The sequence below is a fragment of the Shewanella sp. UCD-KL21 genome (assembly GCF_001957135.1).
Classification (GTDB): Bacteria; Pseudomonadota; Gammaproteobacteria; order Enterobacterales; family Shewanellaceae; genus Shewanella.
Map to the genome: position 1 here is coordinate 57672 of NZ_MPHK01000015.1, position 52070 is coordinate 109741.

Sequence of the window (52070 nt, forward strand, 5' to 3'; positions counted from 1 at the left end):
TTTTTTATACTAGGGTTTTGCTTACATAATGGATTACAAAAGTTGTCAAAGTTAGTGTCATTATGGATGTCAGCATTCATCCTACTTGTATTAAGCTGTGTCAGTCCTGCCGCTTTTAGTACCCAAGCTGAAAATGAAGCCCGCGCAGACGAAATCCTTTTGCAATTACTCGATGGCCTAATTCCTTTAGAGGATGATATCCAGCAGGCGATTATTGAGCTAAAAACATTAATTCACCCAAATGATGTCGTTAGACAAAAACGCTATGTTCGCACCTATTGCTGGTATCAGAAAAACACAAGCCCAGAGTTGATACAACAAGGCATCAACTACGCCAATAAGCAAATCATCCTTTATTCAGACCCATTCCCTTCAGAGATTTTAACCGATTTATACCTTTGTCGAGGCTGGTTTAAAGACATGGCTTCTGATACTGATGGTGCTTTTGTTGATATCAACAAAGGGATTGAATATGCCTATAAAATAGATAACCCGCGCCTTATTGCTGATGGTCGTAACATTCGTGGCAGAATGTATTCGTTTAAAGGTAATTACACCGCAGCACTAGAAGATTTTATCACCGCACAGCAGCTTTACGAGTCATTAAACACCCCTTACTGGGAAGCGTATAATTTAAGTGATATTGCCAGAACTTACAGTCGCTTTGGCGATCCGGCCTCCGCATTAAAGTATCAAATGAAGCTAGAGCAATATTATATTGATGCTGGGCAATTATTTAATGCCAATGACATTAATTATCAAATTGCCATTTCATTTCATAAGCTTAAAAGGTATCAACAAGCCATTGAGCGATTTAAGAAAAGCCAACAATATTGGTTGGATGACGGTCATGAAATTAATGCTGAGTGGATGTCTATTAAGGTGGCTAGCAGCATGATTAAGCTTGGGCAATTTGAACAAGCAAAAAAACGTTTATGGCATGCCCAACGTTATATTAATGACACCAGACCTAATGTATTGGGAGATTTACATTTATACCTCGCGGAAGTGATGTTTCATGAAAATAACCTGCCACAGGCATTAATATGTTTGGCTGAAAGCAAACAAGCCTATGCCATCAGTCAAAATGATTTGGGTGCCAGTGCAAGCTTATTACTCACAAGTGAAGTACTCTCAGGGTTAAATCGCTGGCAGGAGGCATACCAAACCCAAGCTGATTATGTAGAGCTCCATCATCAAATGGATGAAAAGATCCTCGATGAACGTAATGCTGAGATGCAAGCACGTTTTGATACCGATAACATAAAAACTGAAAATGAACTGTTAATTGAAGCTGCAGCAATCAAAGATGCACAATTTATTATTATGCAACGCAATGAAAGTATGCAAATTATCATTATTCTTTTAAGTTGTATTATTTTAGTTTTTGTGTCGATTTTTGCTTATAAACAGATCCTCAGAAAACGCACATTCAAGCGCCTTGCATTAACTGATGAATTAACAAATCTTGCCAATCGTCGTGACACCTATGAGCACGGCGACGACTTTTTAAAGCAAGCTGTTGAGGAAAACGAACCCTTTTCAGTTATCTCGTTTGATGCTGATCATTTCAAAAGAGTTAACGACTCCCTTGGTCATGAAACGGGCGATAAAGTGTTAGTTAAACTGGCCGATTTAGCCGCAAGTATGGTGCGTGAAACTGACTTAGTCGGTAGGGTTGGCGGCGAGGAGTTTTTGGTATTGTTACCTAATACCACTAAAGCTACTGCGATACTCATTGCCCAGCGCTTAATTACGATTGTCGATCATTATGATTGGTCAATTATTGCCCCCGATTTAAGGCAAACAGTCAGTGCTGGGGTGGCCTCTTTTACCAATGAGCAATCATTGGCCCCTTTGTTACTTAAAGCAGATGAAGCACTCTATTTAGCCAAATCAGCAGGCAGAAATTGCGTAAAATCGGTTTGATGTGTAACCCGCCCATAAAATCAGTGTATTTTGAAAATAGCTAACGCTTTCGATGGGGCATCCATGCCCCGCTAAATATGGCCTTACGGCCAAGGTAAGTCGTGGCGCTTCGCCCACACCCGAGTTAAGGGGGAAAGCGCTTGTCCCCCTTAACAATCCCGCAGCGCCCCGGCGAAGTTGTTATCCTCAGTGTATTTCGAAAATAGCTAACGCTTCCGATGGGGCATCCATGCCCCGCGAAAGCTAACCTGACATCCATGTCAGGTTTACGCTATTTATCTGCATACACATCGGCAACTTCCAACGGGGAATGATCCAGCGTCTGACTTCATTTGGGTTTATGGAATTAAGCCCTATTTAATTGATTAAACAATAAGTTTACTAGTGAGAACTGATTGTTTAAATTAGTCAGCACTTAATCAAAACTAAGTTAATACATTAATTAGGAACAGTTATGCTAAAAGGATTTAAAATGCCAGTATTTGCACTGGCAATATTTATATGTGTACAAGCCCCTGTAATCGCGCAGGTTACTGAAAAGTGTGATGTGAGAGTAAATGGTAATGTCCCAGAAAATATACCACTGAACAACGTTTACTTAAGAACATATAACAAAAGTACTGCGATTAAGAAACGTCAGTTTTCTTTTTGCTTTAACAAGCAAGATCTAGAAGTAACTGGTACATTTATTCCGAATAGAACTGTTTCGTTAAGTAATAAAATAGACGGAATGCCAAAGGGTATTTATAGCGCGAGTTTGTTTGTTCAAACCAAGGAGGTTGAGCTAAATGATATTACAGGTATGGCAACAAGAGCCTGTAATTTGCGTTGTAACTATTATTTATACCAAAAGATGCTGGCAAAAGAAGAAATTGCTGCTGCAGCTAAAACCTACCCAAAACAACGAGAAAAGCTCGCTGCTGATGACTGGGATGCAATAGTAAAGCTCAATAGCAAACAGTCAGATAAACTCAATAAAGTGTATAGTGAAATGGCCTCTGTTCAGACAATTGATGTTGAAAATAACCCCATTGACTCACCAGGTCCCTATTCCGGTGCGAACTTTAAATTCCTTCAAGAAAACTCCACAAAATTAACCTTTTTCAAAAAACTTCGGGAAAGTCAATCCGAAAAGCACAGCTAGAACCTCAGCAGCTAGAAGCATTTGCCAAAGCCAATAGCAATGAATTCGATGAATTACATAGAACAGCTAAAAGGAGTTGGGAAGAACAAGTGGTTGTTATTAATCAATTGGTCAGCAAGCTTAAGAACGATGCAACGGAAATTAGCATTACTGTAGCAAATATACTTGAACAAACTCGTGATAATGCTGAGCTGTATTATGAAGCGTATCTTTCTAACGAGAACAAAACCCCATTCCCTCGATTAAATAATACCGAACAATCATTTGAGTTATTGCTGGCTAATTGGAGTATTTCTGCGTATTTATCTCATGCTGATAAATCAACATTCTCGACACTATTCACCGAACGATTTAAAGCAAATGAAGCTGTGAATATGGACAGGGCTACCGATGCAGCTTTAAGTCAGTTAATCTACATGCCAGCCTACTTTGCAATGATGGATATTACAAAGGGGTATGAAAACATCCAGCGAGCATATAGCGGTTTACTGCCTAATTCTAAGCATGAATACCAGTTTAGCGACGCATTACATTCTATTAATTTCAAATATGAAAAAGGTGCTTGGCGACTAGATAAGGTTTCGCAAGTGGCGATAAATCATTATGAGCAATAAAACTTTTTAACGCAGTTGTTGAGTGGGCTGTAACATTACAGCTCATTTACTTAAAATAGAGTAGGAAGGCTAGTTTGATTATGTTTATAGCCCAACCATTAATTAAATGGGAATAGAATAATTTTTTATACGTAACGACCAAACTCCGCCGCAATCTCCAATACCCCCATTCCAAGTTGCTGAAATACGCAGATGAAAATTGTATAGCCATCATGGATGATGGCTAAGACTAAGACTAAGACTAAGACTAAGACTAAGGGTACATGGTCGCTATTTAGCATCTATGCTATCGCGACATGAGTAAATCCATTTACTTTCGACTCCCGTCTGAGCCGTTAGGTCTTATTTTTGAACATGAAGATCATAAGTTGGTCAGAGTTAAATTTTTCGTCGCCACAAATAAACCCAAATCGAAGAGATAGAATATCAGGTGTAAGCGCGGCTGTGACCGTCCATGACATGGACGTCATGGCCGAGCTTTCAGGGATGAACTTGCAGCGTGTCACAGCTGTGCTTGCACGAAGGCCTGCGGCAGGCAATTGATAACCATGAAGGTGCGACTTTAGAATATTAGCCGATATCTCAAAGGCTAAACGTTAGGCATAAAAAATGTGGCTCATAGGCCACATTTTTAATCCAAACGAAGTTTGGAAACAATCAAAGAGTAACCTTATGATTACTCTGGATCACTCTCTATTCAACATCATAATCCAACACTGGTGCCAACCACTTCTCCGCTTCTGCCACGCTCATGCCTTTACGTTCGGCATAATCCTCAACTTGATCTTTACCAATATTGGTCACCCCAAAGTAACGTGATTTAGGGTGGGCAAAGTACCAGCCTGATACTGCGGCGGTTGGGAACATGGCGAAGCTTTCGGTGATATTAAGGTCGATAGTTTCATCGGGTTTAAGTAAATCCCACAATAAGCCTTTTTCAGTATGATCAGGACAAGCGGGGTAACCTGGCGCTGGGCGAATACCTTTGTACTTTTCGCGGATCAGTGACTCGTTATCAAGTGCTTCATCGGCAACGTAACCCCAAAACTCTTTACGTACGCGTTCATGCATACGCTCGGCAAAGGCTTCAGCTAAACGGTCTGCTAGACACTTAACCATAATGGCGTTGTAGTCATCGTGATTGGCTTCAAAGCGCGCAACATGTTCATCAATGCCGTGACCTGTGGTAACCGCAAAGCCGCCCATGTAATCGGCGACGCCTGAATCTTTTGGCGCGACAAAATCAGATAAGCAGAAGTTGTCATTGCCGACGCGCTCAAGCTGCATCCGCAGATGATGAGTGGTCATTTCAACTTCGGTTCTTGATTCATCGGTATACAATTCAATATCGTCATGGTTAACGCTATTGGCTGGAAATAACCCAATTACCGCTTTGGCAGTTAACCATTTTTCTTTGATGATGGTGGCCAGCATGGCTTTACCATCTTCATAGAGTTTGCTGGCCTCAACGCCGACTACCTTGTCGGTTAAAATATCCGGGAAGCGGCCGTGTAGCTCCCAGCTTCTGAAAAACGGCGTCCAATCGATTCGTTCAACTAAGTCTGCTAATGGGTAATCATCAAAGACTTGGCGACCGAGTTTGTTGGGTTTAAATGGGCTGTAGTTGTCCCAGTCGTGTTGGCAACGATTTTCGCGCGCAGCGGCAATGGACACTATGGTTTTGCGCTTAGTTTGCGATAAACGTTTTTCACGCATCATGGCGTATTCGTCATAGGCGGCATCAATGGTTGGCTGGCGGGTGTCATTGTTAATTAGCTTTGACACCATAGGCACGGCGCGTGAAGCATCTGCAATATAAATCGCCCCTGTTGGTGCATGGGGGGCAATTTTCACTGCGGTATGAATTTTTGAACAGGTTGCGCCGCCAATAATTGATGGAATGGTTAAACCGGCTTTATGAAAAGCTTTAACGTTATGCACCATTTCATCAAGGCTTGGGGTAATCAGCCCTGACATGCCAATAATATCAACGTTTTCAGCTACGGCGACTTCAATGATTTTATCTACTGGCACCATCACGCCTAAATCAATCACTTCGTAGCCATTACAGGCCAGTACCACGCCGACAATGTTTTTGCCAATGTCATGGACGTCACCTTTTACCGTGACCATTAAGATTTTGCCGTTTGACTGACCTTCGACTTTTTCTGCTTCAATGTATGGGTTTAAATAAGCCACTGCTTTTTTCATTACCCGCGCGGATTTAACCACTTGGGGCAAAAACATTTTACCAGCGCCAAATAAGTCACCCACCACATTCATGCCATCCATTAATGGCCCTTCAATCACATCTAATGGGCGGCTGGCTTGCTGGCGGGCTTCTTCGGTGTCTTGGTCAATAAATTCAGTGATACCTTTAACGAGCGCATGGGATAAACGCTCATTTACAGGCAGGCTTCGCCAAGCTAAGTCTTCTTTTTTAGCCACTTGTTTGCCGTCACCACGAAAACGCTCTGCAACATCCAGTAGTTGCTCGGTATTGCTTGAGTCAGCCACAGGGCAAGGCAGGTTTTGCACCACGTTTTCGACTTTGTCTTTTAGCTCTGGGTCAATATCATCGTAAATGGCAAGTTGGCCAGCGTTAACAATGCCCATGTCCATACCTGCTTGAATCGCATGGTATAAAAACACCGCATGGATGGCTTCACGCACTGGGTTGTTACCCCGAAACGAGAACGACACGTTTGATACACCGCCTGAGATCATCGCATAGGGCAGAGTGGCTTTAATGTCTTTTATTGACTCGATAAAGTCGACCGCGTAGTTGTCGTGCTCGTCTATACCGGTGGCAATAGCAAAAATGTTAGGGTCGAAAATAATGTCTTCTGGCGGGAAGCCCACCACATCAACTAATACGCGGTATGCGCGGGTACAAATTTCAGTTTTGCGGGCACGGGTATCGGCTTGGCCGTCTTCATCAAAGGCCATCACAATGGCAGCAGCGCCGTAGCGTTTCACTAAGGTGGCTTGCTTGATAAAGGCTGCTTCGCCTTCTTTCATCGAAATAGAGTTAACGATGGACTTACCTTGTACGCATTTAAGGCCGGCTTCAATTACGTCCCATTTCGATGAGTCGATCATGATGGGGACGCGAGAGATATCAGGCTCTGAGGCGATTAAGTTTAAAAACTTCTTCATCGACTCGGCGCCATCGAGCATGCCTTCATCCATGTTGACATCGATGATTTGCGCGCCGTTTTCAACTTGCTCGCGCACCACATCTAAGGCTTCTTCAAACTTTTCTTCTTTGATTAAGCGCAGGAACTTGGCCGAGCCGGTTACATTGGCACGTTCGCCGACGTTCACAAACAGGGAGTTGCCATCAATGGTAAGTGGCTCAAGCCCAGACAGACGACAAGCGACGGGAATGTCTGGAATAAGGCGGGCATCATGGTTAATGACGGCGTCACGTATGGCGCTAATGTGCGCTGGGGTGCTACCACAGCAGCCGCCAACAATGTTAAGCATGCCTTCTTCGGCCCAGTCAGTTATGACTTCGGCCATTTCTTCTGGGGTTTCGTCATAGCCACCAAATTCGTTTGGCAGGCCCGCGTTAGGGTGAGCGGAGACAAAACATTCTGCAATACGGGATAACTCTTCAACGTAGGGCCGCAGCTCTTTTGGCCCTAAAGCGCAGTTAAGGCCGATTGATAATGGCTTAATGTGACGCAGTGAATTGTAAAACCCTTCAGTGGTTTGCCCGGTAAGGGTACGGCCTGAGGCATCGGTAATGGTGCCTGAGATCATCACCGGCAGGCGTTCGCCTAAGGTGTCGAAGACTTTTTCAATGGCAAATAATGCCGCTTTGGCGTTTAAGGTATCAAAGATGGTTTCAACCATGATGATGTCAGCGCCGCCGTCTATCAATGCGCTGGTTGATTCAACATAGGCTTCGACTAATTCATCAAAACTGACGTTACGAAAGCTTGGGTCGTTAACATCTGGGCTGATAGAGCAGGTACGGTTAGTTGGGCCCAGTACCCCAGCAACATAACGTTTAATGCCTGTTTGGGCTTCTACTTCATCAGCGGCCTCACGGGCGACTTTCGCGCCTTCAAGGTTGATTTCTGCCGACAGCGCTTGCATGTCATAGTCGGCCATGGCGATGGTAGTGGCATTAAAGGTGTTGGTTTCAATAATGTCAGCGCCTGCCAACATGTACTTAGTGTGAATGTCTTTAATGATTTGGCGTTGGCTTAACACCAACATGTCATTGTTGCCTTTTACGTCACAATGCCAGTCTGTAAAGCGCTCACCACGGTAGTCTTGTTCTTCCAGTTTGTAGTCTTGAATCATAGTGCCCATGGCACCATCGAGGATAACAATGCGCTGTTTAAGCGTTTGTGTAAGTTGTTCAAGTACCTGACTGTAGGAAGTCGACTTCGCCATAACGTATTACCTTAATTGCTTTTGTGCTAAACACTTAAAATAGCGATAAATAACATGCTAACTTAAGTAGTTAGTGGATTGTGATAACGGTTTTAGATGAAATAAGCATACCTTTATTTATGCTTTAATTGGGCAGAATAATGTGAAATGCTCTGCAAAAAAATTCATCTTAAAATATTTTTTTTTGGACATTTAAACGTATAGACGTCCATAATACGTTTAAATCGATTGTAAGAGCAAGCCCATAGCTCACACTAAAAACACAAGCCAATTGAAACGGCTGATGGAGTCCCCTTAGATGAAGCAAGCTAAGATAATATTGTTACGCCATGGCCAATGTGAGGGCGGCAGTATTTTGCGGGGTAAAACTGATGTGGCGCTAACAGATTTGGGGTTAGCGAACATGCACCAGAGTGCGGCTAAGTTAGGGCTACTAGGCTGTTTGCCATCACTGCAGCTATACAGTTCGCCTTTAATGCGTTGCCACGCATTTGCCGCTGAATTAGCGCAGCAGTTAAATCAAGCCAGTGCTGACTTAGCTTTAAAGGTTGAGATAATGTCTCAATTACAGGAAATTGATTTTGGCTTGTGGGACGGCAAAAGCTTTACAGAGCTTTATCAGCATAGCGCTAAAGCGCTAGACGCTTATTGGGATAACCCTTGGGACAATGGCGCGCCCCAAGCTGAGCCTATGGCTGAATTTGAACAAAGAGTAGCGCAGGCTTTTGCGCAAATAACCCAGCAAGCTTATGACTTGGCTAAGGTTAATAATGAAGATGGCTCAGCATCAACCACGGCGCTGGTGGTGACCCACGGCGGGGTTATTCGCCACATTATCGCTTTGGTTTTAGGGCTTAACCGCTGCCAAGGGCTATATGGGCAACTGAATATTGATTATGCCGCCACGGTGACCATCGATGTGTTTTGGCCTGAAACTGACGATAAATCGACTAAAGCTGTGTATCGCTTAAACTGGCCGAGTTAATTTTAGGCTAAAATTTAATTGCTTATGGCGTGTGAAAGCGGCTCTGGTTATTGATTGCGGCTAAATTTAGCTGAAAAAACTAACTTCACTTAGGCAGATATACCGTACAATATAAGCCGCATTTATTAAGTGCGATAAAATTTCAAATTAAGTCAATTTAGCTGCTGCTAAATGCTTGTATTAACGGCGTTAAGCAACGTCAGCATCAAGCGGTTAGCTAAATGAGTAGGGAATCGAGAACTAGCCTAAAAGCTATTTAGCTCGAACTGTACCCGCAACTGTAAAATAGCATGCTATCACTTGTCAGCTCAGTGATGAAAGAATGCCATTAAGTCAGATACCTAGCTTAGTTTTTCTTGCTGGATTAACAGCACCCAACCACAACTTGAGCGGGTAACTCAGGTGGAGTTTGTATCGTGATCAGTACTAAAAGCCTAGATGTGGCAAAACATGCCCCGTGGATGACTGCAGGATCAGTAAGTTGATGACTGCGGCATTAACAGTTGATCAGCTAAGCTGGTCAGTTGCAGATAATGAGATCCTTTCTCAAGTCAGTTTTGCCCTGCAACAGGGTGAAATGCTAGGGCTTATTGGCCCGAATGGGGCCGGTAAATCCAGTTTACTGCGCTGCTTGTATCGTTATATCACCCCAGATGCAGGCAAAATCAGCTTATTTGGCGACAATATTGAGGGTTTTTCTCATAAAAAATTGGCCACTAAGGTTGCGGTGGTGCAGCAAGAGTCACCGCATTATTTTGATATGACCACCCATCAACTGGTTTCAATGGGCTTAACCCCCCATAAAGGCCTTTTTGAAACCAACACCCAAGCAGATGCAGATGATATTGCCAAGGCGCTGGCTAAAGTGGGTCTTGAGCACAAAGCCTTACAGCAATATGAGCAGTTATCTGGCGGTGAAAAACAGCGGGCATTAATTGCGCGGGCTATCGTGCAAAAGCCGCAGTTATTGATCCTTGATGAGCCCACTAATCATTTAGATATTCGTTATCAAATCCAAATTCTTGAGCTGGTTAGGCAGCTTGGCATTAGCGTGATTGCCTCTATTCACGATCTTAATTTAGCCAGCGCGGTGTGCGATAGATTGCTGTTACTTGATCAAGGTGAGTGCATCGCCCAAGGCCTACCAGATGAAGTGTTAACAGAAACCATTTTGGGTGAGGTATTTGATGTTTGCTGCCAAATATCACGTCACCCGCAACATGGAAAACCGTTAATTACCTATTTTTATGGTTATCAAAGTCATTATGACCATGCTAATCAAAGCACTTGTCAAAGCTCGCAGCAAAACGCTTATCCAAGCTCTGAGCAAAAGCATGGCCAATCAAAACACGGGCAGGGCGATAAATGACCGTCATTGATGCGCCTCAAGCTGTGAGCCGATCACTGCCAATGAGTTTAAGCCTTAAGCATAAGCTACTGCTGTTTGTTACTGCAATGGTGACCTTAATCACCCCTATAGCAGCAGCAAGTTTCGGCGCTGCTAATATCAGTTTTGAACAGGTCGTTAGCTTGTTTGCTAATTTGGCATTAGGCGTGGATGAAACAGACCGCTTAACTCAGCGGATTGTGTTTGAGCTGCGTTTTCCAAGAATTATTTTAGCCTTTGTGGCTGGGGCGGGCTTAGCGCTAGCGGGCAGCGTATTACAAACCGTAACACGTAACCCATTGGCAGACCCATATTTGTTTGGTATTAGTTCAGGGGCGTCATTTGGCGCAGTATTAGTGCTGAGTTTTTTTGGCAGCCAAGGCATAGTGCAACAATGGTTAGCAGAGTCTTCTAGTCAGTTTGCTGAAGTTATTGCTGCTTCAGGCTTTTTTAGCAACGATGCATGGTGGTCTTGGTCATCCCTTAGCTTACCCATTGGCGCTTTTATGGGGTCGAGCTTATCTGTGTTATTGGTATTAGGCTTGTCGGGTTTTGGCCGCGCCAGCCAAGTTGAGCGGATGCTATTGTCTGGGGTCGCCACCTCTTTCATGTTCGGCGCGCTAACCAGCTTGGTGTTGTATTTCTCAAGCCCTCAAGCGGCGGCGTCAGTGTTGTTTTGGAGTTTGGGCAGTTTTGCCAAAGCCAGCTGGACTGGGCTGGTGATCCCATCTGTGGTGGTGGTTTGCAGCATATTAATTATTTTAGCGTTTAAGCGTCAGGTGGTTGCTATTCAAGCCGGTGATGAAACCGCGCACTCCTTGGGCGTTAATGTCACCAAAATTCGCTTAGCCATGCTTATTTTATGTTCATTAATTACCGCCACCTTGGTGGCAAGTTGTGGCGGTATTGGCTTTGTCGGTTTGATGATCCCCCATACCGTGCGGCTGCTGTATCCTGGGCAACAGCCTATTATGATGACGGCATTAGTCGGCGGCATATTTATGGTATGGATTGATGTGTTAGCCCGTTGTTTATTAGGCAACCAAGAGTTGCCTGTAGGTATTATCACTGCCGCAATTGGTAGTGTATTTTTTCTTTTTGTATTACGTCATCGTCGATGAAATTGTAGTTTTGGAGAGTTTTAGATGTTTGCGGTAGATCCTGTTAGTCATAAATTTGATGATCAAATACAGCATAAAATTAATCAAAAAACCAAGCCGTTAGGGGCATTAGGCTTACTCGAAACCTTGGCTATGCAGATTGCGCAAGTGCAACTGTCGCCACAAGCTAATATGAAACCAAAGTACAATATTAGGCATAAGCTAAGTATTAATAAGCCGGCTATGTTGGTGTTTGCTGGCGATCATGGTATTGCTGCTCATGGGGTATCTATTGCCCCCAGTGAAGTCACCCAACAAATGGTGGCTAACTTTGCTAATGGCGGCGCGGCGATTAATGTTTTTTGTCGTCAAATGGGTTTAAACCTTGAAGTGATTGATTGCGGCATGTTGCAGCCAGTTGATGATCCACGTATTACTCAGCATCGTTTAGGCAATGGCACTCAAGCAATTCATCAAAAAGCGGCCATGAGTTTATTAGCGGTTAAAGATGGCTTTAGCTATGCAAGTGAAGTGGTGCAGCGTCACTATGATTCAGGTTGTAACCTGATTGCGCTTGGTGAAATGGGCATTGGCAATACCTCGTCAGCTGCGGCGATTATGGCCGCATTATTAGGCTTAGACATTAAAGAGTGTGTCGGCCGAGGTACGGGGATTGATGATAGTGCCTTTGCTCTTAAAACCGAGTTATTGGGGGTAGCGCTTAACCTACATAGAAGTAAATTTACCGATCCGGTTAATGTACTTGCCTGTGTTGGCGGCTTTGAAATTGTGCAAATGACAGGCGCTATTTTAGCGGCCGCTGAGAAAAAGATGCTGGTGGTTATTGATGGCTTTATTGCAACCGCAGCCGCATTAGCCGCAGTTAAATTACACCCAGATGTAAAAGATTACTTAATTTTTGCTCACCAATCAGATGAGCAAGGCCATATTAAAATGCTAGCCGCAATGGATGCTAAACCACTATTGCAATTAGGGTTTAGATTAGGCGAAGGTACAGGCGCCGCACTATCACTGCCAATCATTGAAGCGGCGGTGAACTTTTATAATGATATGGCTAGTTTTGAAAATGCGGGCGTAAAATCCGTGGTGTAATTGCGTTGTTAATCGAGAAGTAAATAACGCAGAAAATATTATCGCTGTGATAGGCAATTAGCTGTAATAGCCAATTAAAGGGAACGTCATGGAGCAACAGTCGTCATCGGAGGGGGCAAAAAATCAGTCTGATGAAACTGATTATCAAGCGCCTAAAAGTGGAAGTACACTAAAAAAACAACTGAATTTATTGCTTATTGCATTAAGCTTTTTTACTCGAATTCCGGTGCCATCTTGGGTTGAGTTTGACAGTGAAAAGCTTAATCAAGCTAGTCGTTATTTTGGCGTAATTGGGCTATTAGTTGGCAGCTTAAGCGCAGCGGTATTTTGGGCTAGTCAGTTTGTTTTGCCTAATGGCGTCGCAGTGATCTTGGCGATGATCACTGGCGTATTAATTACTGGAGGCTTTCATGAGGACGGCCTTGCTGATACCGCTGATGGCTTTGGTGGTGGCTGGAAAGTAGCTGACAAGCTGCGCATTATGAAAGATTCAAGAATAGGGACTTATGGCACCTTAGCCTTGGTACTTTGCCTGTTATTAAAGTGGCAATTGTTAGTCGAAATTGCCCTTTACAGCCCGATTAATGCGGTCATCGCGATTGTTGTAGCCCATGGTTTAAGCCGTGTGCTTGCAGGGAGCATTATCTTTTCAGGCCAATATGTTACTGAAGATGATGGCAGCAAATCAAAACCTCTGGCGCAGCATCAGCACATCAATGACCTATTGATCCTATGCTTAAGTGGCTTTGTGGTACTGGCCTGCTTAAACGGAGTAATCGCCTTTGGGTTGTTATTGCTATTAGTGTTATTACGACAAGTCTTGATATGGGGCGGCAATCGTCAAATTGGCGGCTATACCGGTGACACGTTAGGGGCCGCACAACAGATTGCTGAACTGGTTTGTTATGGCGCTATTTTAGTTATAGGTTTACATTAAGTTTTTGAAGAGTTTTTTAGCTTAGATGAATGTTAATAAAGGAAAAACTGCATGATCCATCTGGTTCTTGGTGGTGCCCGATCAGGTAAAAGCCGTTATGGTGAATCCCTTGCTGAGCCTTTTGCTTTGCAAGGGCATCGTTGCGTCTATATCGCCACTGCAACCGCACTTGATGATGAGATGGAGCAGCGAATTTTACGTCACAAACAAGATAGAGACGATTCAAATATTGATTGGGAGTTGATTGAAACACCCTTGGCTGTCGCTCATACCTTAGTAAAATATGACTCCCCGAATACGCTACTGTTTGTCGATTGCCTGACGCTGTATTTAACTAATCATTTAGTGGCCAGTGAAGAGACTCACCGTGATGGTGTTGATGATTTATGGCAACAGCAAAAGCAGGCGTTATTGGCATGTTTACCCACCCTTGAAGCGCAGGTGATATTGGTCAGTAATGAAGTCGGCTCGGGCATTGTGCCACTTGGGGAATTAAGCCGCCGTTTTGCCGATGAAGCCGGTTGGTTAAACCAAGACGTTGCCAAAATTGCTGACAAGGTCACCTTAGTGGTTGCAGGTTTGCCCGTTGAACTTAAACGCTAAGCGGGTGTTTAGGCTAATTCCTCACAACAAAGATCGGATATGCATTGATAAAAATGCCAATACGTTATTCACTTTCTCTAATATCACTGCATAGCTGTAACTGCTTAAATGACAGATAAAAATCAACCATGACTCAAACTAAAACTATAACTAAAACTAAAACTAGCGCTAACAATACGGCCAAATCTGCCCATAACTATCAAGCCGGAGCGGCTAAAACCTTAATGGTGCAAGGCACCACGTCAGATGCGGGTAAAAGCACCCTAGTTGCGGGTCTATGCCGGGTGTTTGCTCGTCAAGGTATTAAGGTCGCGCCATTTAAACCGCAAAATATGGCATTGAATAGCGCAGTTACCTTAGATGGTGGCGAAATTGGCCGCGCCCAAGCATTGCAAGCCGTGGCGTGTAAGCTTGAGCTGCATACGGATTTTAACCCTGTATTATTAAAGCCAAGCAGTGATACTGGCTCCCAAGTGATTATCCACGGTAAAGCCTTGACCACATTAGAGGCGAAAGCCTTTTTTGGCCCTGAAAGCCGTAACTATAAAAGCCTTGCTATGGATGCAGTATTACAGTCTTTTGAGCGCTTAACTCAGCAATATCAGCTGGTGGTCGTTGAAGGGGCTGGTAGCCCTGCAGAAATCAATTTGCGCGAAGGGGACATCGCCAATATGGGCTTTGCTGAAGCGGTCGATTGCCCTGTCATTATTATTGCCGATATCGATAAAGGTGGCGTATTTGCCCATCTTGTGGGCACCTTGGCACTGCTCAGTGAATCAGAGCAACAAAGAGTTAAAGGCTTTGTGATTAACCGCTTTCGCGGCGATATTAGCCTATTACAGTCTGGCATCGACTGGCTGGAAAACTACACCCAAAAACCGGTCTTTGGGGTCTTGCCTTACTTACATGACCTGCATTTAGATGCTGAAGATGCGCTGATTGACTCCCATGGGAAAGTCACGGGTTCGGAAAAGGACTTAGCCATTATCAATCATAAGCTCAAAGTGCTGGTGTTAGTTTTTCCAAGGATCAGTAATCATACTGACTTTGACCCTTTACGCTTGAATCCTTACATTGAGTTTCATTATCTTAGCCTGCAAACCCAAGCCAGTAATCCAGATTTCCCCAAAGTGGATTTAATCATATTACCAGGCAGTAAAAATGTCAGAGCAGATTTAGAATTTATGCGTCAACAAGGCTGGGATCTTGAGGTTAATAAGCACTTACGTTATGGCGGTAAAGTCATAGGCATTTGTGGTGGTTATCAAATGTTAGGCCAATATATTCATGACCCCGATGCCATTGAAGATGTTGCTGGCAGCAGTATAGGTTTAGGTCTACTGCCGATTGAAACCACACTGACGGCAGATAAAACCCTGTGTAAAGTAAGTGGTCACTTAGCGCTTAATGAAGCTAAAGCAGGTATTGAAGGTTATGAGATTCACTGCGGCGTAACTCAAAAACTGACTTCTGCAGAATTGCCTGAGCCCATCAGGCTCACATTACAGCAGAGTGATACGCAGTACGCAGAAGGCCTACTCAGTGATGATAACCAAATTTTGGCAACCTATGTTCATGGTTTATTTGATAGCCCAGATGCCTGTGAGCTTATATTGCAGTGGGCAGGGCTTGCTCAAGCCAAAAGCATTGATATAAACCAAATACGCGAACAACAATTAGAAAGATTAGCAGATGTGCTTGAAGCGCATTTAGATATGGATAAATTAACAGGAAGTCTCTCATGAGTGATAACGAAAACCAGAACGAAAACCAGAGCCAAACTAGTAATATCGATGCCACTAAAGCCGATCGCCATAAAGCGCGTCAGCAAAAAGTTAAACAAGGTGTCGATGCTAAAATTGCTGCCGCCCAAGATGAAAAAGGCATTTTGCTGGTACTGACGGGCAACGGTAAAGGTAAATCGACTTCAGGTTTTGGCTCAGTAGCCCGCGCTGTAGGTCATGGACACAAAGCCGCAGTGGTGCAATTTATCAAAGGCACTTGGGCCTGTGGCGAGCGTAATTTATTAGAAGGTGCAGGGGTTGAGTTTCATGTGATGGGCACTGGTTTTACTTGGGAAACCCAAGATAAAGAAAAAGACACCCAAGCGGCGATGGAAGCATGGATTGAAGCTGAAAAACTCTTACAAGATGAATCGGTAAATTTAGTGTTATTAGATGAGTTAACTTATATGGTGAGCTATCACTACATAGAGGTTGAGCGCGTACTTAATGCGTTAAAAAATCGCCCAGCCATGCAACATGTTATCATTACCGGCCGTGCCTGCCATCGTGAAATCATTGAACTTGCCGATACAGTGTCCGAAGTTCAACCGATAAAACACGCTTTTAATGATGGCATTAAAGCGCAGCTAGGGTTTGATTATTAATCAAATTTATTTGTTACTGATCCCTTGGTAACATTATGTAAGCCTAAGTGCTCAATACAATAGAAATTTAATGAATTAAAAAGAGAGATAATAATGAAAACAATGACCTGTAAACAACTTGGTGGTGCTTGTGATCAAGTGTTCCATGCTGAGACATTTGAAGAAATGGCCGCGCAAAGTAAAATGCATGCAATGGCGATGTTTCAGCAGCAGGATGCGCCACATATGTTAGTGATGTCGCAAATGGCGCATTTGATGCAAGATCCTGCAGCGATGCAGCAGTTTATGGACGAGAAAAGAAAGCAATTTGATGCCTTGGCGGAAGATTAACCCGTCTAGCTAATCGACTGAAATTAAGAATGGAAAACAGTAAAAGGACTTACAAGATCAATGAAATTAGCATTATTAAGTGATGGAACCTCAATAGCATCCCAGCAAGCGATAGCAGCTGTTGTGGCGTCATTATCGATAGCTGAAAAGCAAGCTGGTGTCGTTTATATTGCCTCTGAGCCTGATGCTCAGCGAAGCTATTTTTCACCCGTAGCTGCGATGTTTAAGGGCCTAGGGTTTGATAAGGTAAGCTATATTGATCTTGAAGATGGTTATACCACCGAGTCGGAGCATATGTTACGTCAAGCTGGGCTGGTATATTTATCCGGTGGCGATACTTATCGTTTCCTATACTGGTTAAAGCAGCGCGGGGTAGATAAGTTACTCTATCAATTGGCACAGGGTGATATGAGTCAAGATGCTCCAGTAATAGATCGTCTTGGGATTGATCGTCCTGTAAAACACAGTGCAGGAAGGAGCACTGCGATAATCGGTATCAGTGCTGGGGCAATGATAATGACCTCATCAATTGATTCCGCCCCCTTGTGCGGTGATACTAATCAAGTGGGGTTAGTGGATACCAGCGCTTTAGCCTTAGTGCCATTTTTGTATGTACCGCACATATCGCCGACAGATATTGATGACACACAGTCACAAGCGCAGTTTAAGTCACTGTCATTAGCTAAACAGCAAGCATTGCTGTGTTGCTCAGATAATGATGCCGTTGTGCTGATAAACAATCAATTGACTGAGTTTGGCGCGCCAACGTGGATTAATCGGAGCTAATATGTCTGTTTATAATGAGCCAACTCTTAGTCAAGCCAGCCCCAAACTAACTCGGGTTGACCATATTCATATTTATGTCAGGGATAGAGCAAAGGCATTCGCTTGGTATCAACAAGTGTTGGGTTTTAAGCTGGTCGAAGCGTTAGCCTTTTGGAGTCAAGGCGACGGCCCCTTGACTATCGAGCATGGTGAGATCCATTTAGCGCTTTTTGAAAGTATTAAGCCAAAATTTACCACAGTCGCTTTTGGGGTAGATGCTAAAAATTACCAGTTGTGGAAACAAAAACTTGCCGAGAATCAGATAAAATATACTGAAAGCGATCATGAAGTTACCTGGTCAATTTACTTTGCTGATCCCGATGGCAATCCTTTTGAAATTACCAGTTTTGAATATCAACAGATCACAGATACCAACAGCTAAAAGATCACAGTATGAGCTGGTCTTATTTACGGATTTATTAAAGACACTATGACCCCAGCGATTAATACCCTTAAAAAACATAAAACGCCTCACACTATCTATGAATATGAGCATGATAGTAATGCTCAGTCCTATGGTGATGAAGCGGTAGAGAAACTTGGCGTGTCAGCGAGCCAAGTGTTTAAGACCTTAGTTGTTACAATAGACGGCAAGGAATTAGCCGTTGCGGTTGTGCCCATGACATCAATGTTGAGTCTTAAATTACTTGCTAAAGCTCTTGGTGGTAAAAAAGCGGTGATGGCGGATAAAGCGCTAGCGGAGAAAACCACAGGTTATGTTTTTGGTGGAGTGAGCCCATTAGGACAAAAACGGCGTTTAAAAACAGTTATAGACGCCTCTGCCAAGGCGCTTAATAGTATGTATGTGAGCGCGGGGCGCAGGGGCTTAGAAATCTCATTGGCGCCAGCAGATTTGCAAACGCTCACTCAAGCAACCTTTGCCAACATATGCAGTGAGTAATATCCAGGTGGCATTGATAAGGCGATTGTAGCAGCGAGCGAACATTTTTGTTTTCGATTACAGCAGTAATCATCACAAATGATCAACTCGAAAGTTGAGCTGCTGAATGCAGCTGTGAGCCAGTTCTGTTACGACTATTCCAACGTACTCTATTCAATAAAAAATGGCCTATTTAATAAATAGGCCATTTTGATATTCAATTCGGAGCAACTATCAGCAGTTAAGCATCATTACCTTAGAGGCTGTAAATGTTAAGACGCAATGTAATGTGTACGTCTTCTACGACGTCTCATTCTGGCTTCTTTTTCATCTTCAGTTTCTACAACTTCTTCTTTTTTATCAGTAGCTTTATTATCATTGCTGTTAGCATTCGTTGATTTCACCAGCTGATCTGCATCATCCGGCGTTTCTGACTTTTTTGGCGGTGTCTTAGGATCCCCCTTGAAGACAGATTTGAAGATATTACTCACGCCAGATAGACCAGCCGCTTTTTCTTCAGCTTCAGATTGAGTATCTTCAGCGATGTCTTCAGAGAATTCTATTTTATCAATTTTTGCTTTAGCTTTTTTAGGTGCAACGGCAACAGGATCTAACGATTTCTTTGCTGTCAGTTCTGAGTTGTTGACGTCTTCAACTGCTGACATCATGCTTTCAGCAAGTGCTTTTTGAATTTGATCACTGATTGCAGATACATTATCAACAGATAAAGCTGCCGAACTTACAGCTGCATCTTTAGCTACAGGAGCTGCGGTAACGGCTTTAGTGTTGGTGCCGCTTTCAGCAAGCCGTTTGTTGACTCGTTGATTAAATTCAGTAACAGCTTCATTAACTTCAGTTTTAGCAATTGATAACGCACTAACTAACTCATCAAATGAGTTTTGTAGCGAATTATATTTGTTTTCAAAAGGACTAATATTATTTTTAACTTCATCGTTTAGATTATTCGTTAATTTTTTATAATTAGTAATTTCTTGTTCAAACTCAAGTAGGTAGGCCTTGGTAGAAATAACGCTTTCTTCCATGGTCAGTATTTTTGTTTGTAATGCTTTATCTTTAGCTGCAAATTCCGCTATTAATGCTTGAGGTATTTCAGCTGGTGGTGTCACCTTTGGAACAAAGGCGGCAAATTCGGGAATGCTGCCTGCAGGTTTCCATTGTGTAAATGATGGGTGCCATCCATAACAGTTACCATCACTGAGTAAAAATTCTTTTGCTTCAACTTCTGTAAATGGCCCAGTTATTTTGCCATTTTTGGAAAAAAACCATTTTTTCATAATCGTATTCTTAATTTTTTAGTTATAAACAAATGTTATATGCAAATCAGAGTAATAAGGTTCCTTTACTCAATCAGTTAACACCAGTAAGAGTCTTCTGTAATGCAGCATATTGCTCATTAACGCTTTTTAACGTTGCTTCTACTTTATCGTTTAAATCTTTGGTGGTTTGTTTAAAGCGATTGGTGTCGCGATCAATATCTGCCATAGAAGCACTGATTGTTTGAATCGTATTATCTATTCGGCCTAGCGCAGCATTTAGCTCACGCTCTTTAGCGGTGAAATGCTCAATCAGTTGCTGGGGGATTTCCGCCGGTGCAGGTGGTGGAGAACCAATAACATCGAACTCTTCAATATCACTTACAGGAACCCACTGCGCATAAGAGGGATGCCAAGCATAAACATTTGGATTTGACGCAATAAACTTATTTGATTCTGCCAGCCTTAATGGTCCGCTGATCTCACCATCATTTGAGAAATACCACTCTTTCATAGTCCACTTTTTTCCTTAAATAGTGCAGTAAGCCAAAGTTTTATTAATTTAATCAACAGCTTGTAGGAGGCTAAAATTTATAACGTAGAAAACGTTAGCTTATTGGGTTGTTATCAATTAAACCGTATGTCGTACGAACTTATTACATTAACTGATATTGATTAACATTTCTACTTGGAAATAGGGATTTTTAAGAGTTTTTATCAGTGCCAAATAGACAGAAAATTGACACTAATTCATTCGGTTATTTAAAACTGTTGTTTTAGATTTGTGATTATTCGAAGTCAGCATTAACTTCAAAGGTTATTCTGTGATTTGTATTCGGGTGAATAATCGACAGTAATTGAGCGTGCAAATGCAGTCTTTGTGCGGTTTTTCCATATAAATCATCGCCTAAAATTGGCATGTTCAAGCCTTTGGCGTGGGCGCAATGGACTCTTAGTTGATGAGTTCTGCCTGTTTTAGGGAATAAGTGGATTAAGCAAGAGTTGTTTAATTCTTGTACTTTTTGCCAATGGGTTTGTGCATTTTTTCCATGTGAATAACAGACAAGTTGCTTTGGTCTATCGTCTAAATCTACTCTTAATGGCAGTGTGATGTCGCCGCGATCAAACTGTGGGATCCCATCGATCTTAGCGATATAACGCTTGGTGACGCTACGACTGATAAATTGCTGCACTAAATGCTTATTGGCTTCTTTAGACAGCGCAATAACCATTAATCCTGAGGTCGACATGTCTAAGCGATGCACTATGAGTGGCCCTGTGGCGTGGGGAAAAGCATGTTTCATTCTGCTATATACAGAGTCGGTAATATTTTTACCGGGCACAGATAAAAACTCCGCTGGCTTATTCACGATCACAATATGATCGTCTTGATAAACTATGGGTAGCTCAACCCCTTCAGCAGGGTTGCTAAGTAGTGGGTTTTCATCAACCTGTAAGCCTTTAAGCATATGGCCTAGAATTGGGCGGCATTTTCCATGGCATGCAGGGTAATAGTTTTTATGCTGTTTAATTTCAGATTTGGGTGACATGCCCCACCAAAACTCAGCCATAGTGATAGGCGTGAAATTATGTTTAAAGGCATATTGTAGCAATTTAGGCGCGGCGCACTCACCAGCTCCAGCTGGCGGTAAATGATTGGGCGCATCATTAAAAATCTTATTAAGATCGCTCGTTTCACCTAGGGCATTTAAAAACTGATAGTGGCTAAATAATTTATGCTGCAGGGCATTGGATAGCTGTTTTCTTTGTTGTTTGATAGCACTAATAGCCTGTTCTAATTCAGCTAATGGCTCAGCAATCAGTTGAGTTTGCAACTCCCAATGCTCTTTAAGCTCTGCTAAGCAATATTTATCATTAACGCTTTGCCTGCTCATTTCAATGGATAGCGTTTTAAAGTCAGTTTCATTGAGACTCTGCGCTTGAGCTCGTTGAGCTTTGCGATATTTTCTGTTTTCGATCATTTGCGATCGCTGGGCTGCGATGGCATTTTCAGCTTGCTGCTGCGTTAACGCTAGTTTAGTGGTCAGCTGCTGCAATAAAGGATCGTTTTCTAACTCAACCAGCTGGGCATTGAGTTGATTGATTTCGATATTTTCTTGTTTGAAAAAACTATCTTTACTGAGCATATCAAATACTGGCGGCACGAATTGTGGCCATAGGTTTTCATCAGCTAATTTACCTGAAAAAGCAGCTAAAAAACCCAACTGTCCTTGAGCATTTTTGACCACTAATACCCCAAACATTTTACCTATGGCGGGGAGGTGTTTTGATGCTTCTATTCTAAGTAATGCTTCAGTGGGTGCTGACTGTTCGTGCTCTTTATCGCTAATGCCAAAATTATGCAGCCAATCTGTTTGCTGTTGTAAATGCTCTTGCAGCTGCTCGGCGGCGATAATCGCTAATGGATGTGGCTGATAATAAAAGGGGAAAGTAAATTTTTCCGGCAATGTATATCCATCTACATTGGTGTTGAATGGCACAAAGCAGTGCTGGTTTGTAGTGGAATGGGTTGCGTTATTATCAGTTGGCATTTTCTACAGCTTCTTTTTCAATAAATTTACTTTAAATGGTTACTAATCAGCTCTTGGGTGTGCTTGAGTAGTTCTAATCCGCCATTGTTGCCATGGCCTGGTATCACAATGATTGCATCATTATAACGGCTTTTTGCTGTCTCTAGGGTTATTGGCCATTGAGAAAGTGACGCTTGTGCAATATAGCCCATAGTTTTGCTTGCTTGACTTTTTATCAGGCAACCGCCGAATAGTAATTTTGACTCAGGTAACCACACCACGAGGTTATCTTGTGTATGGCCGGCACCGAGATAGTTTACTTCAATCTGCTTGTTGGCCAATTGCAAGCTGTTGCCTGTAAAAGCCTGTTTTGCCAAAGGCTTATTATTGGCTGTTAAGAATGAATTGGTTAATTCAGAGGCGTAAGTATCAACCCCTATGGTATTTAAGTAGCCAATTCCGGCAGCGCGATCATCATGGGAGTGGGTTGAGATACTCGCCTGTAGCGTAAAGCCTTGCTGCTTAATCCATCGCACCAGTTTAATGGTATCTTTTTCTGTCCACGGGGTATCAATCATGTAGGCATCAGTGCCATCAATTACGACTAATCCATTGGCAGATACTAAGCCGTAATCTTGGGTGTGAAAATAAGAGGTAAACTGAAATACATTGTCGATTAACGGCTTGACTGATAATTGGCCCTTTGTTGTATCAGCATGATTAGTTGCGCTTTCAAGCTGTTCTTGGCTAGCGTGGCTGCTGGGTACTAACAATAGAATATAAGCTAGGAATAACGCAAAACCCAATTTCATGGTGATGTCTCTGTCAAAGTAGTTATTGGCTAGAGTTTAACTCATTGGCTCTTAAGATGGTGTAGTGAGCATATTATTGTGGTTAATTTTACACTGCTACGGCTATTGAGGCTTACAAGTTTGATTAGGAGGGGTTGCAGGTGAGGGGGTTATGATTGGAATTCGTAAATTTAACAATCACATAGCGAGCATCAAGGCTATGTGATTGTCGGATGTTAAGTCATTTTTCAGTGTTTATCGTGCGGTAAAAATAACTTCAGTCGTTACTATTTTGTATTTACTACTGCGATTATTTTGGAAGTCGATGCAGTACACAAATTTTATTGCCATCAGGGTCACGTAAGTATGCAAGGTATAAATTCATTGCTGGGTTTGAACGCACGCCAGGCGGCTCTTCACAAGGTGTGCCGCCATTTGCTGCGCCGACTTCATGCCATGTATCACCTTGGGCAGCATCTTTAACACTAAAACCGATAGTGGTGCCGTTGCCGTGGGTTGCGGGCTCGCCATCGATGGGTTTAGTGATGGCAAAAATACCGCTTTCGGTGAAGTAAAAACAACGCCCTTTATCATCGATGACCCCTGGTTCATAACCTAAAACTGCAAAGGTTGCATCGTAGAATGCTTTTGATTTTTGTATATCGTTACTGCCGATCATGATGTGGCTGAACATGTCACTCTCCTTGTTGAATTATAAGGCGCTTATAAATTTTTTAGTAAACGTCACTTTCTTATATGGGACTGTTTTATTATTAAACAATCCTTTTGACAATAAACTTCAGCGTTAACTGCGAATGTTAGATGTTGTTTTGATGGCTTAAAAACAGCTGCCTGACATCAATTTTTGCTTTTATGCGAGAGGCGAGTAAGTAAATACCGGCTAACTTGCGATGGATAAAAATCGCATCGGTTGGCGGTGTGTGCCATTCATCTTGTTTGGTGCTCATGGCCTTGGCTGAATCGGTTATGCGTTTAGCGAGATTACTATTCGCAAAATCATATTCGCCTTCAAAGCGCAGTGGCTCACAGGCTTGATGAAAAATATCGACAATGACTTGTTGCTGCTCTGGGGTGATGTGTTTTTGAAAAAAACCAATTTGCGCTGCAGCCTGGGTCATAAGTGCGCTATCACTGCTCATAGCGCCTTGCATTAACATGTTATAGCCGCTGGATAAATCATCAGAAATGCTGCGGGTAGCGCCAAAATCTAACAGCACAATTTTGTCAGAATCTGCTTGGTACATAAAGTTGGCAAAGTTAGGATCCGTTTGTACCAACTTAAAGCTAAATAGCTCATCTAAAAAAAGACTGAGTAACCGAGTGGCGACTTTATCGCGAATACTTTGCGCCATATTAAGCACCGATTCTATTGGAGCGCCTTCGATAAACTGCATCACTAGAATACTGTCGGTGCTGAGCTGCGAATAAACCCTTGGCACCACAAAGTGTGGCGTATCAGCGACCCAAGTGCGGTATTGCTGCAGTAAATTAGCTTCGTAGTGATAATCAGCTTCGTGGTGTAATTGTGCTTTGGCTTCAGTGAGTAACTTATCAAATTGCACATGGTCGGGCACTAACTGCGCCATTTTTAGCAGGCTGGCGACATTATCAATATCACTGTCGATACTGTCTTTAATACCGGGATATTGAATTTTAACTGCCAGTTTTTCACCACTGTCTAAATAGGCTAAATGTACCTGACCAATAGAGGCCGCTGCAAAGGGGCGTAATTCAAATTGAGCAAAAGGGGTTAACCAATCTTGTCCCCATTGTTGTTTTAGGATCGCTACCAGCTGTTTATGGGGCATGGCTTTGGCGTCATCGCGGAGTTTCGCTAAGATGTCACTGATTTCAGCTGGCAGTAAATCACCACTATCCATAGAGATCATCTGACCCACTTTCATGGCCGCGCCACGAAGTTGCGCGAGCTTTTCAGCCACTTGAGTCATATTCTTGGGAGTCAGTATCAATTGTTGCAACTGAGGTGATTGACCTTTACTGAGCTGTTTGGCGCCTTCAAACAGTACGTTGCCAGCGACCCTTGATGCTAATGAGCCCATTTTACCTAAACGAGATAAACGACTACTGGGTATTTTGGCGACACTGCTCGCGCTATTTCTGTCAGCAACATCTCTATTCATGGACAACTCCGGTACTTGCTCGCGTTATACTGAGTTAGATAATACGCTGGAAATCTATATTCAGATCAGAAGTTTAAAGCATAAAAAAAGGGTAATCTTATTACCCTTTAATATTGCGCTATTTAGTGTCTTTGGTGTCACTAAAACTCAAAGGTGTCTTGCCAACCGAGTAACACACTTTGTAGGCCATGTTTTTGCTCGTAACGCTCAAGCTTTTCAGGGCTGGCATCACCGAGGGCAAGTTCACGATATTTTTTGGCAAACTTAAGCGTTCGCAATAACTCTTGGTAAAAATGCTTACCTAAGTCTTGGCGAATGGCATCTGCGAGTGCATCTGGCAAGAGTGACAGTGCGCGGTCAGTGTGAATTTGGATCACTTCAACACTAAACCACTTATCGTCGAGCTCAATTTTACGCAGGCGCTTTTTCATGTCTTCACGTACCCGAGCATCATCAAACATCATGCGATAAAGCACGGCTTCAGCCAGTACGCTTTCAAGCCCAAGACTAAATAATGGATCCAGTTCTGTTTTAGCGTAAAAGGTTTCAAGCAATACTTTAGTGGCTTCTTGGCTTCTGTGGTCAGTCAGTGCTTTTTGATAATCTTGCCAACCTAGCCACTCATCAGTATCTGGCGGGGTCGAGATTTTTTCCATGAGTATTGGATTGATATCGCCATAGAGTGATTTTTCACTGCCATGCATATGCTTACTCACCGTGGTCAACATGCTCCAGCCTTTTTGAAAGCACTTCATTATGCCATCAGGGGTTTTCAGCAGGTTGATTGAGCCAACGGGTTCGTGACCGGTTAGCGCAATAAGCCCTAGGCTAACCACGCCAATGACATCATGGGCTGCTTGTTCAAGCAAATGCATTTTGTGCTTGTTATAAAACTTATCAGCAAGTTTAAGGCTCATTAAAATCGCTTTCGATTTTATTTGGCTGACATGCTCATCGGTTAATAGTGCTTCACGGCGGCCATGCTCAAGTACCCGACTAAAGTACGGGCCTTGATTGTTATCACGTAATGCTAACTGCATTAACTGGTTTCCTTAATCAAGAAAAGTAAACATATCATCGACTTCAGCGTACTCATCAGCCACTTGGTTTTTATCTTTTGCTTGTAACACCAGTTCATTAACGAATTTACCGATGATTTGTTCCCAACCTGAACTTTCATTACGCAGCAGATTTTTAATCGACTTGGCCACTTCTGGCGCAATTTGTTGAATTAATGCCAATAGGCTGCGGGGATCATCCATCGCTAGGCTATGGGCTTCTTCATCTGCTTGCCAGTTGCTATAACCCACTGTTTCACCATCATCTTCGTCATCATATGAGTCAAAAATAGTGTTGTGGTCTTGCTCGGCTGATGGCGCCAAAATCAACTCAATAAACGGAATGGATAAATAAAACAGTCCTGCAGGATCTTCTGCAATACATTCTAAAATGGCGGCTTGTTTTTCTTCCGTGCCCTGAATACGAATAAGGTAAGTTAAAAACTCAAAGGTATGATGCATTAATTCATCAACATTGGTTTTAATTTGCTCTTCCCAATACAAAGGTTGCTGACAGACGATGTCGCGGATTTGCTCTGGGGTCATCAGCTCAGACATGATCGACGGGCAAGAAATATCATGATGACTGTTGATTTGAGTTAAGGTAACGATATCCATATGTTCAATGACATCAACAAGTTGCTCATCATTCATTGTGTTGGCAATGATCTCGAAGCGCTTACTGGCTTGTTGTGGCTCAACATCAGCGAGATCTTTAATCTCAGCAGCAGTGATTTCAATAAGATTGTTCATTAACGCTCCTCTTCATCATATTGGTCGTAATAGCCTTCTTCATCTTCGCTTTGGCTGTCGTCATCATTGTTGTAAGGATCATAGCCATCGTCGCTATTGCCGCCTTCAGATGAAGCAAAAGACTTACTTGGTGCAACCACGTTATCTTGAGTATTAAGTAGATAAACCACGGCGCAGCTTTCAATTAACAGCTCTTCAGAGTATTTACGTACCGCAAGTACTAATGGCACATCGGCATTGTTGAACTGAACTGTGACTTTAAACTCGTCCCATGTTGGCAATACCGCATTATCAATCCAGCCTGCCCATTTCATTTTGGCTTCGTCAGAAAAACGAATGCGATTAAATAAGGCAACCGGTAAATACTCGGGTACCGCAGCTAGCATCGACGGATCGGCTAATAAAATCTCTTTCATTGAGTTGGTAAATTTAGCTAATGCATCAGGGGTATCGGGATCGTTGTACGATTCGATATTGTCATAGGCATTATTTTTTAACTCATTGATGCGTGAGATATTAAGTGTTTGGCTCATGGGTTTCTCAAGAATAAAATTGGTCCCACAGCTCGGTCATTGCCGCTGTAGGATTGGTCACGATGACATTATTAAAATCTTTAATAAATGCAGTTCTTAATTTTTTATCAGATAAAACATCATAGGCATTTTTAACCCTTTGTAGCTGCTCTGCAGCTTGATGTTTTTCTTCTTCAGACGCGTTAAGCAGTTTATCGGGGTGCAGCTTATTTGATAAACGTTTATAGGCTTTTTTTATTTCGTCTTCTTTGGCACTGGCTTTAACACCGAGGACGGTGAAGTGGTTAATCATATTTTTACCTGTGGCGAATAAACTTGGATGGGCGAGTGCTAATCCATTAAATTATGATTATTTGGTTGCAAATAATAACAGAAATACTGTGTTTCCCATAAAACTATCAGTAAGTTTAGCTTAATACAAAATACACAGGTTAGATTTACCGCAATTTATTGCCAATATTGGGAAGATAAATCGAAAAGCTAAGCTTAGATGCAGCAGTGAATAGCGCAGGGAAATACGATTATTTAGGCTCAAACTAAGTGCAAAATAAGCCCAAGTAAAAGCTTCATGTGATTGAATATGATCTCTAAAAAAGCCAGTTGCTTGGCATCAAAGCGCCGTAATAGCGCTTATTTGCTAAGCGCCAACAATCATCCATAAGGCTTTAATTTAGCATTGCTATTTGATCAATTTAAGTAATGATTTAAAGCGCTCGCCTGTCGCTTGATGTTGCAATTCAAATAAACAAGATTCAGTGTTAGTCAGCTTAGCACCTAAGGCTTGCATCATTTCAATGCCTAAGGCTTTATTGGCCTCAATGCGCGATGACACCGCATCGGCAACTAAATGCACATGGTAGCGATTCGCCAATAAATCCTGACAGGTTTGATAAACACACACATGGGTTTCAATGCCGGCGAGAATAATCTGATTGCGGTTTAAGCGCGTTAACTGCTGCTGAAACTCCTGACACTGCCATGCGCTAAAGTGAGATTTAGCAATCACTTGGGTTGTTTTAGATAAATGCTCGCTCAATTGCGCTGAGGTTGGGCCTAATTTATCGGGCAGTTGTTCTAGCCATAAAATTGGGATATCAAATAATTGCGCCCCTTGGATCAAGATAGCGAGCTGATGATGCAGCGCCGATGATTGCTGCATTACTTGTGCAAGCTTACCTTGCACATCCACAATCACTAATACAGATTGATCCGCAGTTAACATAAAAACTCCTTTGTTTATGGCTCAATAACTGAGTTAGAGTAAACCCTGTTAGGGCGGGCTGACTATAGTCTAAAGGTCGAAGCTTTATCTGCGAGCAAGGATTGATTCTATTTTATTGCTTAGTACTTATTGCAGAAATTCAAGGAAGATATAATGAAAAAACGTATTGTTATTTGTGCCGATGGCACTTGGAACCGCCCAGAGAAAGACCTTAAAAAAGACTTTCCCACCAATGTGCTACGCATTGCCAGAGGCATTAAACCCATTGCCGATGATGGCGTGGCGCAACAGGTGTTTTACGATTGGGGTGTTGGCTCTTATTATGACTCAGTATCTGGCGGCATCACGGGCAGTGGTGTTCAAAAGAACATTATGGATTGTTATCGCTATATCGTGCAAAACTACCATGAAGGCGATGAAATATATCTGTTTGGTTTTAGCCGCGGCGCTTATACCGTGCGCAGTTTATGCGGCTTAATTAATAACTGCGGCATTCTAAAGCGCCCCGATGCTAATCAAATTCAAGCGGCGTTTGAGCACTATAAATCTAAATCAAGACCCTATAAGCCCGACGGCGCAAAATCCATCGCTTTTCGTGAGCAATACAGTTATCCATCACGGCAGGTCAAATTTGTTGGAGTGTGGGATACGGTTGGCGCCATGGGAATTCCTTTCTCATTTTTAGGCCTATTTGAAGATAAAGATGAGTTTTACGACACTAAGCTTGGGCGTAATGTTAGCGTGGCGCGCCATGCTTTGGCCATTGATGAAGTACGTGATGACTTTAGGCCGACCATTTGGCAGCCTCGCACTAACATGAATATTCAACAAGTGTGGTTTGCTGGGGTGCACAGTAATATCGGTGGCAGCTATAAGCCCGATGCTGATCAAAGCTGTTTATCGGATATTGCCCTTAAATGGATGATGCAACAAGCCAGTGAGTTTGACTTAGCATTCGAGACCCATTTGCATGACAGTTTGCGCCCTAATCCTATGGCGACCAAGCATAAGTCTAAAAAGCATGTGTATCGTATTCGTGGTGAATACTTAAGACCACTGACAGATTGTGAAGCGCCGGTGTGGATCCATCAATCGGTTAAACAGCGCTGGGATGCAGATGATAATTATCGGCCTAAAAACTTACAAACTTATATTGATAGCCATGGCTGGCCAGCGGCGCTAATCGAGTAAGACTGCTATCATACTGCCCGACAAATAAGACTGCTCGCTAATAACTAATAACCTTAAAAAACAATTAAAAGGAAAGACATGTTGTCACCAAAATCTCTCGTGTTCGCTATCACAGTTGTAGTCAGCCTTTTTTCAACTTCGGTGCTGGCTGCCAAGGCGACTGTAGAACCCGCTAAACGTATTATTGCATTATCGCCTCACGCGGTTGAAATGCTTTATGCCATCGGTGCGGGTGAGTCCATTGTAGCCACCACTGATCATGCTGATTTTCCGCAAGCGGCTAAATCCATTCCTAGCATTGGCGGTTACTACGGTATTCAAATTGAGCGCGTGTTAGAGCTAAACCCTGACTTAGTCGTGGTGTGGAATAGCGGCAATAAAATGGACGATATCACTCAACTAACTCAGCTCGGTTTTAAGGTGTTTAATAGTGACCCTAAAAGCCTTGATGATGTCGCCAATGAATTAGAGCAACTTGGTGAGCTTACTGGCAATCAAGATAAAGCCGCTAAAGTGGCAGCAAAATATCGTCAACAGCTAGCGGATATTCGCGCTGAAAATCAATTAAAGTCGCCAGTAAAGGTGTTTTATCAATTATGGTCAACGCCGTTAATGACAGTGTCTAAAGGCAGTTGGATAGAACATATTATCGAAGCTTGTCATGGTGATAACGTCTTTATCGATGCCGCCAGTGAGTACCCGCAAGTCAGCGTTGAAAATGTATTACTCACCATGCCAGAGGTGATTTTACAAAGTCAGGATGAAGGAAATGTGATTGGCGTTGACTGGTCACAGTGGCCAGAATTACCCGCGGTTAAGGAACAGCATATCTATCAGCTCAATGCAGATTTACTGCACCGCGCCTCCCCTCGGGCTATTTTAGGTGTTGAAGCCTTGTGTGGTGCATTGGATAAAGTGCGGCGCCTTAGATAAAGTGCGGCGTCTTAGATAAAGTGTGGCGCTTTAGATAAAGTGCGCTAAGCCTAAAGCTGCTTGAATTAACTCATCAATCTAGATTGCCAAAAAGTGTCCGCGCGGACACTTTTTTCATTTTCGGACACTTCTACAATTCAAGCGGACACATTAGATGCTGTCCGCGGACACTTTTAGCTGTCGTTTTTATGATAACAATTCTTTAAGTTGCTAATTAATAACATTATTTAATTTTTGGCACAGCCTGTGCTATATCCAATGCAATATGATTGATAAATGCTGCGGCATTAAGTGCATTCTAGGATTAATGATGATTAAAGATACCAGCGGACAAGATAAGGTTATTCAGCCCAAGCTTACCAATAAGCTAAAAATGCCATTAATGGTGGGCACTGTTGGCTTATTAATGAGTGCGCTGGTGTGGGCTAGCATGGGCCATGACAGCAATATGCGCTCAATTGATGCCACTGACTTAAGACTGGCCACACTGACCCGTGGCACGTTAGTGCGAGATATTGCCACCACAGGCAAAATTGTGGCGGCCAATGCGCCAGTGTTATATAGCACTGAACAAGGCGTGGTGACTATGCTCAGTCAACCTGGTGATTTGGTGGAGCAGGCTCAAGTTGTTGCCCGTATCGAAAGCCCCACATTGCAAAATAGCTATGAACAGCAGCAGTCACTTTATACCGCAATGGAAAGTAATTTAGAGCGCGCCAAGTTGGATGCCCGCCGAGAACAACTCAGAGTCAGCCAAGTGTTAGACATGGCCAAAGTAGACTTAGAGGCGGCAGAACGTGAAAGCCGCCGCGGCGATCAACTGATTGAAAACCGTTTGATTAGCCGAATCGATTTTGAAAAGGGTAAGGATGATCTACACAAAGCCAAATTACTGCACCAGCATGCCATTGCTGAAGTTGACTTAATGGCCGATACCTTAGCATTTGAGCTTAAAAATCATGCCGAAGAAGTGTCTAGGCAGGCGCTCGTGGTCAAGGAGTTAGCCCGTCAACTTGGGGCGCTAAATATTAAAGCCCCAGTGAAAGGCATTATTGGTAACTGGCTGGTGGAGCAAAAAGCCCGTATTGGTGCCAGCAAACCTATTTTAACCGTGGTGGACTTAAGTGCCTTTGAAGCTGAGCTCGCCGTACCTGAATCTTATGCCGATGATTTAGGCATTGGCATGGATGTAGAGCTGAGCTTTGGCAATATCAATGTCATGGGAAAACTGTCCTCAATTTCACCAGAAGTGCGTAATCGTGAAGTCACTGCCAGAGTACGCTTTGATACTGATGAGCCATTGTCATTACGTCAAAATCAGCGCTTATCGGCCCGAGTATTACTTGAAAACCGTCCCAATGTATTAATGGTTAAGCGTGGAGATTTTTTAAATCGCGGTGGTTCAACAGCTTATTTATTGACTGATGATATAGCCCAAAAGACGGCCGTGACTTTAGGTGTGAGAAGTATGAGTCAGGTGGAAGTGATTGAAGGCGGTAAAGAAGGTGATGTGTGGGTGATTTCAGGCACCGAAGCTTTTAGTAACGATGACACTATTCAGCTTAGATAAGCTCAAATTAGATAATCAGAATTTATAAAAACTTAAATTTTATCCAACAAATTTAATCCAAGCTCGGTAAGGATAGGACCATGAAACAATTACAAACTAAACCCTTTATTAGTGTGCTGGCGTTGATGTTGTTAAGTTTAGCGATCAGCTACCGTATTGATGCCAGCCTAGATTGGTTGTCATTCACTTTTCAGCTCATTGATTTAACCGCTCAAGTGTCAGATAGCGCGACTGAAGCCGTTCAGAATGATTTAGTTAACGCCATCATCAAGCTCGATATCTCCTCAGTATTACAGATAGTGGTGATTTTTTAACGTCTATTCAATCATTCCATATCGATCATATATGGAAGGTTAAACAAATTAATTGAACTTGAAGTGGTATGGAATATCGCCGAGTTAAACAAGGAAATACAAAATGTTATCAATGAAAAATATTAGCAAAGTATTTAAAACGGATTTAGTTGAAACCCATGCATTACGTGAGTTTAACCTTGAAGTGGCAGAAGGTGAGTTTGTTGCCGTCACGGGGCCATCAGGCTCTGGTAAAACCACCTTTTTGAATATTGCGGGCTTACTTGAAGGTTTTACTGACGGCGAATATCACCTTGATGGCGTCAATGTATCAAACCTTAATGACAATAAAAGTGCTCAGGTGCGCAATGAAAAAATTGGTTTTATCTTCCAAGGCTTTAACCTTATTCCAGATTTGAATTTAGCTGAAAATGTTGAAGTGCCGCTGCGTTACCGAGGCTTTAATAAAGCCGAACGTAAACGCCGTGTGGAATCAGCATTAGAACAAGTCGGTCTTGCTGCCAGAATGAAGCATTTACCGACGCAACTATCCGGTGGGCAACAGCAACGAGTTGCTATTGCTCGAGCACTGGCGGGTGAGCCACGCTTTTTACTTGCCGATGAGCCAACGGGTAATTTAGACAGCTTAATGGCGAGCCAAGTGATGGAATTATTAGAAAATATTAATCAGTCAGGCACCACTATTATCATGGTAACCCATGATGCAGAACTTGCTCGCCGAGCTCAGCGTAATATCCAAATTGTCGATGGTCAGGTTTGTGACTTTTCCATGTATCAACAAGCTGACCACAGTGTGGTAGCCGATTTACAAAAAGTCGCTAATGACGCCTAACCACTAAGCAGGAGTATCACTATGTTTTTATACTATTGCGATCTGGCTTGGCGCAGCATCAAGAAAACCCCAATGTTGTCATTGCTAATGATATTAGCCATATCCATAGGTATTGGTATTACCATCACCACCTTAAATGTCTATAAAACCATGTCGTATAACCCGGCTGGAGATCGTAGTGAGCAAATTAATTCGGTGCAGTTATGGAGTCAGGGATTAGACTCGTGGGATGGCTTTCAATCTAACCTGACTTATACCGATGTGACCAACCTTCGCAATAATAATGATTTATCTGTTAAAGCGGCCTCTTTTCGAACTGGTTTAGCCATGCAGTCAGAGGATCCTCAAATACAGCCGGTGTTAAAAAGTGTGCGGGTTATCGATAGAGACTTTTTTACTATTTTTGAGGTGCCTTTTTTATACGGTGATCGTTGGGACAAAAGTGTCGATGCTCAACCTGCCTATCAAGTGGTGATAGGTGAGAAACTTAATCAAAGCTTTTTTGATGGGGCTAACAGTGTCGGCAAAACCATTTATTTAAACCGCAAACCCTATCAAGTAGTGGGGGTGATAAAAGATTGGAACCCACAACCGAAATATTACGATCCACTTAATGGGGCGTTTAATGATGCAGAAGAGATTTTTGTACCGTTTTCATTAACCCCACTAGAAGAATTTGATGTTTGGGGAAACACCAATGGTTGGAAGTTTGAGCCAATGCTGACTTATCAAGACAGATTAAATTCTGAAAAAACCTGGATTCAGTTTTGGGCCTTATTACCAACGGTTGCCGACAAGCAACAGCTGCAAACTTGGTTAACGCAATATGTTGAGCAACAACGAAGCTTTGGCCGCTTTACTGATACTGCTAAAACCACAGCAGTATCAGTGCAAATTAGTGATATTGAGAAGTGGTTAGTGGATAGTGAAGTTGTGCCCCGAGATAACAAAATCCTCGTTGGGCTTAGTGTATTATTTTTGACTGTATGTTTAGTCAATATTCTTGGGTTGTTATTGACCAAATTCTTAAAACGCGCTCCAGAAGTCGGCGTTCGCCGCGCCATTGGTGCCAGTCGTGGACAAATCTTCAGTCAATATATGGTTGAGGTGGGCATTATTGGCTTTATCGGTGGTGTGGTCGGCTTGTTATGGGCCTGGGGATCATTAACCCTACTTGAGTCGCAGTTTAATGTTGATGCCAGTGTGGCAGGGCTTGATAGCAGTATGTGGATTATAACCCCGATAATAGCGATTTTAACCGCGGTATTAGCGGGTGTGTATCCTGCTTGGGTCGTGTGCCGCACAAAACCTAGTGTGTATTTAAAAGCGCAATAGCCAACAAAAAAAGGAATTCGACATGTTACATATCAAACCGATTATATCGAGTTTATTGCGCAGTAAGAGCGGCCCTATCTTGTTGCTACTGCAAATTACTCTGTCTGTGGCGATAGTCGCTAATGCCAGCTTCATTATTCATGAACGTTTAACCATGATGCAGCGAGACTCTGGTTATGCTGAAGAGCAAATCTTTAAATTCAATGTTTATAACTTTGACCCTGCCATTGATAACCTTGAGCAAAACAAGGTTGATCAACAAATATTGCGCAGCTTGCCCTATGTGATTGATGCGTCATCAACTAATATGATGCCGTTAAGTGGTGGTGGTTGGTCTGATATTTATAATGATGGCCCTGATGCTGAAACGGCTAAACAAACCCCTAGTTTTGCTTTTTATTTAGGCAGTGATCATCTGCTGAATACTATGGGGGCTAAATTAATTGCCGGGCGCAGTTTTAGACCTGAAGAAATGAATACCAGCTTAGATGATAGCGGTATGCTTGCAATGGTGTCTCAGCCATTTGCTAAAGCGTTTTGGGGCGATGAGTCCCCCATTGGGAAAGTCGTGTATCAAGGTACAAACCCCATTGAAATTATCGGGGTGATTGAAAAGCTGCAAGGCGCTTGGGTTAATAGTGATAACTTTGAATACAGTGTGATACAAAACATTGATTTTAGTGGTCAAAGTGCAAATAAAACCTATATGGTGCGGGCACTACCTGAGCATATTGCAGATTTAGAAGCGGTTATCGTTAAAGCCTTGCATGCTGACAACCCCAACCGGGTTATTGATGATTTTACCTCACTGACAGAACTGAAAGATCGCACTTACAGTAACCACCGTTTAATGGCGACAGTACTGAGTATGATGGTGGTGCTATTGTTATTGATTACTGCATTAGGCTTAACAGGGATGGTGATGTTTAATATCCAGCGTCGCACTAAACAGATAGGTACTCGCCGTGCGTTAGGGGCTAAAAAGCGCGATATTGTCAGTTACTTTATGGTAGAAAACTATTTAATTTGCATTGCTGGCGGCATTATCGGAGGCTTGCTGGCATTGCAATTAGGCCAGCAATTAATGACCCTATATAGCCTGCCTATGCTGCCCAGTGTTTACCCATTTGCCGCCGTCGTGGGCTTATTATTGGTGACCACCTTTGCAGTCATAGTGCCAGCAGCACGTGCAGCAAGGATTTCACCTGCGATGGCCACCCGCAGCGTTTAGAGCAAATGTACCGTAAGATACCCTCGTAAATGAGGCTATTTTACGGTAGTTTGAACCCCATAAGGGCATCCCTAAAAAGAGAACAATGATCACACATGGATAGTATTTTAGTCGTTGATGATAATCATGCCATTTGTAGCGCTCTGACATTAATGTTGGATATTCATGGCTATAAATCATTAAGCTGCGAAACCCCAGAGCAGGCTTTGCAGATAGTGGCAGAGCAAGATATCAGCTTGGTGATCCAAGATATGAACTTCACCCAAGACACCACCTCAGGTGAAGAGGGCAAGCAGCTGTTTTACACCTTGCGGGAACAACAACCCAATTTACCTATCATCTTAATGACCGCTTGGACTCAACTAGAAACTGCGGTTGAGCTGGTTAAAGCAGGTGCTGCGGATTACATGGGTAAGCCTTGGGATGATGCCAAGTTGCTTAATAGCATCAGCAATTTACTGTCGATTTATCATCTATCTAAGAAAAATAATCAATTGTCGCGAGTTGATTCTGAACGCATGAGCGCCATTAAAGACGCTGATTTATGCGGTATGGTATTCGGTAGCGGCGCCATGCAGCGTTGCATAGACTTAGCACTGCAAGTTGCGCGCTCAGATGTGTCGGTAATGATTACTGGCCCCAATGGCGCAGGTAAAGACAAGATTGCTGATATTGTCCAAGCGAATTCATTGTTAAAAAGTAAGCCGTTTATAAAAGTGAACATTGGCGCATTACCAATGGAGTTATTAGAAGCTGAGCTATTTGGCGCCGAAGCGGGGGCTTTTACTGGCGCAAATAAAGCACGTATTGGCCGTTTTGAAGCGGCGGATGGCGGCACTTTATTTTTAGACGAAATTGGTAACTTGCCTTTATCTGGGCAAGTGAAGTTATTGCGGGTATTACAAACGGGTGAGTTTGAGCGTTTAGGTAGCCATCAAACTCGTAAAGTGAATGTGCGCGTGATTAGCGCTACCAATGCTGACTTGGCTCAAGACATTAGTCATGGTCAATTCAGAGAAGATTTATTCTATCGTTTAAATGTCATCGAACTAGCGTTAGCGCCGCTTAATCAACGCATTGATGACATATTGCCATTAGCCAACTTCTTTGTCGGTGAATCATTTTGTTTTGATAAACAGGCGCAGCAAGCGCTATTAACCCATGCTTGGTCAGGTAACGTGCGAGAGCTTGAAAATGTTTGTAAAAGAGCGGTGTTATTGGCTAAATCATCACAACTAAGCATCGCTGATTTAGGTTTATCTCAACAACACACGCTTGCTGAAGTAGATCAAAATCAACACCTTGCAAACGCAATGGCTGCGGATCAAAGTGCAGATACTGTAACTGCACCTGAAACGAGCAACGCTATTTCAGCCAATAGTGTTAGCAATAACACCACTGCTAAAACCATAACTCAAACCACTGCTAAAACCATAAATAAAACCATAAATAAAACCATAACTAAAACCATAACTAAAACCACAGCCGAGTCGGATAAACAGCAGATTGAACAGGCGTTAACGGCTCATAATGGGGTCATTTCCAGAGTCGCGAAAGCGCTCGGGTTAAGTCGTCAAGCACTGTACCGGCGGATGGAAAAGTATGGCTTGTCAGTAAATAAATAATTTTTGCTCAGCAGCGTAGTTATTGAACATCAACTTAGAGAACAAACCTTAAATGAGCCTACGTAACAAACTGGTACTGTCAAATTTAGTCTGCACCTTAGTGTCATTGTTGCTGGCTTACGGTCTATGGCAATGGCTTGGGGATGAGTTGTTATGGGCCGCAGTGGTTGTGAGTTTGGGTTTGTGTTTTTTACTCAGTATGTACCTGACACGTCAACTGGGCGAAAGTTTACAAGCGCTGGAAGTTGGCTTACTTAACTTTAAAGATAACGAATTTAGTGTGTCATTACCTGAATATGCTGAGCCGCAACTAAATGAACTGGCCGATTTATATAATCAAGCCTCGGCCAAGCTGCGCAAAGAGCGGCAGTTTATTTATCAGCGCGAATTAATGCTCGATAAAGTCATTCAAAACTCACCTAACATCATGTTGCTGGTGGATGATAATCAGCGCATTATTTATGCCAACGATGCTGCAAGGCACTTATTTAATCAGGGGATTAGAATCGAAGGCATGCTGCTTTGCGATCTAATTTCAGTATTACCAAGCGCGTTAAAGCAGGCGTTAAATAGTGAGCATGAAGGCTTGTTTTCCATTGATGCCAAAGGCGAAGGGTTAAGCGATGATAGCGCGGGCGACATCGAAACATGGCATATCTCCCGCGGGCAGTTTAATCAAAATAATCAACGTCATCATTTAATTTTACTTAAACAATTAACCAAAGAGCTTAATCGCCAAGAAGTGGCGGTGTGGAAAAAAGTCATCCGCATTATCAGTCATGAGTTGAATAACTCTGTGGCGCCAATTGCCTCAATGGTCAACTCAGGGCGGGTGTTAACGAAAGATTTTGATAACCAAAGATTAGCGCTGATATTTGATACCATTGAAAATCGCACCGCCCATTTAAGCCAATTTATTTGCCATTATGCGCAATTTGCCAAGCTGCCTTTACCGAAAAGGTCGCCTGTTAATTGGGATAATTTCATCGAGCAACTAGCCCAGCAATACCCGTTTCGGTTAACCTCAGCATTGCCGCAAACAGCCATTGGCTTAGACAGTGTGCAATTAGAACAGGCGCTAATAAACCTACTTAAAAATGCCCACGAGTCAGGGGCGGATAAAGATGAGGTCACGCTGGCCTTTTTAGAGGTCAGTCATCCAGCTGTTGGGGTGATGATCACTATTGAAGATAACGGCTCAGGCATGTCTAGCGAGGTGTTGTCCCAAGCCTTATTACCGTTTTATTCCACTAAACAATCGGGCACCGGCATTGGCTTACCATTATGCCGCGAGATTGTTGAAGCCCATGGCGGTCATATCACCATGCAAAACCGCGCTGAAAAAGGCTTAAGCGTTAAACTGTGGCTGCCTAACGAGGCGTGATTAGCGAGTGAAAAACGGCGTTAATTAATAATAAAAGCCCACTAGCTGTCACTATCTCAAGCTAATGGGCTGTTAAGTCTTCAGTGTATTGCAGCGCAAAGCGCGTTATAAATACTCAACTTCCAATGAAATCAGCATCGCATCATCATCTTCAGAGGTGAACTCGGCTTTTAATACAAAGTCATCGCTTTCGACATTAACTATCTCATACCATGCACTGGCTTGATCGCTAAAGTGTGCCAACATAGCTTCACGGGTGGCAGGGATATTAATGGATTTTAAATAAGCCATAAACTGCTCATCTGACTCAATAGGGTAGTTAATACTCTCAGAGAGTTTTACTTTTTGAATGACATTATTGTAATGCTTAACCTGGACATTTTTTGACAGTAAACTCCAAACGCCGTTGTTTGAAAACTGAATAACATTAGGCACAAAACGGTTAACTAGCGCATCGAGCGTGTCGGGTTGATTATTCTCAGTAGGTAAAAGTACTTCAGTTAACTTTTGGGTATTGAGCTCCGAAAATAATATCTCATCATTATCACGGCTGTATTTTCTTGATTTAAAGGTGAAACCTGTGAGCAGTAATTCAGGCTCATCGCTGGTGATAGAAGAAAACTCATCAAACTCTAACGTTAGTAAGTTTTTATGATTGGAGACGATATATTCTTCAGTACTGGTTTGCTTTAAATAATCAAGCTTATTGCGCACTTGCAGCACTTCATCACGGTATCCGGCTTTATCATCAATCAGCCAGTTATTATCAAATCTTTCGTTGTAGCTAATTAAATTTTTGCCATTGTAGTTAAGTAAAGAGCGATCTTTATAGGATATTTGCTGAATTTTATTGTTGTCGATAATAAACCACAGTTCGCGGCCATATAGCCATGCTTGGGATTGATCTTTCAAGGTAAATAAAGCGCTGGCAGGTCCTAGTAATTCAATCAGACGTTGGCTTGAATCATCAATGCTAACCCCGTAGGCGCTAGATAGAGTCACATTAGTTGAAGGAAAGCTCGCTTCTCTTGCAAGGCTAGATAATTCTTGTTCTGACAGTATTGTAATCGCAGGGCTAATTTGTGACTGCGCTACAGTGACTTGTGGCGCTGTGGTCGTTTTGGGTTTAGCTGCAATGCGATTGGTCGTTGCTGCCGTTGAAACGTTAGTGGCTGGCGCCGGCTTTTTAAAGCTAATGGGTTTACGACTAAGTTGATTATAAGCGGTTTTCACCGAAGATAATCGGTCATCTTCGTCGCAAAAATCAATTAAGTCAGCAGTGATAATAATTTTATTGGCTTCAATTAAATTAGTAATAATGACGGCATCGACCCGCTTTTGTTTGGCTTTTTTCTGGATCAGGCGAAAGCTAGTTTCTATCAATTTATCATTTGAGCTATTTTTAAGGGTATTTTCCACATAGATGCCATCGATCACTGTTGGCGTACACACAGGCAGATGATCGAGTATCGGTGGTAACGATTTAGCTGAAACTTGTAAACTGACAAAGAGTAAAATGAGAACCAGTAATCTGTTCATGATTTAGCGCTTCCTTGTGGGTGTTTTTATTATTATCCATCACGAAATAAACGTCATTTCATACACTATGGTTAAAACTAACTAATCAATTAGCCTTCTTTTTCATGAGGTTATTTTTGTTATTCCAATTCATTATGAGCTGGAGTACAAGCTCTAACTTAACAATTCATTAACAATGCTGTCAAAAGATTTTTAGGAATAAGTAGTTAAAAAATGTGCATAAAAACAACTTTTATTGTTTAAGAATGATACAGCTAGGGTGGCGAGTACTCGTGTCATAATCAGCCCATGGTTTATCTATTTATGAGCAATGACTGACAAATCTTGAACGCGTGAAGGTTGCGATCGTGACAGTGGCTCAAATTACAGTGAACAGATCGCTCAGCTAAAGCACTGTTCTAAAGCACTGTTCTAAAGCACTGTTCTAAAGCACTGTTCTAAAGCACTGAGCTAAAGCAAAACTTATCGATATAGCGCATAGAGTGGTTAGACTCATGCTGTCAGTAGGCAGGGTTTCATTGCTGGAAGATTAGCTTTAGTAACCTCAAGCAGGCGCTGTATCAGTTGCATTGGGGAAGTTGTTACTAGGCTGTTATGACTGGCGGCTAATTTAACCAAGGTGTGTTTTTGATTTTAAAGGCTTAATAATGAATCACTTTGTTTAAAATAAATTCTGATGACTGTGCATAAGTTACTAGTAACGGTTTTGCAGGATGAAATGGTCCATGGCTAATCAATCATTTATAAAGCATTAGCTGGATAAAACATTGGGCTTAAAAAGTAATTAATGATTTACTAGTCATTAATGACCTTAACTTACTCGGGCTACTTTATGCAAACGTTACTGATTTGTCTGTTTGTCACAATCTTATTACCCTATTTAGCCAAGGGGCCAGTTGCAGTGGCAATGGCAAAACTCGGTGGTTATGACAATGCACATCCGCGGGCACAGCAAGCTAAGCTAACCGGTTTTGGCGCAAGAGCATTAGCAGGGCATCAAAATGCCTTTGAATCTTTGATCGTTTTTGGTTTATGCAGTTTAACCGCGATCGCAACTGATAATGTTAATGCCACGGTTTCGACGTTAGCGATAGTGCATGTGGCTGCGCGAGTGGTCTATCACTTGCTGTACTTAAAGGGCTTATCAACGATGCGATCACTGGCTTGGTTTGTGGCAATTTTCTGTTCATTTGGCATTTTTTGGCAAGCTTTTTAAACTTAGAAAATCTTAAACTTCTTTACTCGATATGAAGCTATCTACAATTTATCCTTAAGGTCAAATACTGGCATAGTAAAAAATTCATCATATAATTCTTATACCTATTGCTATCAATTAGGTTTATTAGAGGCGCTGCTATGTATACCGAGCAATTGATGATGTTAATCGCCGTATTTGAACGAGCAGCCTTAATGCTGATGCTGCTGTTTTTACTCACTCGCACTCGCAGTTTTCAAAAAATCATCACCAAACCAAATCGAAAACCGATTGAGATGGCGATGATGTCGCTGTTATTTACTTTATTTGCGGTTATGAGTACCTACACCGGCATTGAGGTCGATGGCTCCTTGGTTAATGTGCGTATTATTGCGGTGTTATCTGGTGGCATCCTTTTTGGCCCTTGGGTAGGGATCCCAGCCGGTATCATTTCTGGGCTGCATCGTTATTTAATTGATCTTGATGGCGCGACTTCAACCGCCTGTTTAATATCGAGTATTTTTGCAGGCTTTCTGGCAAGTTGGATACATCTAGGTGTCGATAAAAAACACTATACCTGGTATGGCATTTTAGCGGGGGTGATCTGCGAGGTGCTGACCATGGTGCTGATAGTGGTGTTTTCAGATGATTATGAGCAGGCGCTGGTGATTGTGCGTCACATTGGTTTGCCGATGATATTGGGCACTGTGTCCATCGGGCTGATTATCAAGTTAGTGCAAGATATTGATGATGAAAAAGATTGGATTGCTGCGCAGCAGGCAAAATTGGCCTTAGATATAGCCAATAAAACCTTACCTTATTTTCGTCAAAATGATCGTCAGTCGTTAATTGCGGTATGCCAGATCATTCGCCTTGATACTCAAGCGGATGTGGTGGCGATAACTGATACTACCTCAGTACTGGCTTATGTGGGTATAGGCCAAGAAAACTACCTAGAGCCCCACAATAAAATTAACGAGATGACCGAACAAGCCGTTGCCACAGGCAAACAAATTATTAGCAATAACCTTGATGCCCATGACTTTCATTCATTGTTAATCATTCCATTAAAGGAAAACAATGTCGTTACTGGTACCTTAAAAATATTTTACCGTGAGCCTTATCAAATTAAGTCCTCACTGCGGGAAATGGCGGTGGGATTATCGCAGCTGATTTCTACCCAAATGGAAGTGTCGCGCATCGAACAGTTAAAAACCATGGCCTCAAAAGCAGAGTTTTCGGCGCTGCAAAGTAAAATTAATCCGCATTTTTTATTTAACGCTCTCAATGCTATCTCGACGTTAATACGTATTCGACCTCAGCAAGCTCGAGAGTTGATCGCCAAGCTAGCGGACTTTTTACGCTTTAATTTAGATCACACCGATGAGCTGATAGATATCCAAGAAGAGCTGCAACAGGTGCGGGATTATGCCGCGATTGAGCAAGCGAGGTTTGGGCCTAAATTAACCGTCAGCTTTGATATTGATGATGTACATACTTGTGTGCCAAGCTTACTGATACAGCCGCTGGTGGAAAATGCCATTTTACATGGCATTCAGCCTGCCTCGTACCCTGGCGAGGTGGTGATTACGGTTAAAAAGCAGCAAGATGATCGGGTTAAAATTACCATTCGTGATACTGGGGTTGGCATCGATCCGGCTTTGATTGCTAAGTTGCACCAAGGAACCATAGACAGCACGAGCATCGGCTTGATGAATGTACACCAAAGGTTAAAGCTACTCTATGGTGCAGGCTTAGAGATTACTGCGCTGACAAAAGGCACTGAGATGTCTTTTTTCATTCATTAGTAGACTATAGGGGTAACTATGCTAAAAGCCTTGATTGTAGAAGATGAATACCTAGCACGAGAAGAGCTGAGTTATTTGATCGCAACCCATAGTCAGATTGAAGTCGTGGCGAGTTTCGATGATGGCCTTGAAGCGTTTAAATACCTGCAAAGCAATAAAGTGGATGTGATATTTCTTGATATTAATATTCCCTCTATTGACGGCATGTTATTGGCGAGAAACATTCATCAATTTTCTGAAAAGCCGCATATCGTGTTTGTGACTGCCTATAAAGAGCACGCAGCAGATGCCTTTGAGTTAGAAGCATTTGATTATTTACTCAAGCCTTTTAATGAGCAGCGGGCTATTGGGGTGTTACATAAACTTGAGCAAGAACAAGCTCAAAAACACCTACCCGCAGCGGATGTTAATGTCGACCTTTTGCCAGTGAACGCTGACAAGCCCAAGGTCAGCCTTAATCGGACCATTAATTTAACCCAAAATAATCGCATTGTGGTCAGCTATGTTAATGATATTTATTATGCGGTTGCCAACGAAAAAATCACTGAGGTATATACTCGCGAAGGGGCGTTTCATGTGCCTTATACCATCACTGACTTGATGGAGCGCTTACCGAGCGAATCGTTTTTTCGCTGCCATCGCTCCTATTGCATTAATATCGATAAAATTCGTGAGATCATCCCTTGGACCAATAGCACCTATCTGTTAAAACTGCGCGATATTGACGGTGAAGTGCTGGTGAGTCGCAGTAACATAAAAACCTTTCGAGCACTGATGAACTTATAACCGCTGCAGCCATTGGTTAGCTAACGACCTATTCAACACCATCTAACCATAACGACGACTCAAAAAGACGACTCCCAAAACGATGCAACCCCCTTGCTACTGCAGGTAAACTCACTCAGCATTTAACCCCCATAAATGCATTTCATGCCGATATATTGCATTTGATGCCGCTATTTTACAGCTCATGTTTTAGTTAATTCAGACTATTGTCTTCCTCTCAAAAAGCCGTATTTTGACCGCCATATTGTTAAATTAATCATTAATTATTGCTGTGGAGAGTGACACTATGTCAGCACAAATATCAAACCGAGCGCGTATTATGACGCTTATTGGTACCATTTTGGCGCAGTTCGCCTTGGGTTCGGTATACACATGGAGCTTATTCAATGCCCCATTAGCTGAGAAGCTGTCACTTCCAGTGAGTAACGTGGCGTTTACTTTCGGTATTTTAAGCTTATCACTGGCCGTTGCCTCGTCAGTGTCGGGCAAGTTACAAGAGCGCTTTGGGGTTCGTAATGTCACCATTGGTGCTGGGTTATTAATCGGCGCGAGCTTATTTCTTACTGCGCATGCAGATAGCCTATTAATGTTATATGTATGTGGCGGCCTGTTAGTGGGGTTTGCTGATGGTACTGGTTACCTAATGAGCCTATCTAACTGCGTTAAATTATTCCCTGAACGTAAAGGTTTAGTGTCTGCTTGTGCTATTGGTGCATACGGCCTTGGCAGTTTAGGCTTTAAATACATCAACATGTATATGCTGACCCATTCAGGTTTGGCGATGACATTTGATACATGGGCTGTGATTGCCATGGTGCTAGTCATTGCGGGTGGATTAATGATGAAAGATGCCCCCATTCAAGAAGTATCAACCGCAGAAAACAGCGTCGCAAACAGAGACTTTACACTGGCGCAAGCAATGAAATCATCACAGTTTTGGGTACTAGCATTAATCTTTTTAACCATCTGTATGAGTGGCTTATACGTGATTGGCGTGGCAAAAGACATTGGCGAAGGTTATGTACATTTAAGTATGGCAACAGCAGCATCTGCAGTAGCAGTGATTGCGGTGGCTAACCTCTCAGGTCGTTTAGTTCTTGGTGTGTTATCTGACAAAATGGAGCGCATGAAAGTCATCAGCATTGCGCTTATTGTATGTTTAGTGGGTGTCGGTTCGCTGTTATTTGTTCACTTAAATGCGTGGAGCTTTTACTTAGCCGTTGCCTGTATCGCCTTTAGTTTTGGTGGCACCATTACTGTGTTCCCATCGCTAGTGAGTGACTTCTTTGGCCTTAACAACTTAACCAAAATTTATGGCTTTATTTATCTTGGCTTTGGTATTGGCAGCATCATTGGCTCTATTGTCGCTTCGTTATTTGGTGGCTTTGTACCGACTTTCTATTTAATGCTAGGACTGATCGTATTATCAACCGTCATCTCTTTTATGGTGAAGTTACCGCAAAACAAGCCAGCTGTAGCCATGGCTAGCTAGTTTTAATTACGCTATTGGGACCAAGTGGTCTGAATATCGCGTTGAGCTTTTTAGTTCCAACCTCCTTTACGCCGCAGCAATGCGGCGTTTTTTTTGGCGCATATCCCCCCAGTTGCAGCGCATTATTAAAGGAAGTATTTTCATGGTAAATCCAAAGCGTGAGTATACAGATAGTGGTATTGTCGTTATTAGGCTAAATTCTATTCAAGCTATTCATATAGTGAGTATAGTTAACCTAATCTAGGTTTAAGCGTTAGCTTAACGATACATTAAGGTCATTTATTGGAGAAATTTCTAAATAAAACCGCCAATAAAGAAGCCATTAAGATTGCTTTAGCAATTTCGGCTTCTATTTGCTGTGCCTTGTGGCTGCAATGGGAAAAACCCTATTGGTCAGCTATGGCGGCTTTAGTGATGGGGATGAACGAGTCTTTTGGTCATGCGATTAAAAAAGGCCGCCACCGGCTTTTAGGTACAGCTATCGGTGTTAGCGCAGGCATTGTATTAATTAGTTTCTTGTCTCAAGACCGCTGGTACTTTTTAGTAGCCTTGTGTGTGATCATGGCTTTTTGCGTCTTTATGGCCAGTGATAAAGACTATGGCTATATCTACACCACTAGCTTTACGGTATGCATTATTGTTGCTTCTGTTGGCGGCTTTGATAGCCAGACAACCTTTGATATTTTATTGTTGCGAATACAAGAAACCGTGCTTGGGGTCATTATTTTTTCGGTGGTTTTTCGGCTTCTATGGCCAAAAGGCACTGAAGATGCGTTCTTTTTGCTGTTTGGTCAAACCCATAAAAAGCTTATGAGTGATTATGAGAGTTTAATTAGTGACATCGCTAGCGGAAATAGCGCTAGTTTAAACCTTGATTATCAGTATTATACTAACAACATTAATAAGTTACATGAGTATTTAAGTGTGCCACTTAAGGGGAGTTACCAGCTACAACATAGACGACATCAATGGTTGAACCTGGTTAAAGCAATATCAGTAGCGCAGTATTACCTTAAACTCATCAAAACTAACCTGCAAAATTCAACCGCTGACTCTAAACAAAAAGCTTATCAGCACGATAAACAACAAACGTTATTAAAACACTGCATCAGCTATTTGCAGGGGATTAATGGTCTGCCCCATGACAATGGTAAAAACAATCCCCAAGCTGCTACAGCCGAGTGTCCTCAAGATATTTTACTGGCTTATGAGTCTTTATCTGAGCAAGCAAAGCCTGCATTGATAAACAAGAAGAATTACCGTCTAGATAGCTATAAAGCATTAAAGTCACAGTGTATTTTTATTACCGCATTGCTGTTATGGATCTATATTCCAATACCTGATAGCTACTTGTTTCCCATGAATGCGGGTATTTTTGCCTGCTTATTAAGTACCATGCCCGACGGGGTGCTTAAGCATTGGATGTGGGGGTATTTGGGCTTTGGGTTAACCTTTATTGCCCAATATGTGCTGATAATGCCGATGATGACAGAGATTTGGCAGCTAGCAGGATTTTACTTTATTAATATGTTTGTCATTTGGCGTATTTTTTCAAAACCTCAGTTTATTATCCATCGCATTATCGGCGGCAATTTAATGATGATGATGACAATGGGCGCTTTACATCGTGTGCCAAGTTACAGCATCGAGACTTCTTTAAGGATGTTGATCTATATTATGATGAGTTTAATTGTGGTGCAGTTTTATACTCACCTGTTCAGCAAAGTAATCACTAAAGCATAAGTAGCGCAGAGTTTATCAAGCCTTTTGGAGGACGACATTTATTAATAACAGATGATTTAAGTGGGCTAAATTGCAAAGCCCAGTATGTAAATATTTCAGACTATAATTTTTGTATGGTGTTAATTATAAATTTACATTTTAAAGTGAGTGTATGTTCAAGCGTCAACCTTTAACCTTTCACAGGGGATATCGATGCAAAAGTTTTTAATCAGTTTGATGATTATCATGGGAGCCAGTGCTTGCTCTCCTGCTACGCCTCCTCAAGCCATTGGCACCTTAGAGCGTGATAGAGTCACATTTACCGCCACCGCCAATGAAATTATCCGTGAACTCCCTGTCATAGAAGGTAGTTTGGTTGAGGCAGGGCAAGTATTGGTTCAGCTTGATACTCAAAATCAACAAGCGATATTGGCCAGTGCCAAAGCAAATGAAGCCAAATCAATTGCCTATTTACTCAAATTAACCAATGGTGAGCGTCCTGAAGATATTGCCGCTGCTCAGGCAAATGTAGCCCAAGCACTGGCGCAATTTGTTGAGGCTCAAAAAAGCTTTCGCCGCCAAGCTGAGCTGGTAGAACGTAAGTTAGTGAGTCAATCTGAAATGGACTCTGCGCTGGCTAATCGTGATGGCGCCCAAGCATCTTTAAATTCAGCTCAGGAAGAATTTAGCAAGCTCACGGCAGGTTCACGAGTAGAGGATATTGAGCAGGCTAAAGCTGATCTCGCGGCCACTCGGGCGGAGTTAGCGCTGCAATCGCAAAAGCTAAATGAGCTAACCATAGTCGCTACCCGTGACGGTATTTTAGATAACCTCCCTTATAACTTAGGTGAACGTGTAGCCATCAATGGCGTGGTGGCAGTGATGCTAGCTAATCGTGTGCCTTATGCACGAGTTTATGTTCCTGAGCCCTATCGTATTCACTTTGTACCGGGTAAAAATGTCACCGTTCATGTGGATGGAGTGGCTAAAGCCTTAAAGGGTAAGGTGCGCTGGGTATCACATGAGGCTTCTTTTACCCCCTATTACGCCCTAACAGAAAACGAACGCTCAAGACTGATGTACCTTGCTGAAGTTGATTTGGAAGAGGCGGCAGCTCAATACCCTTCAGGTGTACCTTCCCAAGTTGATTTGAATTCACTTAATACCGCGGTGGCGGAACATGAGTGAATACGCCATAAATGCCAGCAATGTGGTAAAGAAGTTTGCCGATTTAACCGCGATTGATAATGTCACATTACGTGTACCTAAAGGTTGTATCTATGGCTTTTTAGGCCCTAATGGCTGTGGCAAGTCCACTATGATCAGGGTGTTAACTGGCTTATTAAGTCCAACCGCGGGCGTGGTGAATGTACTTGGGTTATCGATTCCCAAACAGGCTGAGCAGCTTAGATTAAAAATTGGCTATATGACGCAAAAGTTTTCCTTATATGATGATTTAACGGTTGAGGAGAATTTGCAGTTTGTCGGGCAAATTTTTGGGATGAACACCCATGCTTTAAATGAGCGGCTTCAGGCGCAACTTGATACCTATGGCTTAGATACCATTCGCCATCAAAGGGTTGCGGGTATGAGTGGTGGACAAAAGCAGCGTTTATCCTTAGCCAGTGCCACTATGCATAGCCCTGAACTGTTATTTCTTGATGAACCCACCTCGGCGGTAGACCCTGAAAATAGGCGCGAATTTTGGGAGCAATTGTTTGATTTATCTGAGCAAGGCACCACCATTTTAGTCACCACCCATTACATGGACGAGGCTGAGCGTTGCCATCGTTTAGCTGTCATGGAGGCCGGTATTATTCGAGCAGACGGTGAGCCAGAAACCCTAATGGCAGAGATGGGGGTGAATGTAGTAGAAGTAAAAGCGCCGCAATTAAGGGCGCTAAAACTGAAATTATTAAGCAGTGAACATGTGCGCACCGCTGCCCAGCAAGGTGTGCGTTTAAGAGTGTTGGTTTATCAAGAGATTATCGATCCCATTCAATGGTTAAAAACCACCTTTGCAGAACTTGCTGACGCCGATATCAATCTTGCGCGCCCAAGTCTTGAAGACGTATTTGTGTGCGTAACGGGGGAAGGGCACCAATGATATCTTTGCCTCGCTTGAAAGCGGTGATGGTAAAAGAGCTGCGTCAGTTAGCTCGGGATCGGATCACTTTTGGGATGGTGGTTATGATCCCACTGATCCAGTTATTACTGTTTGGTTACGCCATTAATACTGATATACGCCATATCCCCATCGCGGTGGTAGATCAAAGCCAAAGCACAGCAGGTAGAGTCATTACCGAGTCGGTCAAAGTTACCCAAGTTGTTGAGGTGACCCAGCGATATGCAACAGTACAGGAAGCGGAATTAGCCATTAAGCAAGGCGTCGTTAAAGCTGCACTAATCCTGCCCCATGATTTAACCCAGCGGATGATGCAAGATCGGGTGTTAGGTCAATGGATTGTGGATGGCTCAGACACCATGATAAGCGCCGCGATTTTGGCATTACAATCCATGCCATTAACTGACTTTGATTTTGATATTAGGCCGCCCACGGTAAATACATTCGAAGTGGTACTTTATTACAATCCCACTCGTCGCTCAGCAGTCAATATTGTGCCTGGTTTGTTAGGGGTTATTTTGACTATGACTATGATTTTATTTACCAGTACGGCCATTGTGAGGGAGCGTGAACGGGGAAATCTAGAGTTTTTAATCACCACGCCGATCACCGCAATGGAGTTAATGATAGCCAAAATCGTGCCGTATATTTTTGTGGGGCTAGTGCAGGTAGTGATTATTTTGGGTTTGGGTCATGGCATATTTGATGTACCCATTAATGGTTCGTTAGCGCAAATTTTAGCTGGCACCTTATTGTTTATTTCTGCCAGTTTATCGCTAGGGTTAATGATTTCTACCATAGCTAAAACCCAATTACAGGCCATGCAAATGACGGTGTTTGTATTATTACCGTCTATTTTATTGTCAGGGTTTATGTTCCCCTATGAAGGTATGCCCGTCGCCGCGCAGTGGATTTCAGAGACCTTGCCAGCAACACACTTTATGCGCGTTATTCGCGGAGTGGTATTGCGCGAAGCCAATTTGATTGATTTATGGCGCGATACCTTATGGCTTGCATGTTTTACCGTAGTCGGATTAATCATCGCCTCTAGTCGCTTTAAAAAGAATCTAGATTAAGGCTATTTATTTGCTGTCACAGGCTGATTGTAGTGGCATAGTGAATCTGGCCACTGATTTGTAGTTAAACGCACTCTTATAATAGAAAACTTATCGTAAACTTTTCAAAAATTACATTAATTACTAACTCGGAAATGTCCGTGCGACCTGAGGTCGTATGAAGCGCTGTTTACCGCGATAAGAGTGAACCATCTGTATCACCGGATGACCCTAAGACTCTGAATAAAGCAGCGAGTCTGATAATGTAACAAAGTTCGGTTTTATAGCTGAGTGGGAACTGAATCGTGAGAGGACGTTCTTCCTGATAACCACAATCGGGTAAGTGCTAGGGTGTCAGTATGATGAACGTAAGTGAATCCATGTAAGGTGCGTTATACGAGAAGCAGCGGAAGTGGTTTGTACGCTGTGGCCAAAATGGCAATGAGAGTTGGAACTGACGTTGCGCGACATACGGAACAGGGTAAGCCTGTATTGCTCCCTTTGGGAAAGCGGTCTGCAAAGGCCGCCGATAGTCATGCAGGTAAAGGAGGCTAGAAAAAGCGAATGCCGCATTGTAATGACGCGGATACAGGTTGTTATCTGGCGCGAAAGCGAGCTGACTTCTAGCTGGTCTCCCGTTGCAAGATGATTTGAAGAACTTTATTCAAGGAGAAACGCAAATGATGACTTCAATTGAAGTTAGTGCATCCCCTGAGAATGTTCAATGGCAATCCATTAATTGGAAAGCGGTTAAGCAACATGTATTAAAGCTTCAAATGCGCATTGCAAAAGCAACCCGAGAAGGTAAACACGGCAAGGCGAAAGCATTGCAGTGGATACTTACCCACTCAAAATCAGCAAAATTACTTGCTGTTAAAAGAGTTTCTCAAAATAAAGGCAGCAAAACACCAGGCGTTGACGGCATCATTTGGAACAGTGATGCTCGTTGTATGACTGCGGTGA

The 52070-nt window shown here is 42.7% G+C and carries 46 protein-coding genes and 1 riboswitch; of the genes, 33 read left to right on the forward strand and 13 right to left on the reverse strand.

Going from position 1 to position 52070, the window contains the following annotated elements; translation table 11 throughout:
* Positions 1-42: 42 nt before the first annotated feature.
* The 3 genes from BM739_RS13850 (at position 43) to BM739_RS13860 (ending at position 3687) form a co-directional block, all read left to right on the forward strand.
* The gene (locus tag BM739_RS13850) at positions 43-1929 is read left to right on the forward strand and encodes a tetratricopeptide repeat-containing diguanylate cyclase (protein ID WP_076541601.1); all 1887 of its coding nucleotides are present in this window, start codon (positions 43-45) and stop codon (positions 1927-1929) included.
* Between the two features lie 472 nt (positions 1930-2401).
* On the forward strand, positions 2402-3073 hold the full coding sequence (locus BM739_RS13855; RefSeq protein ID WP_139326893.1) for a hypothetical protein: 672 nt from the start codon (positions 2402-2404) through the stop codon (positions 3071-3073).
* A gap of 89 nt (positions 3074-3162) precedes the next feature.
* Complete coding sequence (locus BM739_RS13860; protein ID WP_076541605.1) at positions 3163-3687, forward strand: hypothetical protein; 525 nt, start codon at positions 3163-3165, stop codon at positions 3685-3687.
* Positions 3688-4380: 693 nt separating this feature from the next.
* Here the strand turns inward: BM739_RS13860 and metH are convergent.
* Positions 4381-8097, reverse strand: coding sequence for a methionine synthase (metH, locus tag BM739_RS13865; protein WP_076541607.1), 3717 nt, complete (start codon positions 8095-8097; stop codon positions 4381-4383).
* A gap of 298 nt (positions 8098-8395) precedes the next feature.
* Between metH and BM739_RS13870 the strand changes: the two genes are divergently transcribed.
* The 12 genes from BM739_RS13870 (at position 8396) to ybaK (ending at position 18667) form a co-directional block, all read left to right on the forward strand.
* On the forward strand, positions 8396-9082 hold the full coding sequence (locus tag BM739_RS13870) for a histidine phosphatase family protein (protein ID WP_076541609.1): 687 nt from the start codon (positions 8396-8398) through the stop codon (positions 9080-9082).
* A 191-nt stretch (positions 9083-9273) separates the two neighbouring features.
* Positions 9274-9446, forward strand: a riboswitch (cobalamin riboswitch).
* A gap of 120 nt (positions 9447-9566) precedes the next feature.
* Positions 9567-10451, forward strand: coding sequence for an ABC transporter ATP-binding protein (locus BM739_RS13875; protein WP_083698173.1), 885 nt, complete (start codon positions 9567-9569; stop codon positions 10449-10451).
* A 41-nt stretch (positions 10452-10492) separates the two neighbouring features.
* A complete protein-coding gene (locus tag BM739_RS13880) occupies positions 10493-11590 on the forward strand; it encodes an iron ABC transporter permease (RefSeq protein ID WP_254843549.1) in 1098 nt (365 codons plus the stop codon).
* Positions 11591-11614: 24 nt separating this feature from the next.
* Complete coding sequence (gene cobT / locus BM739_RS13885) at positions 11615-12682, forward strand: nicotinate-nucleotide--dimethylbenzimidazole phosphoribosyltransferase (protein ID WP_076541611.1); 1068 nt, start codon at positions 11615-11617, stop codon at positions 12680-12682.
* 88 nt (positions 12683-12770) lie between these two features.
* On the forward strand, positions 12771-13619 hold the full coding sequence (locus BM739_RS13890) for an adenosylcobinamide-GDP ribazoletransferase (RefSeq protein WP_083698175.1): 849 nt from the start codon (positions 12771-12773) through the stop codon (positions 13617-13619).
* 51 nt (positions 13620-13670) lie between these two features.
* Positions 13671-14222, forward strand: coding sequence for a bifunctional adenosylcobinamide kinase/adenosylcobinamide-phosphate guanylyltransferase (gene cobU / locus BM739_RS13895; RefSeq protein ID WP_076541613.1), 552 nt, complete (start codon positions 13671-13673; stop codon positions 14220-14222).
* 224 nt (positions 14223-14446) lie between these two features.
* Positions 14447-15967: a cobyric acid synthase gene (locus tag BM739_RS13900; RefSeq protein ID WP_076541694.1), complete on the forward strand. Its 1521-nt coding sequence runs from the start codon at positions 14447-14449 to the stop codon at positions 15965-15967.
* On the forward strand, positions 15964-16611 hold the full coding sequence (cobO, locus tag BM739_RS13905) for a cob(I)yrinic acid a,c-diamide adenosyltransferase (RefSeq protein ID WP_076541615.1): 648 nt from the start codon (positions 15964-15966) through the stop codon (positions 16609-16611). The genes BM739_RS13900 and cobO overlap by 4 nt, the downstream gene beginning before the upstream one ends.
* 93 nt (positions 16612-16704) lie before the next feature.
* Positions 16705-16941: a DUF1059 domain-containing protein gene (locus BM739_RS13910; protein WP_076541617.1), complete on the forward strand. Its 237-nt coding sequence runs from the start codon at positions 16705-16707 to the stop codon at positions 16939-16941.
* Between the two features lie 60 nt (positions 16942-17001).
* Positions 17002-17727 carry a Type 1 glutamine amidotransferase-like domain-containing protein gene (locus tag BM739_RS13915; RefSeq protein WP_076541619.1) on the forward strand — a complete coding sequence of 242 codons (726 nt, stop codon included), beginning with the start codon at positions 17002-17004 and terminating at the stop codon, positions 17725-17727.
* Position 17728: 1 nt separating this feature from the next.
* On the forward strand, positions 17729-18148 hold the full coding sequence (locus BM739_RS13920; RefSeq protein ID WP_076541621.1) for a VOC family protein: 420 nt from the start codon (positions 17729-17731) through the stop codon (positions 18146-18148).
* 48 nt (positions 18149-18196) lie between these two features.
* Positions 18197-18667 carry a Cys-tRNA(Pro) deacylase gene (gene ybaK, locus BM739_RS13925; protein WP_076541623.1) on the forward strand — a complete coding sequence of 157 codons (471 nt, stop codon included), beginning with the start codon at positions 18197-18199 and terminating at the stop codon, positions 18665-18667.
* Between the two features lie 251 nt (positions 18668-18918).
* Here the strand turns inward: ybaK and BM739_RS13930 are convergent, their stop codons facing one another.
* From BM739_RS13930 to BM739_RS13980, 11 genes are all read right to left on the reverse strand, one after another.
* Positions 18919-19941 carry a DUF4339 domain-containing protein gene (locus tag BM739_RS13930; RefSeq protein ID WP_076541625.1) on the reverse strand — a complete coding sequence of 341 codons (1023 nt, stop codon included), beginning with the start codon at positions 19939-19941 and terminating at the stop codon, positions 18919-18921.
* Between the two features lie 73 nt (positions 19942-20014).
* Complete coding sequence (locus BM739_RS13935) at positions 20015-20434, reverse strand: DUF4339 domain-containing protein (protein ID WP_076541627.1); 420 nt, start codon at positions 20432-20434, stop codon at positions 20015-20017.
* Positions 20435-20708: 274 nt separating this feature from the next.
* On the reverse strand, positions 20709-22472 hold the full coding sequence (locus BM739_RS13940) for a pseudouridine synthase (protein WP_083698177.1): 1764 nt from the start codon (positions 22470-22472) through the stop codon (positions 20709-20711).
* Positions 22473-22498: 26 nt separating this feature from the next.
* Positions 22499-23263, reverse strand: coding sequence for a subclass B1 metallo-beta-lactamase (bla, locus tag BM739_RS13945; protein WP_076541629.1), 765 nt, complete (start codon positions 23261-23263; stop codon positions 22499-22501).
* A 289-nt stretch (positions 23264-23552) separates the two neighbouring features.
* Complete coding sequence (locus BM739_RS13950; RefSeq protein WP_076541631.1) at positions 23553-23936, reverse strand: VOC family protein; 384 nt, start codon at positions 23934-23936, stop codon at positions 23553-23555.
* 124 nt (positions 23937-24060) lie between these two features.
* Entirely contained in the window at positions 24061-25404 is a 1344-nt protein-coding gene (locus tag BM739_RS13955; RefSeq protein WP_076541633.1) for an AarF/ABC1/UbiB kinase family protein, read from the reverse strand.
* 140 nt (positions 25405-25544) lie between these two features.
* Positions 25545-26444 (reverse strand): hypothetical protein, encoded by a 900-nt coding sequence (locus tag BM739_RS13960; RefSeq protein WP_076541634.1) that lies wholly within the window; start codon positions 26442-26444, stop codon positions 25545-25547.
* Positions 26445-26456: 12 nt separating this feature from the next.
* Positions 26457-27215 (reverse strand): hypothetical protein, encoded by a 759-nt coding sequence (locus tag BM739_RS13965; protein ID WP_076541638.1) that lies wholly within the window; start codon positions 27213-27215, stop codon positions 26457-26459.
* Complete coding sequence (locus BM739_RS13970; RefSeq protein ID WP_076541640.1) at positions 27215-27748, reverse strand: hypothetical protein; 534 nt, start codon at positions 27746-27748, stop codon at positions 27215-27217. The genes BM739_RS13965 and BM739_RS13970 overlap by 1 nt, the downstream gene beginning before the upstream one ends.
* Before the next feature lie 7 nt (positions 27749-27755).
* Positions 27756-28040 carry a J domain-containing protein gene (locus tag BM739_RS13975; RefSeq protein ID WP_076541642.1) on the reverse strand — a complete coding sequence of 95 codons (285 nt, stop codon included), beginning with the start codon at positions 28038-28040 and terminating at the stop codon, positions 27756-27758.
* A 387-nt stretch (positions 28041-28427) separates the two neighbouring features.
* Positions 28428-28970, reverse strand: coding sequence for a hydrolase (locus tag BM739_RS13980; protein WP_076541644.1), 543 nt, complete (start codon positions 28968-28970; stop codon positions 28428-28430).
* A 153-nt stretch (positions 28971-29123) separates the two neighbouring features.
* Between BM739_RS13980 and BM739_RS13985 the strand changes: the two genes are divergently transcribed.
* From BM739_RS13985 to BM739_RS14025, 9 genes are all read left to right on the forward strand, one after another.
* On the forward strand, positions 29124-30161 hold the full coding sequence (locus BM739_RS13985; protein ID WP_076541646.1) for a DUF2235 domain-containing protein: 1038 nt from the start codon (positions 29124-29126) through the stop codon (positions 30159-30161).
* Positions 30162-30239: 78 nt separating this feature from the next.
* The gene (locus tag BM739_RS13990) at positions 30240-31094 is read left to right on the forward strand and encodes a cobalamin-binding protein (RefSeq protein ID WP_076541648.1); all 855 of its coding nucleotides are present in this window, start codon (positions 30240-30242) and stop codon (positions 31092-31094) included.
* A gap of 310 nt (positions 31095-31404) precedes the next feature.
* Positions 31405-32664: an efflux RND transporter periplasmic adaptor subunit gene (locus BM739_RS13995; protein WP_076541650.1), complete on the forward strand. Its 1260-nt coding sequence runs from the start codon at positions 31405-31407 to the stop codon at positions 32662-32664.
* A gap of 80 nt (positions 32665-32744) precedes the next feature.
* The gene (locus BM739_RS14000; protein ID WP_076541652.1) at positions 32745-32978 is read left to right on the forward strand and encodes a hypothetical protein; all 234 of its coding nucleotides are present in this window, start codon (positions 32745-32747) and stop codon (positions 32976-32978) included.
* 103 nt (positions 32979-33081) lie between these two features.
* The gene (locus BM739_RS14005; protein WP_076541654.1) at positions 33082-33810 is read left to right on the forward strand and encodes an ABC transporter ATP-binding protein; all 729 of its coding nucleotides are present in this window, start codon (positions 33082-33084) and stop codon (positions 33808-33810) included.
* A gap of 21 nt (positions 33811-33831) precedes the next feature.
* Positions 33832-35145, forward strand: coding sequence for an ABC transporter permease (locus tag BM739_RS14010; RefSeq protein WP_076541656.1), 1314 nt, complete (start codon positions 33832-33834; stop codon positions 35143-35145).
* Positions 35146-35167: 22 nt separating this feature from the next.
* Positions 35168-36376: an FtsX-like permease family protein gene (locus BM739_RS14015; RefSeq protein WP_076541658.1), complete on the forward strand. Its 1209-nt coding sequence runs from the start codon at positions 35168-35170 to the stop codon at positions 36374-36376.
* Positions 36377-36471: 95 nt separating this feature from the next.
* On the forward strand, positions 36472-38001 hold the full coding sequence (locus BM739_RS14020; protein ID WP_076541660.1) for a sigma-54 dependent transcriptional regulator: 1530 nt from the start codon (positions 36472-36474) through the stop codon (positions 37999-38001).
* 52 nt (positions 38002-38053) lie between these two features.
* Positions 38054-39385, forward strand: a complete 1332-nt coding sequence (locus BM739_RS14025; RefSeq protein ID WP_076541662.1) for a PAS domain-containing sensor histidine kinase — start codon at positions 38054-38056, stop codon at positions 39383-39385.
* A 105-nt stretch (positions 39386-39490) separates the two neighbouring features.
* Here BM739_RS14025 and BM739_RS14030 read toward each other — a convergent pair whose 3' ends face one another.
* The gene (locus BM739_RS14030) at positions 39491-40924 is read right to left on the reverse strand and encodes a hypothetical protein (RefSeq protein WP_076541664.1); all 1434 of its coding nucleotides are present in this window, start codon (positions 40922-40924) and stop codon (positions 39491-39493) included.
* Positions 40925-41756: 832 nt separating this feature from the next.
* Between BM739_RS14030 and BM739_RS14035 the strand changes: the two genes are divergently transcribed.
* The 9 genes from BM739_RS14035 to BM739_RS14075 all read left to right on the forward strand — a co-directional run.
* Positions 41757-42140: an MAPEG family protein gene (locus BM739_RS14035; RefSeq protein WP_076541698.1), complete on the forward strand. Its 384-nt coding sequence runs from the start codon at positions 41757-41759 to the stop codon at positions 42138-42140.
* 140 nt (positions 42141-42280) lie between these two features.
* On the forward strand, positions 42281-43927 hold the full coding sequence (locus BM739_RS14040; RefSeq protein ID WP_076541666.1) for a LytS/YhcK type 5TM receptor domain-containing protein: 1647 nt from the start codon (positions 42281-42283) through the stop codon (positions 43925-43927).
* Positions 43928-43945: 18 nt separating this feature from the next.
* The gene (locus BM739_RS14045; protein WP_076541668.1) at positions 43946-44713 is read left to right on the forward strand and encodes a LytTR family DNA-binding domain-containing protein; all 768 of its coding nucleotides are present in this window, start codon (positions 43946-43948) and stop codon (positions 44711-44713) included.
* A gap of 286 nt (positions 44714-44999) precedes the next feature.
* Positions 45000-46205: an OFA family MFS transporter gene (locus tag BM739_RS14050; protein WP_076541670.1), complete on the forward strand. Its 1206-nt coding sequence runs from the start codon at positions 45000-45002 to the stop codon at positions 46203-46205.
* A 282-nt stretch (positions 46206-46487) separates the two neighbouring features.
* Positions 46488-47948, forward strand: a complete 1461-nt coding sequence (locus tag BM739_RS14055) for an FUSC family protein (RefSeq protein WP_076541672.1) — start codon at positions 46488-46490, stop codon at positions 47946-47948.
* A 192-nt stretch (positions 47949-48140) separates the two neighbouring features.
* Positions 48141-49115, forward strand: a complete 975-nt coding sequence (locus BM739_RS14060) for an HlyD family secretion protein (protein WP_076541674.1) — start codon at positions 48141-48143, stop codon at positions 49113-49115.
* Complete coding sequence (locus tag BM739_RS14065) at positions 49108-50034, forward strand: ABC transporter ATP-binding protein (RefSeq protein WP_076541676.1); 927 nt, start codon at positions 49108-49110, stop codon at positions 50032-50034. Before BM739_RS14060 ends, BM739_RS14065 begins: the two co-directional genes overlap by 8 nt.
* Entirely contained in the window at positions 50031-51128 is a 1098-nt protein-coding gene (locus BM739_RS14070; protein ID WP_076541678.1) for an ABC transporter permease, read from the forward strand. Before BM739_RS14065 ends, BM739_RS14070 begins: the two co-directional genes overlap by 4 nt.
* A 659-nt stretch (positions 51129-51787) precedes the next feature.
* Positions 51788-52070, forward strand: a 283-nt coding sequence (locus tag BM739_RS14075; RefSeq protein WP_175609533.1) for a reverse transcriptase N-terminal domain-containing protein, incomplete at its 3' end; no start/stop codon positions are given.

Excerpts from the sequence above, each read along its gene's own strand:
- BM739_RS13950 (WP_076541631.1), bottom strand. The coding sequence starts at position 23,936 with ATGTTCAGCCACATCATGATCGGCAGTAACGATATACAAAAATCAAAA.
- BM739_RS14000 (WP_076541652.1), top strand. The coding sequence starts at position 32,745 with ATGAAACAATTACAAACTAAACCCTTTATTAGTGTGCTGGCGTTGATG.
- BM739_RS14040 (WP_076541666.1), top strand. The coding sequence starts at position 42,281 with ATGTATACCGAGCAATTGATGATGTTAATCGCCGTATTTGAACGAGCA.
- BM739_RS13975 (WP_076541642.1), bottom strand. The coding sequence starts at position 28,040 with ATGATTAACCACTTCACCGTCCTCGGTGTTAAAGCCAGTGCCAAAGAA.
- metH (WP_076541607.1), bottom strand. The coding sequence starts at position 8,097 with ATGGCGAAGTCGACTTCCTACAGTCAGGTACTTGAACAACTTACACAA.
- cobO (WP_076541615.1), top strand. The coding sequence starts at position 15,964 with ATGAGTGATAACGAAAACCAGAACGAAAACCAGAGCCAAACTAGTAAT.
- ybaK (WP_076541623.1), top strand. The coding sequence starts at position 18,197 with ATGACCCCAGCGATTAATACCCTTAAAAAACATAAAACGCCTCACACT.
- BM739_RS14050 (WP_076541670.1), top strand. The coding sequence starts at position 45,000 with ATGTCAGCACAAATATCAAACCGAGCGCGTATTATGACGCTTATTGGT.
- BM739_RS13855 (WP_139326893.1), top strand. The coding sequence starts at position 2,402 with ATGCCAGTATTTGCACTGGCAATATTTATATGTGTACAAGCCCCTGTA.
- BM739_RS14030 (WP_076541664.1), bottom strand. The coding sequence starts at position 40,924 with ATGAACAGATTACTGGTTCTCATTTTACTCTTTGTCAGTTTACAAGTT.
- BM739_RS14010 (WP_076541656.1), top strand. The coding sequence starts at position 33,832 with ATGTTTTTATACTATTGCGATCTGGCTTGGCGCAGCATCAAGAAAACC.
- BM739_RS14065 (WP_076541676.1), top strand. The coding sequence starts at position 49,108 with ATGAGTGAATACGCCATAAATGCCAGCAATGTGGTAAAGAAGTTTGCC.
- BM739_RS13955 (WP_076541633.1), bottom strand. The coding sequence starts at position 25,404 with ATGAATAGAGATGTTGCTGACAGAAATAGCGCGAGCAGTGTCGCCAAA.
- BM739_RS14035 (WP_076541698.1), top strand. The coding sequence starts at position 41,757 with ATGCAAACGTTACTGATTTGTCTGTTTGTCACAATCTTATTACCCTAT.
- BM739_RS13940 (WP_083698177.1), bottom strand. The coding sequence starts at position 22,472 with ATGCCAACTGATAATAACGCAACCCATTCCACTACAAACCAGCACTGC.
- BM739_RS13890 (WP_083698175.1), top strand. The coding sequence starts at position 12,771 with ATGGAGCAACAGTCGTCATCGGAGGGGGCAAAAAATCAGTCTGATGAA.
- BM739_RS13990 (WP_076541648.1), top strand. The coding sequence starts at position 30,240 with ATGTTGTCACCAAAATCTCTCGTGTTCGCTATCACAGTTGTAGTCAGC.
- BM739_RS13935 (WP_076541627.1), bottom strand. The coding sequence starts at position 20,434 with ATGAAAGAGTGGTATTTCTCAAATGATGGTGAGATCAGCGGACCATTA.
- BM739_RS13915 (WP_076541619.1), top strand. The coding sequence starts at position 17,002 with ATGAAATTAGCATTATTAAGTGATGGAACCTCAATAGCATCCCAGCAA.
- BM739_RS14045 (WP_076541668.1), top strand. The coding sequence starts at position 43,946 with ATGCTAAAAGCCTTGATTGTAGAAGATGAATACCTAGCACGAGAAGAG.
- BM739_RS13960 (WP_076541634.1), bottom strand. The coding sequence starts at position 26,444 with ATGCAGTTAGCATTACGTGATAACAATCAAGGCCCGTACTTTAGTCGG.
- BM739_RS13995 (WP_076541650.1), top strand. The coding sequence starts at position 31,405 with ATGATTAAAGATACCAGCGGACAAGATAAGGTTATTCAGCCCAAGCTT.
- BM739_RS13880 (WP_254843549.1), top strand. The coding sequence starts at position 10,493 with ATGAGTTTAAGCCTTAAGCATAAGCTACTGCTGTTTGTTACTGCAATG.
- BM739_RS14015 (WP_076541658.1), top strand. The coding sequence starts at position 35,168 with ATGTTACATATCAAACCGATTATATCGAGTTTATTGCGCAGTAAGAGC.
- BM739_RS14070 (WP_076541678.1), top strand. The coding sequence starts at position 50,031 with ATGATATCTTTGCCTCGCTTGAAAGCGGTGATGGTAAAAGAGCTGCGT.
- BM739_RS14020 (WP_076541660.1), top strand. The coding sequence starts at position 36,472 with ATGGATAGTATTTTAGTCGTTGATGATAATCATGCCATTTGTAGCGCT.
- BM739_RS13930 (WP_076541625.1), bottom strand. The coding sequence starts at position 19,941 with ATGAAAAAATGGTTTTTTTCCAAAAATGGCAAAATAACTGGGCCATTT.
- BM739_RS13875 (WP_083698173.1), top strand. The coding sequence starts at position 9,567 with ATGACTGCGGCATTAACAGTTGATCAGCTAAGCTGGTCAGTTGCAGAT.
- BM739_RS14060 (WP_076541674.1), top strand. The coding sequence starts at position 48,141 with ATGCAAAAGTTTTTAATCAGTTTGATGATTATCATGGGAGCCAGTGCT.
- BM739_RS13980 (WP_076541644.1), bottom strand. The coding sequence starts at position 28,970 with ATGTTAACTGCGGATCAATCTGTATTAGTGATTGTGGATGTGCAAGGT.
- BM739_RS13985 (WP_076541646.1), top strand. The coding sequence starts at position 29,124 with ATGAAAAAACGTATTGTTATTTGTGCCGATGGCACTTGGAACCGCCCA.
- cobT (WP_076541611.1), top strand. The coding sequence starts at position 11,615 with ATGTTTGCGGTAGATCCTGTTAGTCATAAATTTGATGATCAAATACAG.
- BM739_RS14005 (WP_076541654.1), top strand. The coding sequence starts at position 33,082 with ATGTTATCAATGAAAAATATTAGCAAAGTATTTAAAACGGATTTAGTT.
- cobU (WP_076541613.1), top strand. The coding sequence starts at position 13,671 with ATGATCCATCTGGTTCTTGGTGGTGCCCGATCAGGTAAAAGCCGTTAT.
- BM739_RS14025 (WP_076541662.1), top strand. The coding sequence starts at position 38,054 with ATGAGCCTACGTAACAAACTGGTACTGTCAAATTTAGTCTGCACCTTA.
- BM739_RS13970 (WP_076541640.1), bottom strand. The coding sequence starts at position 27,748 with ATGAGCCAAACACTTAATATCTCACGCATCAATGAGTTAAAAAATAAT.
- BM739_RS13920 (WP_076541621.1), top strand. The coding sequence starts at position 17,729 with ATGTCTGTTTATAATGAGCCAACTCTTAGTCAAGCCAGCCCCAAACTA.
- BM739_RS13965 (WP_076541638.1), bottom strand. The coding sequence starts at position 27,215 with ATGAACAATCTTATTGAAATCACTGCTGCTGAGATTAAAGATCTCGCT.
- BM739_RS13900 (WP_076541694.1), top strand. The coding sequence starts at position 14,447 with ATGGTGCAAGGCACCACGTCAGATGCGGGTAAAAGCACCCTAGTTGCG.
- bla (WP_076541629.1), bottom strand. The coding sequence starts at position 23,263 with ATGAAATTGGGTTTTGCGTTATTCCTAGCTTATATTCTATTGTTAGTA.
- BM739_RS13870 (WP_076541609.1), top strand. The coding sequence starts at position 8,396 with ATGAAGCAAGCTAAGATAATATTGTTACGCCATGGCCAATGTGAGGGC.
- BM739_RS13910 (WP_076541617.1), top strand. The coding sequence starts at position 16,705 with ATGAAAACAATGACCTGTAAACAACTTGGTGGTGCTTGTGATCAAGTG.